This is a genomic window from Vibrio sp. 10N.261.54.A5 (assembly GCF_041471145.1).
Lineage (GTDB): Bacteria > Pseudomonadota > Gammaproteobacteria > Enterobacterales > Vibrionaceae > Vibrio > Vibrio crassostreae_C.
Map to the genome: position 1 here is coordinate 115343 of NZ_JBFRNU010000008.1, position 46957 is coordinate 162299.

At 44.3% G+C, this 46957-nt stretch carries 49 protein-coding genes, 1 tRNA gene, 1 other RNA gene and 1 pseudogene (1 of these 52 only partly in view); 22 read left to right on the forward strand and 30 right to left on the reverse strand.

Features of this window, described 5'->3' with window-relative positions; translation table 11 throughout:
• The 3 genes from AB4329_RS02535 to AB4329_RS02545 form a co-directional block, all read left to right on the forward strand.
• On the forward strand, positions 1-1290 hold the 3' portion of the coding sequence (locus AB4329_RS02535; RefSeq protein WP_372137626.1) for an ABC1 kinase family protein. 54 nt of this gene lie to the left of the window's left edge; only the last 1290 of its 1344 coding nucleotides appear in the window; its start codon lies off the left edge, out of view; its stop codon occupies positions 1288-1290.
• An 84-nt stretch (positions 1291-1374) separates the two neighbouring features.
• The gene (locus tag AB4329_RS02540; protein ID WP_102393681.1) at positions 1375-1920 is read left to right on the forward strand and encodes a glutathione peroxidase; all 546 of its coding nucleotides are present in this window, start codon (positions 1375-1377) and stop codon (positions 1918-1920) included.
• A complete protein-coding gene (locus AB4329_RS02545) occupies positions 1917-2384 on the forward strand; it encodes a DUF3429 domain-containing protein (RefSeq protein WP_017062213.1) in 468 nt (155 codons plus the stop codon). The genes AB4329_RS02540 and AB4329_RS02545 overlap by 4 nt, the downstream gene beginning before the upstream one ends.
• Positions 2385-2458: 74 nt before the next feature.
• On the opposite strand, the gene AB4329_RS02550 is transcribed toward AB4329_RS02545, so the two are convergent.
• The 5 genes from AB4329_RS02550 to AB4329_RS02570 all read right to left on the reverse strand — a co-directional run bounded on the left by AB4329_RS02550 (position 2459) and on the right by AB4329_RS02570 (position 6562).
• Positions 2459-2893 (reverse strand): N-acetyltransferase, encoded by a 435-nt coding sequence (locus tag AB4329_RS02550; RefSeq protein WP_017062214.1) that lies wholly within the window; start codon positions 2891-2893, stop codon positions 2459-2461.
• A gap of 151 nt (positions 2894-3044) precedes the next feature.
• Positions 3045-3659: a LysE family translocator gene (locus AB4329_RS02555; RefSeq protein WP_102320553.1), complete on the reverse strand. Its 615-nt coding sequence runs from the start codon at positions 3657-3659 to the stop codon at positions 3045-3047.
• A 130-nt stretch (positions 3660-3789) separates the two neighbouring features.
• Positions 3790-4107 carry a hypothetical protein gene (locus AB4329_RS02560; RefSeq protein WP_372137627.1) on the reverse strand — a complete coding sequence of 106 codons (318 nt, stop codon included), beginning with the start codon at positions 4105-4107 and terminating at the stop codon, positions 3790-3792.
• 75 nt (positions 4108-4182) lie between these two features.
• Positions 4183-5619 (reverse strand): lipopolysaccharide biosynthesis protein, encoded by a 1437-nt coding sequence (locus tag AB4329_RS02565; protein ID WP_017067059.1) that lies wholly within the window; start codon positions 5617-5619, stop codon positions 4183-4185.
• Positions 5620-5635: 16 nt separating this feature from the next.
• Positions 5636-6562 (reverse strand): glycosyltransferase, encoded by a 927-nt coding sequence (locus AB4329_RS02570; RefSeq protein WP_017062218.1) that lies wholly within the window; start codon positions 6560-6562, stop codon positions 5636-5638.
• Positions 6563-6878: 316 nt separating this feature from the next.
• On the opposite strand from AB4329_RS02570, the gene AB4329_RS02575 reads away from it, so the two are divergent.
• Positions 6879-8027, forward strand: a complete 1149-nt coding sequence (locus tag AB4329_RS02575) for a glycosyltransferase family 4 protein (RefSeq protein WP_372137628.1) — start codon at positions 6879-6881, stop codon at positions 8025-8027.
• 184 nt (positions 8028-8211) lie between these two features.
• Here AB4329_RS02575 and AB4329_RS02580 read toward each other — a convergent pair whose 3' ends face one another.
• From AB4329_RS02580 to AB4329_RS02600, 5 genes are all read right to left on the reverse strand, one after another.
• On the reverse strand, positions 8212-8985 hold the full coding sequence (locus AB4329_RS02580; protein ID WP_372115107.1) for a viroplasmin family protein: 774 nt from the start codon (positions 8983-8985) through the stop codon (positions 8212-8214).
• An 81-nt stretch (positions 8986-9066) separates the two neighbouring features.
• Positions 9067-9372 (reverse strand): NIPSNAP family protein, encoded by a 306-nt coding sequence (locus tag AB4329_RS02585; RefSeq protein WP_017070270.1) that lies wholly within the window; start codon positions 9370-9372, stop codon positions 9067-9069.
• A gap of 62 nt (positions 9373-9434) precedes the next feature.
• The gene (locus AB4329_RS02590; protein WP_029235401.1) at positions 9435-9764 is read right to left on the reverse strand and encodes an AzlD domain-containing protein; all 330 of its coding nucleotides are present in this window, start codon (positions 9762-9764) and stop codon (positions 9435-9437) included.
• A 2-nt stretch (positions 9765-9766) separates the two neighbouring features.
• Positions 9767-10495, reverse strand: a complete 729-nt coding sequence (locus AB4329_RS02595) for an AzlC family ABC transporter permease (protein ID WP_372137629.1) — start codon at positions 10493-10495, stop codon at positions 9767-9769.
• A 104-nt stretch (positions 10496-10599) separates the two neighbouring features.
• Positions 10600-11433: an AraC family transcriptional regulator gene (locus AB4329_RS02600; RefSeq protein WP_017070269.1), complete on the reverse strand. Its 834-nt coding sequence runs from the start codon at positions 11431-11433 to the stop codon at positions 10600-10602.
• Between the two features lie 236 nt (positions 11434-11669).
• Between AB4329_RS02600 and AB4329_RS02605 the strand changes: the two genes are divergently transcribed.
• Positions 11670-12008: a hypothetical protein gene (locus AB4329_RS02605; RefSeq protein WP_017084570.1), complete on the forward strand. Its 339-nt coding sequence runs from the start codon at positions 11670-11672 to the stop codon at positions 12006-12008.
• Between the two features lie 64 nt (positions 12009-12072).
• On the opposite strand, the gene AB4329_RS02610 is transcribed toward AB4329_RS02605, so the two are convergent.
• The 4 genes from AB4329_RS02610 to AB4329_RS02625 form a co-directional block, all read right to left on the reverse strand.
• Positions 12073-12612 carry a lipocalin family protein gene (locus AB4329_RS02610; protein ID WP_372133964.1) on the reverse strand — a complete coding sequence of 180 codons (540 nt, stop codon included), beginning with the start codon at positions 12610-12612 and terminating at the stop codon, positions 12073-12075.
• A 52-nt stretch (positions 12613-12664) separates the two neighbouring features.
• The gene (locus AB4329_RS02615; RefSeq protein WP_017062227.1) at positions 12665-13132 is read right to left on the reverse strand and encodes a MarR family winged helix-turn-helix transcriptional regulator; all 468 of its coding nucleotides are present in this window, start codon (positions 13130-13132) and stop codon (positions 12665-12667) included.
• Positions 13095-14108 carry a DUF2955 domain-containing protein gene (locus AB4329_RS02620; protein ID WP_017070267.1) on the reverse strand — a complete coding sequence of 338 codons (1014 nt, stop codon included), beginning with the start codon at positions 14106-14108 and terminating at the stop codon, positions 13095-13097. Before AB4329_RS02620 ends, AB4329_RS02615 begins: the two co-directional genes overlap by 38 nt.
• A gap of 72 nt (positions 14109-14180) precedes the next feature.
• Positions 14181-15230, reverse strand: a complete 1050-nt coding sequence (locus AB4329_RS02625) for an HlyD family secretion protein (RefSeq protein ID WP_372137630.1) — start codon at positions 15228-15230, stop codon at positions 14181-14183.
• A gap of 286 nt (positions 15231-15516) precedes the next feature.
• On the opposite strand from AB4329_RS02625, the gene AB4329_RS02630 reads away from it, so the two are divergent.
• Complete coding sequence (locus AB4329_RS02630) at positions 15517-16278, forward strand: transporter substrate-binding domain-containing protein (RefSeq protein ID WP_372137631.1); 762 nt, start codon at positions 15517-15519, stop codon at positions 16276-16278.
• 462 nt (positions 16279-16740) lie between these two features.
• Here AB4329_RS02630 and AB4329_RS02635 read toward each other — a convergent pair whose 3' ends face one another.
• Together AB4329_RS02635 and AB4329_RS02640 are read right to left on the reverse strand one after the other, a co-directional pair.
• Positions 16741-17298 carry a DUF1349 domain-containing protein gene (locus tag AB4329_RS02635; RefSeq protein WP_198589518.1) on the reverse strand — a complete coding sequence of 186 codons (558 nt, stop codon included), beginning with the start codon at positions 17296-17298 and terminating at the stop codon, positions 16741-16743.
• A 17-nt stretch (positions 17299-17315) separates the two neighbouring features.
• Complete coding sequence (locus AB4329_RS02640; RefSeq protein WP_055023927.1) at positions 17316-18344, reverse strand: radical SAM protein; 1029 nt, start codon at positions 18342-18344, stop codon at positions 17316-17318.
• 299 nt (positions 18345-18643) lie between these two features.
• Between AB4329_RS02640 and AB4329_RS02645 the strand changes: the two genes are divergently transcribed.
• The 3 genes from AB4329_RS02645 to AB4329_RS02655 all read left to right on the forward strand — a co-directional run bounded on the left by AB4329_RS02645 (position 18644) and on the right by AB4329_RS02655 (position 20597).
• Positions 18644-18934: a putative quinol monooxygenase gene (locus AB4329_RS02645; RefSeq protein WP_102322251.1), complete on the forward strand. Its 291-nt coding sequence runs from the start codon at positions 18644-18646 to the stop codon at positions 18932-18934.
• A gap of 98 nt (positions 18935-19032) precedes the next feature.
• Positions 19033-19773 carry a sulfite exporter TauE/SafE family protein gene (locus AB4329_RS02650; protein ID WP_136978158.1) on the forward strand — a complete coding sequence of 247 codons (741 nt, stop codon included), beginning with the start codon at positions 19033-19035 and terminating at the stop codon, positions 19771-19773.
• A gap of 44 nt (positions 19774-19817) precedes the next feature.
• Positions 19818-20597 carry a glycine betaine ABC transporter substrate-binding protein gene (locus tag AB4329_RS02655; protein ID WP_102322250.1) on the forward strand — a complete coding sequence of 260 codons (780 nt, stop codon included), beginning with the start codon at positions 19818-19820 and terminating at the stop codon, positions 20595-20597.
• 60 nt (positions 20598-20657) lie between these two features.
• On the opposite strand, the gene AB4329_RS02660 is transcribed toward AB4329_RS02655, so the two are convergent.
• Positions 20658-21581, reverse strand: coding sequence for a LysR family transcriptional regulator (locus AB4329_RS02660; protein WP_102380584.1), 924 nt, complete (start codon positions 21579-21581; stop codon positions 20658-20660).
• A 216-nt stretch (positions 21582-21797) separates the two neighbouring features.
• Between AB4329_RS02660 and AB4329_RS02665 the strand changes: the two genes are divergently transcribed.
• From AB4329_RS02665 to istB, 8 genes and pseudogenes are all read left to right on the forward strand, one after another.
• Positions 21798-22088 (forward strand): putative quinol monooxygenase, encoded by a 291-nt coding sequence (locus AB4329_RS02665; protein ID WP_102322248.1) that lies wholly within the window; start codon positions 21798-21800, stop codon positions 22086-22088.
• A 199-nt stretch (positions 22089-22287) separates the two neighbouring features.
• On the forward strand, positions 22288-22578 hold the full coding sequence (locus AB4329_RS02670) for a putative quinol monooxygenase (protein ID WP_055026561.1): 291 nt from the start codon (positions 22288-22290) through the stop codon (positions 22576-22578).
• An 82-nt stretch (positions 22579-22660) separates the two neighbouring features.
• Positions 22661-23743, forward strand: coding sequence for an L-dopachrome tautomerase-related protein (locus AB4329_RS02675; RefSeq protein ID WP_102322247.1), 1083 nt, complete (start codon positions 22661-22663; stop codon positions 23741-23743).
• A gap of 202 nt (positions 23744-23945) precedes the next feature.
• Positions 23946-24713 (forward strand): glycine betaine ABC transporter substrate-binding protein, encoded by a 768-nt coding sequence (locus tag AB4329_RS02680; protein WP_102281786.1) that lies wholly within the window; start codon positions 23946-23948, stop codon positions 24711-24713.
• A gap of 144 nt (positions 24714-24857) precedes the next feature.
• Positions 24858-25883 carry a zinc-binding alcohol dehydrogenase family protein gene (locus AB4329_RS02685; RefSeq protein WP_136978157.1) on the forward strand — a complete coding sequence of 342 codons (1026 nt, stop codon included), beginning with the start codon at positions 24858-24860 and terminating at the stop codon, positions 25881-25883.
• Positions 25884-25910: 27 nt separating this feature from the next.
• Positions 25911-26520, forward strand: a pseudogene (grxB, locus tag AB4329_RS02690) (glutaredoxin 2).
• A gap of 580 nt (positions 26521-27100) precedes the next feature.
• Complete coding sequence (istA, locus tag AB4329_RS02695) at positions 27101-28633, forward strand: IS21 family transposase (RefSeq protein ID WP_136978154.1); 1533 nt, start codon at positions 27101-27103, stop codon at positions 28631-28633.
• Between the two features lie 11 nt (positions 28634-28644).
• On the forward strand, positions 28645-29385 hold the full coding sequence (gene istB / locus AB4329_RS02700; RefSeq protein WP_136975822.1) for an IS21-like element ISVch3 family helper ATPase IstB: 741 nt from the start codon (positions 28645-28647) through the stop codon (positions 29383-29385).
• 163 nt (positions 29386-29548) lie between these two features.
• Here the strand turns inward: istB and AB4329_RS02705 are convergent, their stop codons facing one another.
• Positions 29549-30931, reverse strand: a complete 1383-nt coding sequence (locus AB4329_RS02705; RefSeq protein WP_136975983.1) for a DEAD/DEAH box helicase — start codon at positions 30929-30931, stop codon at positions 29549-29551.
• On the reverse strand, positions 30925-31470 hold the full coding sequence (locus tag AB4329_RS02710; protein WP_136975985.1) for a hypothetical protein: 546 nt from the start codon (positions 31468-31470) through the stop codon (positions 30925-30927). Before AB4329_RS02710 ends, AB4329_RS02705 begins: the two co-directional genes overlap by 7 nt.
• A 101-nt stretch (positions 31471-31571) precedes the next feature.
• On the opposite strand from AB4329_RS02710, the gene AB4329_RS02715 reads away from it, so the two are divergent.
• Positions 31572-31871 (forward strand): helix-turn-helix domain-containing protein, encoded by a 300-nt coding sequence (locus AB4329_RS02715; RefSeq protein ID WP_136975987.1) that lies wholly within the window; start codon positions 31572-31574, stop codon positions 31869-31871.
• Between the two features lie 239 nt (positions 31872-32110).
• Here the strand turns inward: AB4329_RS02715 and AB4329_RS02720 are convergent, their stop codons facing one another.
• The 5 genes from AB4329_RS02720 to AB4329_RS02740 all read right to left on the reverse strand — a co-directional run bounded on the left by AB4329_RS02720 (position 32111) and on the right by AB4329_RS02740 (position 36773).
• Positions 32111-33097: a TniB family NTP-binding protein gene (locus AB4329_RS02720; protein ID WP_136975989.1), complete on the reverse strand. Its 987-nt coding sequence runs from the start codon at positions 33095-33097 to the stop codon at positions 32111-32113.
• A complete protein-coding gene (locus AB4329_RS02725; protein ID WP_136975991.1) occupies positions 33097-34986 on the reverse strand; it encodes a Mu transposase C-terminal domain-containing protein in 1890 nt (629 codons plus the stop codon). Before AB4329_RS02725 ends, AB4329_RS02720 begins: the two co-directional genes overlap by 1 nt.
• Positions 34987-34992: 6 nt before the next feature.
• Positions 34993-35619 carry a TnsA endonuclease N-terminal domain-containing protein gene (locus AB4329_RS02730; RefSeq protein ID WP_372137632.1) on the reverse strand — a complete coding sequence of 209 codons (627 nt, stop codon included), beginning with the start codon at positions 35617-35619 and terminating at the stop codon, positions 34993-34995.
• Between the two features lie 117 nt (positions 35620-35736).
• Positions 35737-35833: signal recognition particle sRNA small type (gene ffs / locus AB4329_RS02735), an RNA gene on the reverse strand.
• 196 nt (positions 35834-36029) lie between these two features.
• Positions 36030-36773 carry a hypothetical protein gene (locus AB4329_RS02740; RefSeq protein ID WP_017064066.1) on the reverse strand — a complete coding sequence of 248 codons (744 nt, stop codon included), beginning with the start codon at positions 36771-36773 and terminating at the stop codon, positions 36030-36032.
• Positions 36774-36987: 214 nt separating this feature from the next.
• On the opposite strand from AB4329_RS02740, the gene AB4329_RS02745 reads away from it, so the two are divergent.
• On the forward strand, positions 36988-37290 hold the full coding sequence (locus tag AB4329_RS02745) for an MGMT family protein (protein ID WP_048609271.1): 303 nt from the start codon (positions 36988-36990) through the stop codon (positions 37288-37290).
• Between the two features lie 75 nt (positions 37291-37365).
• On the opposite strand, the gene AB4329_RS02750 is transcribed toward AB4329_RS02745, so the two are convergent.
• The gene (locus tag AB4329_RS02750; RefSeq protein ID WP_102319976.1) at positions 37366-37806 is read right to left on the reverse strand and encodes a YbaY family lipoprotein; all 441 of its coding nucleotides are present in this window, start codon (positions 37804-37806) and stop codon (positions 37366-37368) included.
• Between the two features lie 168 nt (positions 37807-37974).
• Here AB4329_RS02750 and tesB point away from each other — a divergent pair, with 168 nt between their 5' ends.
• Complete coding sequence (tesB, locus tag AB4329_RS02755; RefSeq protein ID WP_029235187.1) at positions 37975-38835, forward strand: acyl-CoA thioesterase II; 861 nt, start codon at positions 37975-37977, stop codon at positions 38833-38835.
• A gap of 133 nt (positions 38836-38968) precedes the next feature.
• On the opposite strand, the gene AB4329_RS02760 is transcribed toward tesB, so the two are convergent.
• Both AB4329_RS02760 and AB4329_RS02765 read right to left on the reverse strand, forming a co-directional pair.
• A complete protein-coding gene (locus tag AB4329_RS02760; protein ID WP_017070264.1) occupies positions 38969-39634 on the reverse strand; it encodes a hypothetical protein in 666 nt (221 codons plus the stop codon).
• An 89-nt stretch (positions 39635-39723) separates the two neighbouring features.
• The gene (locus AB4329_RS02765; protein ID WP_017062025.1) at positions 39724-40197 is read right to left on the reverse strand and encodes an Lrp/AsnC family transcriptional regulator; all 474 of its coding nucleotides are present in this window, start codon (positions 40195-40197) and stop codon (positions 39724-39726) included.
• A gap of 129 nt (positions 40198-40326) precedes the next feature.
• Here AB4329_RS02765 and AB4329_RS02770 point away from each other — a divergent pair, with 129 nt between their 5' ends.
• Complete coding sequence (locus AB4329_RS02770) at positions 40327-41394, forward strand: PLP-dependent cysteine synthase family protein (protein ID WP_017064069.1); 1068 nt, start codon at positions 40327-40329, stop codon at positions 41392-41394.
• Positions 41395-41484: 90 nt separating this feature from the next.
• Here AB4329_RS02770 and AB4329_RS02775 read toward each other — a convergent pair whose 3' ends face one another.
• From AB4329_RS02775 to AB4329_RS02785, 3 genes are all read right to left on the reverse strand, one after another.
• Positions 41485-41805 (reverse strand): DUF1244 domain-containing protein, encoded by a 321-nt coding sequence (locus AB4329_RS02775; protein WP_004736423.1) that lies wholly within the window; start codon positions 41803-41805, stop codon positions 41485-41487.
• A gap of 141 nt (positions 41806-41946) precedes the next feature.
• A complete protein-coding gene (gene vexH, locus AB4329_RS02780; RefSeq protein ID WP_017062023.1) occupies positions 41947-45060 on the reverse strand; it encodes a vibriobactin export RND transporter permease subunit VexH in 3114 nt (1037 codons plus the stop codon).
• Positions 45060-46136, reverse strand: coding sequence for an efflux RND transporter periplasmic adaptor subunit (locus tag AB4329_RS02785; protein WP_372137633.1), 1077 nt, complete (start codon positions 46134-46136; stop codon positions 45060-45062). The genes vexH and AB4329_RS02785 overlap by 1 nt, the downstream gene beginning before the upstream one ends.
• 564 nt (positions 46137-46700) lie before the next feature.
• Between AB4329_RS02785 and AB4329_RS02790 the strand changes: the two genes are divergently transcribed.
• Positions 46701-46785, forward strand: a tRNA-Tyr gene (locus tag AB4329_RS02790).
• The last annotated feature ends 172 nt before the right edge of the window (positions 46786-46957 follow it).

A 46957-nucleotide genomic window follows, 5' to 3' on the forward strand; every position in this document is an offset into this window, starting at 1 on the left:
TTCGCCTCGCTGGCAACAAGGGTCGCGGGTAATGTGCTGACGGAAGGCACCAAGCAAATAGCACAAGGCAACAGGCCCAAAGCAAAAGACTTACTGCTAACGCCACAAAACATTGCTCGGCTCACCGATCAACTCGCACACCTGCGCGGTGCAGCAATGAAACTGGGGCAGATGCTATCAATGGATGCAGGCGATGTCTTAGAACCTGAATTAGCCGATATTCTTTCTCGCCTGCGCTCAGACGCAGATCCTCTGCCAACAAAGCAGCTCAACCAAGTGTTAGAAAGCTCACTCGGCATCAACTGGAAAGCCGAATTCCTTTCCTTCAACTTTAAACCTATTGCCAGCGCATCTATAGGCCAGGTTCACCAAGCCTATAGCGATGCGGGAGACAAACTTGCCATAAAAGTCCAATACCCAGGCATTCGAAAAAGCATCGACAGTGATGTAGACAACGTAGGTACATTGCTGAACATCGTTGGTTTGATTCCCAAGTCTGTCGATTACAAAGGCTTATTAGAAGAGGCAAAAAAACAACTACATGATGAAGCCGACTATGCTCGCGAGGCTGACTATGCGACTCGTTATCAAAATGCATTAAAAGAGCACTCTCACTTCGTCGTGCCTAAGATTCATGCGCAAATCTCATCAGAATCGGTGCTCGCCATGGACTTCATTGAGGGCATCTCGATAGAGCAAATTGAAGGTTATGATCAAAGTACTCGAGATTTTGTGATGCACAGCTTGCTCGAGCTTCTGTTCAGAGAGTTATTCGACTTCAAGATGGTGCAAACCGATCCCAACTTCGCCAACTATCTTTACGTTGAAAACACGCGACAGATTGGGCTTTTAGACTTTGGGGCAACCCGAGAATACAGCGACCGCTTCAGTGATGGCTATCGTTTGGCTTTTACCTCTGTGATTACTCACGATGAACAAGGACTCAACAAGGCGTTAGAGCAGATTGGATTTTTTAGCGAGACCATCCTCCCAGACCAGCGCCAAGCGATTCTCAACTTAGTGAAAATGGCCTGTGAACCCATGCTTGTCGATGAAGATTACGACTTCAAAGCCAGTGGTTTAGCCCAAAGGCTTCGTGAAGCGGGAACCATACTCAGCATGGAGCAAGAGTATTGGCACACACCACCAGCAGACGCTCTATTCCTCCACCGAAAGATTGGAGGCATGTACCTGCTGGCATCTCGCCTTGGAGCCAAGGTGAATATCAGGAGCTTGGTGGCTCCATATCTTATCTCAGAGAGCAAAAGCACAACTAAAAGCGCGAGTTAATGAGACAGTAAATAATACGCAAAGTGATCATTTCATCGTGCTCAAGAGTAATAACCATTACGCCAACTAAAATGAGCCAACCCTATGAAATGTTCACTACTTTGCTCAACCGCACTGATTACAAGCCTCACGAGTTCCATCGCCTTTGCAGCGAGCTGTCCCGAAATACTTAATGGCAAACAGCGCTTGTTAAACTCAACCGAAGAAATCGCCTTGTGCGATGAGTTTCAAGGCAAAACTCTATTGGTGGTAAATACAGCGAGCCAATGTGGCTTCACTCCGCAGTTTGAGCAACTCGAGCAACTTCATCAAACCTACAAAGACCAAGGCTTCACGGTTATCGGTTTCCCAAGTAATGATTTTCGCCAAGACAAGGGAAGCGAAGAGAAGGCGGCAAAGGTTTGTTACCTAGACTATGGCGTGACCTTCCCAATGATGGCGCGAGCTTCACTGTCTGGTAGCAACGCCAACCCCGTGTTTACAGAGATACAACAGCAAGCGGGCGTAACGCCTAAATGGAACTTTTACAAATTCTTGATCAGTAAAGAAGGTAAAGTCGTCGCCACCTTCCCTAGCTCCACATCTCCAGTGAGTGCCACGCTCAAAAACGCGATTGAGCAGCAGTTATGAAGGCGGATTACATGGCAACAACTCAAACCCGTAACACCATGGCCAAACTGGGGTACATGGGGTTAATTCCGTTTTTATTCGGTCTTCTCCTTTCGCTCACCGACAGCCAATTTATGGGGATAAGCGGTGAAACGCTGTTCATCACCTACAGCGTGGCAATTTTGAGTTTTCTTTCAGGGATCTTGTGGGCAAATGGCATCGAAAACTTTGAAAGCCAATCAAGTAACAAAGCACTGCTAATAAGCAACGCGATTGTGCTCATCGCTTGGCTGGCAGTATTGCTTGGCGAACAAAAAGAGCTAGTGACAACTCTGATTCTCATCTTTGGTTATATTGCGGTTTGGCGAGCTGAAAGGACGATGAGAGAAGAGAACCAGAGCCAAGGTCCTGATGGCTACTTTGATATGAGGACTCGGCTGACCTCTAGTGTCGTGTTAATGCACGGTATCGTGATGCTAACCTAGAGCTACGAGATTGTCTTTGAAGTGTGAGCCTTTGATTTAGTTAAGCGCCTTTGTTAAAAACCGTTAGCAACAATCTAGATGATGAGCTTCATCACTAACCTCGGCTCATCATCACCAAAGTAGTTGTCTTCTTGCTTGATGGTAACGAACCCCATCGATGCATAAAGCGCACGAGCCGATGTGTTATTTGGGTCTACAGTGAGCAAAAGCCTAGCATCTCGAGGCAACTGCTCAACCGCCTGTTGCATCAGTTTCCGGCCAACTCCCATGCCACGATAATTCTGGTCTACAGCCAATGATAGGACCCAAAACTCATTCTGCTTGTCTGTGGTTGTCGTTAAGGCATAGCCAGCAATCTTTGAGTCTTGCTTAGCAACCAATAAACCTTTTCCCCAGCAATCAAAGGCCTGACGAAAGAAAAACAGCGGATAGGCGTGAGCGCCAAACAAAGCATGTTCAAGCTGGTAGATATCAGCCAGTTCTTGTTTTTCCGCACAAACAACATTCATAGATAGACCTCATTTAAACCGAACCTCAAGTTTAAGCATGCAAACTCAAAGGTGCTATTAATAATATATCAACAGCCTAAAGGCTTACGAAGTACCTTAACGAAGATGCCACTTAACTAACGCCTGAGGAGTAGATTAGGTTACTTATGTTTTACTGTCGAATAACCAACAAATTTGCGCCAGATAACGCAAGAAAAACCGAGCACGCTTTGTTAAAACGTTTTGCCATTTGTGGCTTAGAGAACCAGTTTCTGAGGTATAAGCCAAATGCCGCGTAGATCGATATCGCGAGCATTTCTAACACTAGAAAGGTGCTACCTAAAACAAAGAATTGAGTATTTACGTTCGCTGAAACATCGACAAATTGAGGAAGGAATGCAGTGAAAATGAGTATCGCTTTTGGATTGCCAGCAGCGAGTGCAAATTCTTGTTTAAACAGACCAAACCAATTCTTATTTCGTTCGATATCCACGACCGGACTGGCGTGTGAGCGCCATAGGTTGAACGCGATCCACAACAGATACATCGCGCCAAATAGTTTGATCAGGAAAAACAGCGTTTCAGAAGTATAAAGCACAACCGCTAAGCCAGATGCAGCCAAAGCAATCATGCCAGAAAAAGCGAGGATTCTTCCTAGGCCTGCGACAAAGGCGGCCTGAAATCCGTAACAACGGGCGTTGTTCATTGATAACAAATTGTTTGGGCCCGGAGTCATGTTGAGCGCAAAACAAGCGGGGATAAACAGCAGTAACTTCCAGATTTCCATTGGTGCTTCCTAATTGCCAAATGCCGTGATTATAAAATCCTTAAACAAGGTCTTATCGTTTATAACAGCATTTCATATCTTTTGTAACTGCATAAAAAATAAGCACCAAATCTATACAGTAAATTTTCAATCAGTTCTCAAAAAACTGTTCGTACTCGGGTGTCGCTAGATTTTCGGCGACACCAATCTCACCGACGAAATAGATAGCGCTCGCAATTGTATCTATCGTTGGGTTTGATTCTCGCTCTGGGAAGTCGCCAACAGCAGGAACAGGTTTTGGCGCAGACACCGAACTACAAACAAGGCTATTACATACCTTGTTTTGATTTTCTAAGGAGATAGCTTCAGGAACGTCAAAGTGCTGAGTGAGTACGTCGTGGTTAGACAATTCAGACGAAGCGTACGATAAGGTTGAGAATAGAGCTGAGAGCACAATCCACTTGTTCATGTATCTTTCCATTGATGGCATTCATTGAATTTATAAATACTATCGAATCTCACACATTATGAACAGTGTTTTATTTTAATTTGCGTGAGACTGCTTACCCAGCATCAACTTGTCGAGCAGAGCTTGCGGGACAACGATCACTGAGTATTTAACAAAGGCCACCAGCGCGATTACACCAACAGCCGATCCAAGAATAAAGTCATGGACATCAACCAACACCAATCCCAGAAGTTGATCACTTGCTATCGCTACTAATGCGATGCTAACTGCGGTTACCCACTTGCTGTGTTCATAAGGTAATTGTTCCATCGCTTGGCTTACAACATACAGAAGCATGAGCCGCACAACATAAGTTGCACAAAGAACCGCGACAACACCCCACACGCCATAAATAGGCGTCACTGTGAAATAACCAATGGCCGCCAAGACCGCACATCCACCTTGAATCCACATTTGAGATTGACTCGAATCGCCACTGAAACAACCAAGGTTAAGATAATCACCTGCATTTTTGATAACGCTAATCGCAAGCAGCGCAACAACAATGGCCCCCGCGTAATGATAACTGCTCGGTAAAATGAGAGAAATAAATCCGGGTACCGTTAGAATCATCAACGAACCTAAAACAATGGCGAGGTTCACTCCGACTAACGCCCTATCGGCACACATCTTACTGCCACCCGGCTGTTGAAGCATCGCCACACGGTTTGGAAACCACCAAAGCGCGTAAGGCTGCAACAACAGACCAAGAATCAACGCGAACTTTCCGCTAACCGCATAAATCGCGAGTTCTTCGACACCGACGAAGCTTGCCATTACCCAGCGGTCGAGCCCCATGATCATATACATTGATGCACCGCCAACCAGAACGGGCAGTCCGAATTTTAAGATCTTCGCCGAGTATTTGAAGCAACCAAAAGATCCCATCTCTTGCCATTGATAACGCACTAAACAAACCATTAGCAACACACTGGATACCGCAGCTGAAATCAACACGCCATCTATACCGTATCCAGCCTCAAGCAAAACAAAAGTCATGATGGCTTGAACACCGGCTTTCAACACATTGAGCATGCAAAAACGTTTCGCCATCGCGTTCATACGCATCAGCGTTAGCGGGATAGAAATCGCCCCATCGAGCATGGTAGGAATAAGCAGAAGCAGTATCTGGTAAGGCTGGAATTCAACTGGCAACATTAAGATTAACAACGGCATACTGAGGGCAATCAAGGCGCCCCCAAGCACGCACACCAGCACGCTCAATGTGAAGCAGTTCGAGACGAGCTTTTGCTTTTCATCACCTTCGGCGACACCCACATAACGATACATGGCATCGACAATACCGAAGCTGAACAATATCGTCCCAATGTCTGCCAGCAAGACAATGGCTTCTAAGGAACCATACTCTGCCAACGTCATATTGTGCGTAATGTACGGGATCATCACCAATGAAATCCCTTTCATCATTAATATACCGATGGCGTAGTAAGCCGACTGCTTTAAAGAACCCATAGTCGTCACCTTTTCCTTACCAAGCTGGCTTTAGGAAACTTTTACAGTCTCCAATTAGGTGTCGCAATGTGCGTTTTTGAGGTGACATGACCAAAGAACGGAAACTGTAGGCAATAGCCTGTCTATTCTGTTGTAAACCTCGATAATAGTCAGCATAACCTTCCAGTATTCTCGCCTTTGCGATTTTGAAGCTAGAAGTGGGTAGATTCCATCGTTGACTGTCATTTTGGTAATGTTGAAGAATAGTCTCTATAGACTGCAAATTTCTCAATTTAAGACTTTCAGTTTGGGTAACAGAGCTCGCTCTCATCAAGTAGCCAACCTGCACCGAGTTCAACACACCGATCTGATGGTTTTCACTCATTCGAAGCCACAGTTCCCAATCTTCCCCATACTTGATGTCAGCATTGAAACTGTCTGTTTGAGAAAACACATCCGCTTTCACCATGACCGTTGATGTTCCAATCACGTTATTTTCTATGATGAACTCCAACGGGTTCTCGATATTGATGAACAGCTCATCTTGATCTTGAAACTGCGACCAGTAACTAAAGCAGTCGACTATTACTTGGTAATCTTCAGTAAGATGCTCGTAGTTAGTAAAGCTCATCGCGAGATCAGGGTAACGTTGATGAAATTCGAGTTGGCGCTCAATTTTTTCAGGAAACCAGAAATCGTCTGCGTCTAAAAAAGCGATGTATTCACCGGTCGCCTTTTCAATCCCTAGGTTTCTCGCTTGAGGCGCACCAACACCCAATGTGGACAACGTAATAATGCGTTCATCGTCTATAGAAGCAAGATACGTCGACGTTCCATCGTTACTGTTATCGTCAATGACAATCAGCTCAACATCTTGATGAGTCTGCTTTAGTACACTACCAATCGCTTTCGGCAGGTAATCCAAACAATTGTAGGTAGGAATAACAACACTTACTTTAGCCATAATGACGCCCTCAGATTTATACGTTATATGGCTGACGTTGCATGTTCTATGCCGAGAGTGTCTTACTACAAAATCACCTCTATATCAGTCACCTACGCGTCCATTCTCAAAATGACGACCAAACACAGATGTTCAAAAAAACTGCAACTCCAATTTGATTATCAATTTGAGAAAACGAGCCACCTCTTAAGGGGTAACCTTCGAAAAGCAATCAGAAAGCCCTCCAAAGCTACGATTCGATCTTGGTTCGTATCTTGCTTTATTGGTTATTACCTTGGCTTGATAGCTTTAGTCATATGGATTTGAGGAGTAAGGAATGAAGAAAGTAGCATTTGTGGCGCCAACCTACCCAGTACTCAGTGAGACCTTCATTCAAACAGAAGTCGAATCTGTGAAAGCGTGTGGGCACGATGTGTGTGTAATGACGTTCAAAATTGAAAACAGTGAAAAACAGTTCGACTACGACATTGTCGAAATAGGTAAAAATGTTCGGAAGGGTAAAGTCGCCAGCATTAACTGGATAGGTTTCATCAAGGCTGTCTCATTTATTTCTAAGCAAACCAGCATGCCCAAAAAGTCACTGTTCGCTTATGGGTTTAAATTAGCGCTGCAACTCGCGGAAAACGACGTCGAACACGTTCACGCGCATTTCTGTCAGCACACCACTGCTCACGCCATCGTCGCGGCAAAGCTGCTGAATATCACCTGTTCGTTCGTTGCTCATGGTCATGATGTTTACGAGTTCGCTTATGACATTGAACATAAAATCTCATCGAGTGATTTTGTGGTTGCAGTGTGTAAAGACATGCTCGCTGACTTCAATACCATGGCGAAAGGAAACATTAAGCTCCTGCACTGCGGAGTGAATACTAAACAATTCCAACTCAACCCAAAAACCGAAACGAAACAACTTCGCTTTGTTTTCCTTGGCCGATTAGTGGAGCAAAAAGGCATCCACCATCTTATTGATGCATTGGCGCCGATTGCCGAACCTCTCGACATTCATCTCGATATCATCGGTACTGGCGATTTAGAGCAACAGTTAAAATTGCAGGTCAAAGAAAAAGGACTTGCTCGAAACGTGACCTTTCTTGGAGCGAAACCTCACGAATGGGTAAAAGAAAAACTATCGAACTATGACAGCCTAATCGCGCCCTTCTGTTTTTCCGAAACCGGATGTGTGGATACAGGGCCTCTGGTTTTAAAAGAAGCGATGGCTGTGGGAACACCAGTCATTACCACCAACATCATGGGATGCAAAGAGATCGTCTCACCAGAGACAGGCTTTGTGGTTAGCGAAAAAAACGTGGAAGAATTAAGAGAAGCGATTGAGCGTTTCGCGCAGCTAAGCAGCAACGATAAAGCATCGATGGGTTTAAAGGCACGTGAGAGAGTGAAAGACAGTTTTAATTCGATCAAACAAGCTCAGCAATTATCTCGTTGGATAGAGAACCCAGCTCAATAAGGATTAACTCAGGCAGTAAGCATCGCAAGGGCTGCTACGTCTCACAAGAACGACTAAGCACCATAAGAAAGCGGAGCACCACAAAACAAAAGAGCGCTACATCAATTTGAAATGTAACGCTCAACTTAGCACTGCCCAATGATCGCGACTTATGCTTTCAGTAGCTTTTCATTAAGAAGCCTAACTAGCCTGCTCGCAGTGCCAAAATAGACTCAATATCTTCGATGTCACGATATTGAGCGAGTTGTTGCTCTTTCGATGAAATAGCCACAATCGACATTCTATCGGCCAGTTCGTTACCTTCAATACCAACGTGACCGTTCACATGGTAGATGGTAATTTTTGAAGCCAGTTCTTGGTAGAGCGCATACGCAGGCTTAATAATATCGAGGTTTTTGATCTCACCGCCAGACTTGGTCCAGCCCTTTTTCTCCCAACCCGTTGCCCACTTAGTAATACAATCAATTGAGTACTTAGAATCACAATAGATCGCAACAGAGAGGCCCGCGTTTAGCTTCTCTTTTGCGAGAATAAACGCTTGCTTAAGCCCATGTAATTCGGCGGTATTGTTGGTACCAACAGGTTGATACAAGCCATACCACAATTCTGTTAATTGGTTGTTTCGGTATACCGCTAAACCCGTCCCCGCTTCACCGGGGTTTGGCTCACAAGCACCGTCAGTAAAGATCTTGATATCAAAAGGCATATCAGTGATTTGCTGCTCCGAAAGAGGCGGCACCTTAGCTTTCGTCGCCTTACCCGCAGAGTTTGGCTTTGTCGCTGTAGAACCTGACGCAGACGACGTTTTACCACCGAAAGCAGACTCAGCCTCGCCTAGTGTTGGGAACGATTTATATCTCGCACCAGCAAAGCCATCGACTTGAGACTTACAGTCATTCCAAGTGGTAAAAATACCCGGTGTACGACCTTTCCAAACCACATAATATTTCTTAGCCAAACTAACTCCTTACCAAAACCTAAACACACAAACAGTGAATCAGTACATTAGATGCCACCACGCTATACGTTGCAAGGTCTATCACTCTAAAACAGGTCTAAAAAAGCTGCGTTCATAACTCACGATGCAATCAACTTCGTCTGCAAATTCAAACGCTTTAATACACTCAGCATCGTTCAACGATTTAATCCGATACTCTTCATAGGCAGCCAAACTTTCAAAGGTAAACAGCGCCAAGGCAATATTGTTCGCCCCTTCCGACGGTAAGAAATAACCATTGTGTTGGCCCCCGAATTTAGCGACCAGTGGAATCCACATTTTTGCGTATGCCTCAAACTCATTTACCTTTTTAGGATCAATCACATATCGAACATAACAAGTAATCATATTTATACAGCCCTTAAATAATAGGAGAAACACAAAGCCTAAGTTGACATTGAAGTTGAAGCTCACGAGAAAAGGTAATCAACCGCGACAAGGTTATAGAACAAAAACACCGCCATGCTAACGCCGATCGTTAGTAGCACATTGCCTGTTTTCCAAATCAATAAGCCAGTCACCACCGCGCCTATCAAGTATGGGTTTTCAAGGCTTGGCCAAAATGTTTGTTCAGGAGCAAATACAATTGGCCCCCAAATCGCAGTCAGCACCGCTGGGCTTGAATAGCGCAATAGGCGCCTTGCGGTTTGATTGAGTCGAAGCGGGATTGCAGGCTCAAGAAACAGATACCGACTAAAGAAAACAATCGCAGTCATGAGGAATATCGTTAACCAAATCATCTCTATTTACCCTCCGCGATTGGCTTATTGCTATTGTTTCGTTCTTGAAATGACTCGCTGAAAAAGCCAGCTAACATGCCAGCAATCGCTGCAATCATCAGCCCGCCTTCAACATTGTTGACCGACATCGCGACCGAGGTGACCAATGAAACAACCACACACACCACGACGGGTAGAGTTCGGATTAATGGAAAAACCAACGCGATAAACGTTGCGGCTACCGCGAAGTCGAGACCGATTTCATTGAGTGACGGGATTTGGCTTCCCGCGACAATGCCAACAAAGCTCGCGATATTCCAAACAAGGTAAAAACCTCCACCTACACCCGCGGCATACCAACGATTAAACTCTTGCTGAGACTGCCCACTACAAATCGCAAACAGCTCGTCGGTGAGCCAAAATCCGAGTAATAGGCGCCAACGCGCAGGAAGATGACTGATTTTGTCACGCATCGATACACTATACAGAAAGTGTCTAGACGTGATGAATAAGGTAGTCAACAACATGGTGCCTAGACCAATACCCGCTTTAAACATACCCGCAGCGACAAGTTGTGCTGAGCCAGCAAATAGAATAGCCGACATCGCTTGCGCTTGAAGCTGATTCAATCCAGCATCTATCGCATATGAGCCCGCAAGAACTCCCCAAGGAATTACCGCAATACTCAAAGGCATTCCCGCTAAAACGCCTTTCCATAACTGTGTTCGTCTATCCATTGTTTCACTGTCCATATCATTCTTTTCTCTCTTCACATTTGCTATTCAATGTAAGAAGAGTGGAGTCGGTTCGATTGTACAAACTTGCTCGATTTCGCGAACGAATTAAGGTGTCCGATTTAGAGCATTTTGATGTATTGCCCCGGCGTGTAGCCATTGGCCTTTTTGAAGTGTCGATGAAAATGGCTTTGGTCGTGAAAGCCACACTCTTGCGCGGTATCTGAAATGGTATGTCCTTGTTTCAATAACTTACGCGAAAGCCTTAACCGTGATTGGATTTGATACGCATGTGGCGGAAGACCAAACTCTTTTTGAAAAGAACGCACTAAGTGAAACGGGCTCAATGCCGCTAACTTAGATAGTTCGTCTAGGGAAACATCGGCTTGTGGAAAATCATCTAAGAACTCTTTAACCAGAACGAGCTGACGCTGAGTTTTGCCATCGAGTTGAGGGTTAAGCGGCGATTTTCCATGTCGGCTAATCAGCTTAACCAACATCCCATACATCAAGGTCTCTCTTAACAGGCGATTGTCGGATTCATCGATCGTGTTAAAGACTAATCTCAATTGATTAGCGAGTTCAGGGTCTTCAACAACCGCTCTTGGGAAATAAGGCGCGCCGTAGTTCGGTAGGTTAAGCTCTTGAGTGATCTTGGCAAGTTGTTCTGGGAGTGGATACATTGCTCGATACGCCCAACCGCCTTCAGTAGCGGAGTGACCGCTATGAACTTCGTCGGCATTGACCAGAATAATCGCATCTTGTGGTGCTATATGATGCCCGCCCGTTCGATAGAAACGCTGAGCGCCCTGCTCGATGACTCCCAGCGTGTAACCTTCGTGGCTGTGGCGCGAGAAGTTCTGCTTTTCGTATTCAGCATTAAGAATTTCAAGGCCACCGAGCTCTTCGGTTATCTTATATTCGGCCTTTTCTTTAGAGCGTTTCTTGTTCTCCATAACAATTCCCAAGCCTGTTGATTATCGAGCGACTTATCAGTCTACTCTATAGTCTCTTTCAGCTTTTGTACAAAATTGCGCTTTTGTTTGTTAATACTGTTTTTGTCGTTGGCTTAATAACGCTCTCTAACTGGGAGGAAAGTCTTGGTCTATAAATAGTTGGCGAATAATTGACAATAATTTAATTATACATGCCAATACTGTCTTCAAATCATCGGCAATAGACCTGATACACCATGAAAAATACGCTAATCCTTTTCTTTTTCCTGAGCCTTACAGGCTGTACGCACAATCAATCCAAAGCACTGAGCATGAACTCCTCGTCGGTTAATACATACCCACAATCGATGTCGAACCTGCAACTGTGCGACACCTTGTATTACGGGCGCTCAAGTAACCAGACACTGGCCGCTATTGGCAGTGAATTCAATCGAAGAGGATTATCCAAGAGTTGGTGTGACACCGAAACCAACAAGCTTTATCTAACAAAGACAATTGATTGGGTTGCTGACCAAGTAGAAGACAAAGAAGATTCAGAGGAAGAAGCGTCGGCAGTGGTGTTGCCAGCGAATTAGAACGGGTTAGCAATGTTGTTTGCTTATTAGCCGAGCTACCTAGTCAGGACTAGCCGAACTTACTTTATTGTTCAGGCACATCATTGATATGTTGTGACACACGAACTAGCTTACTGGTTTTAAAACCCATGCTCTGCGCCCGTTCAATCAGCGAGTCTAAGTCTTTTTTGGTGAACTCTGCAGTGCGATACAAGATCTGTAAGGTATTTTTGGTAGGACCCACCAACAAAGCCTGAGTGTAATCTTCATTCAAGAAAATTACCTTTCTCTGCTTCTCATAAGGGCTATTCGCTTCGACTGAAAACCACGCTTCGGTTTGAGAGCCCTTAAATGTTGCGGCTTGTTCTTTGGTCTTCCACTCATTCTTTTTCGCGTTGTAGCCTCGAGTTGTCAGCTTAAGATTACCGTCAGATTCAAATAAAAAGCTAAACGACAAAGAACCGAGCTTTGATTGCAATGGATGCGGGATAAAACAAGCGGAATACCATGTACCAGCGAAGCGTTCGGCATCAAAGTCAGAGGCGGGGATTTTAGACGTAGGTTTACTGCCACGAAACGTAAACAACAGCTTAATCATTAGCATCGCTAATATTTTGTATGTCATGTCACTTACTCTTTATTCGATTGTTATTAGACCCACACCTTCGATCGCATAATCAGTCGACGAATTGGTCTGTTTTTACAAGCTTAGCCAACAAGGTCTGTAACTGCTTGGATTCGTCTTCACTCAACGCACTCTGAAACTGCTCGCTGATACTATCGACCATAGGCTCACAATATTCGGCAAGCTTCTTGCCCTCTTCCGTTAAAGAAAGAAGTTTTACCTTTTTGTTCGTTTCACTCTTGCTGGCCTCAATAAGGTTCAGCTTAATCGCGTTATCAACCAAACGCTTGGTCACAGAGCGATTTCGAAGCAAGTAATTGGTTAACTCTTGCTGAGTGATTTTGCCATGCTTATCTAACACTCGAAGCGCACCAAACATCTCTAGAGAAATGCCCGAAGTGGTGCCCATCTCAGCGGTGACTTGAGCTCGAAACTGTTTGTAAGCAAAGCCCATTAAGAACATAGGATTGCTGTCGAGTGCATCAATTCCGGTGATGGATAATGCTGGTTGATTTTCCATATATAATTCCTTGGCAGACCACTAATAATACCAACACGATGGACATTAACTCTGCACGAAAGTAGGTATCTTGCAAACCAAGATCGGTTGCTGAAACATAGAGTTGCAATGGTAGCATAGTTCCTAACATCGCTTCAGTATGCATACCTCGCACGCCACCACGACTGCCGCTGATCCAAATTGCTATCATGGTCACCAAGCTTGTTAGTCCAATGATATACACCCAATTATAGGAGTGTTGCCCCGCTAACAAGGTTACGAAGACCAACGCCAATGCACAACCACCAACGTGGGCTTGTAAACAGTTTTTCACCACCATTTGATAGTTCATGCGTTCACTTTGCGCAGCCGCAATAATCACAGGCATCATACAGAACGTCGCGGCAATCAAATCGACCATCATCAAAAATGCTAAACCAACTCCAAGCATGACCACATATATCACTCGCTGCTGGTACGTCACAGGAACACTTTGCATTGGCAGCGGCGACATCGCTTTGGGCGGCTTTAAGAACAGCATCACAAATCTCACCACAACCATGGTCGTCACCATGCTCACTGCTATATCGCGAACCCAGTCCGTCATCGGCATTGGGCCATGTTGTGCAAACACAATCACCAAAAACCAATTGAGCAATGGGATGTAGATTTTCCCAAGTTTGGCAGGCGTGTCGGCCCACCTTCTTGCTAAATCAAATACCCATAAACTGATCCCCCAAACCACTGCCGGGTGTGAGGCAAATAACTGATCGACAAGCAGAGCCACACAAGCGACACCCAAGATAGGGAGAAACGCTTTGAGCATACCTCTCACTGAGTAGTCGTTAATCTTGGTCGCCGCCATTACCGGATAAAGAGCGAGGTACGCCGCAACACCTAGCTGTAGCCAAAGTTGAGCCAACATACCCAAAGACACGATAGCGCTGATCCAAGCTACTTCAGACCAGTTAATCGGGCCTCGAACTTCGTTATTCATAATCTGCCTCTTAGGTCGTAAATCGTTATTTCGTCAGTGGGTAGTCAGTTAGTCGATGATTGAAGAGCACAGTTAAACTAGGTAACGAATGCGAGCTAGCACTTCCATCCATGCACTTCCGATCACATCCCAAAACGTCGCTTCAGGCACCACCATCACGCTCACTTTAGAGCCTGAGAACAATGAGTGATCAAGTGACGGCAACGTTACTTGTGTACGCACTTTTTGTTGGTCTCGAATCCAGCGATCATCATTCACGACTTTCGCGAGGCCGCTGTTGTCGCTGCTCGCATCATAGATAGCCAGTTCACGACCTTGAATATTTCCCTCAAACACCTCACCAGGCATTGCATCAAACACCAAACGAACGGTTGTTCCCGCAGTCAGATTTGCACTGCCCTTTTCGTTGAAGTCTGCGTTAATCCAAGCATGCTGGCGATCAACCAAAAACAAAACGGGGCTGCCAGCGCCAACATAGGTTCCTGAGTTAAGGTTGAGATTGCTGATTACGCCATCAACAGGCGCGACGATTGTCGTTTTGCCCAAATCCAATTGCGCCAGTTCAACGCGAGTTCGAGCAACAGCCAAAGCACCGTTGTCGCTGCTTTTCTCAAGCTCAGCTTTTATCTGCTCAATATCGGCTTGCGCAGCTTCGACGGCTTGCTGTCTTACAATCGTGTCCGATCGGCTATCGTCTAGCGTTTCTTGGCTAACAAGTTTTCTCGAAATCAATTGCTGGTTACGCTTCAATTTTCTCTCGGCATTCAGAGCTTCGTGTTGGCGCTGACGTAACGTCGCTTCCGCGCCATGCAAGTGCTGCTTGTTTGCTTCATAGCTTTGCTCTGCTTCAACCAAAGCCGCTTCAGCCTGAGTTAACGCCAATTCAAAACGAGTTGGATCTAAGCGAACTAGCAGTTCCCCTTTTTTTACATCCTGACCATTCTTAACAGCCAACTCCACCACTGGCGCCGACACTTCTGCAGCAATACGGCTGGTTGGAATGTGCAATTGAGCTTGAGTTGTGAACGGCGCAAGGTTGTCACTTGCCACCAAGAAAAGAGCAAACAAGGCACTGGTGCCAAGTGTTAGATAGAGCATCCATTGATACGCTTTATTAACCATAATGTTTCACCTGCAACAAAATAATGCGCTCATTGTATTGATTTTTGTTTCAGATGCAACATAAATCAAAGGTGAGTATCTTAAAGATCTTGCGAGAAGTACAGCAAGCTACTGTTTATGAAAGATATAAATAGAAATTTAGATAAGAAAAAGTCGTGTAGTTAGTTTGGGAAGCAAGAGTTCCAGAAGTTATCTAATGCCTTTGCTCACAATGATATGCATTAACATTGATGTTCTTTAACATTTGATTAACCAACTTATCCATTAAAACTATAAGGAAATAAAAATGAAGTGGATATTTGTTGTATTCGTCAGTGTTTTCTCAGTATTTACTTACGCAAAAGATTGGAAGCAAATCCGATTTACGGTGGAAGGAGCATACCCACCATTCAGCTGGACAACGCAAGATGGTGAATTAGAGGGGTTTGAAGTCGATTTAGCCAACGCCTTGTGTGTCGAATTAGAAGTAAAATGTATCATCTCAAAAACTGACTGGGACGGGATTATCCCTTCGCTTTTAAGCCGTAAAAACGATGCAATTATAGCGGCTATGACAATTACCGAAGAACGTGAAAAGAAAGTTAACTTCACGATGCCTTACGCTAAAGTTCCCACTCGTTTTGTCATGGAAAAAGGGCGTGAAATCAATATGGATGACGGCAGCTTAAATGAACTAACAATTGGAGTTCAGCGCGCTACCATTGGTGACAAATACCTTTCCGAGATCTACCCAAATGTAGATATCAAGCGTTATGGATCATTCGACGAAGCCTTTACCGATTTACTCAACGGGCGCCTAGATAGCGTGTTTGGTGGTTCTATGGGACTCAATACGGGCTTTCTTGAAACGGAGCAAGGTAAGGACTACCACTTTACGGGTCCTAAATTTACAGAAGAAAAATGGTTCAGGCGTGGTATTGGTGTCGCGGTACGAAAACAAGATAATGAACTCAAAGATCTTATTGATGACGGTATCCAGCGCTTGATCGACAATGGTCAGCATCAAAAAATCGCAAGTAAGTATTTTTCATACAGCATTTACGAATAGTTTGGTATGCAGTGTGGACTAAACTAATTGCGAACTGTGTTCACTTTAGAAAGCATCAGATAGCAAAAAGCCGCTCATAAAGAGCGGCTTTTTTAAGGTCTGGATCAAACAAACACATGTCCAACAGCCCATAAATAAATCAATAACTTATTGTGTAAGAAAACCAGATGATGTCAAATACTAGCACCAAAAGGTGTCACATTTGGGTGAAAGGCAATATTGATCTCTTCAGCATGTAAGAAAGTTACACTACATTCTCGTATTGTTAAAAGGCTAACGACAGAATCGCTTAGTGATCACATAGAGTTTGATCGATCTCTAGCAAGCTTTTGGACAATTCCGTTTTAGCGAAATTGCTAATTCAGCAACACATGGATCATTAAAAGTATGGCAACGTCACTTAACTAACCCACTCAATCTTTATTAATGGAGCAGGCCAGTTCATCTTATGCGGGATGCACATTAGTTCAAATCAGTTAGCTCAAACTCACTAAATTCAGCAAAGTTGGGCACAGTGATTCTGCCGCTAAAGGTGTAAAGCATAACGCCTTGCTCGTGCCCTGATAGTGCGGCAGTGCTTATAATTGACTGCCATGTGTCGTTATCTTGCGTTCGATAATAAGCGCGAACTTTAGTGTCGCTTCTTTCAAGCTTTACCGATACTGTCGACTCACCGAATAATAAGCGATGTTTAATATCAGGCTGACCATTTTGTTCTACAACAAACACCAGCGATCGCGCACCCATAAACATCTCTTTACTGATTTTTATATAGTTATCATTGTCCCAGTAAATCCCTAGTCCAGCCTGCTCGAAACTGAGGTTCGGATCTAGATTAATCGTCACCTCCGCGCTGTATTCTGGCTTGTCTACCGGATAAATAAAGATGTTTTTTACATCATTAGCGCCAGCACCAAAGATATTGCCCTCTTGAACTTGCATTGTAAGCACTTCATTTTTAAACGACCAGTGCTCTGGGTTTTCATTTTGAATCGTCCAATTATCTAGATTGTTTATCATTGCGCTGTTCCTTACTATTAGATCATACGTTGGCGGAGTTGATAGAAAATATCGTCAAGATTGCCAAGATTTTGCAGCTTAATTCGGTCTAGTTCTTTTTGTACGCTGTCATACATAAGCTGATTTCGCATATCACTCAGTGTGGCGTAATAGTGCATGCGGCGACCTAAAACAAAGTTATTCTGGTCGTTTTCACTCATCATCATAAAGTGCTCAATGGTGCGCAAAAATGTCTCTTTATCTTGTGGTAATTGTCCATTAAGTTCCGTCAATACATTGATGCCATGGAAGTTGCCATAATTACCCGTTATGCCGTCTAGCTTGCTGATAAGCTGATATTGTTCTTCAAGCATCTCTCGCTCTGTTAGTGGTGTAAATTGGCCGTTTTGTACTAACTCATCCAATTCAGTTCCCGATTTAACCGCCAGCGAGAGTATGCGAATTTCGTCTGGGTTGATTTGATTCAGTAGCTCGGCCGTTGCTGCGATATGTTGCTCTGACAGTTCTTTTCCACCTAAGCCAAGGATAATGAAGGTCATCATTTTCATACCCGCTTGCTTGGCATATTCGGCTGACTTCAAGATTGATTTCGGGGTGATCCCCTTTTTCATCAGTTTTAGAACCTCGATAGATCCCGACTCCATACCGCAGTAAAGCATGTTTAGCCCAGCATCGCAGATTGCTTTCATCTCCGCTGGCGATTTTTTAGTCATGGTCTGCGCCCGGCCATACGAGCTGATCTGTTTAAGCTCCGGAAAAGCCTCTTTCAGTGTATTGAGCACGTCAAGTAAGTCTTGGGTTTCCATGGCGAATGAGTCGCCATCTTGCAAAAAACAGCTATCAAAGGTTCTGTTTTTATAAAACGCCCTCGCCGCCCAGATATCACGCTTAATATCTTCAACCGGACGAATAGAGAACTCCATGCCTTCAAAAAGGGTGCAGAACTTACATTTATTCCACGGGCACCCTTGTGTGGTTCTGATAAGCAAACTGTCTGCTTCTGATGGTGGGCGTATTGGGCCCTGTTGAAAATGTATCTGTGACATGGCTATTTATCCAATGAATTGAAATTGATTTGGCCATCCTACGGCAAATTTTACACGGTAAAAACGCGGTATTATTTGAATTATTATCAAAAACAAATAGATAAACACCGTGCACATCACCACACAACGCGATCTAATTCCCTCATTATGGTCAGACTTAAAAATCAATTCTCAAACTAAATTTGATAATAAATCAATTTCTAGACTGTTTTTACTTTGCAATAATCACCGTAATATACACCCAAACCAACAGCGCAGCACACCATCAGCTGCTTCAACTCCATACAAAGGAACACACTATGACTAAGCTAACTATCGTTGCAAACATCGTGGCCAATGAAGACAAAATCGAACTGGTAAAAGCAGAGCTGTTGAAATTAATCGACGTCACTCGTGCCGAAGACGGTTGCATCAACTATGACCTCCACCAAGACAACGAAAAACCAGCACACTTCACTTTCTACGAAAACTGGGTATCACGTGAACTTTGGCAAGCACATATGGGTAATCAACACCTTGCCGATTATATGGCAGCAGCTGAAGGCTGTGTGGCTAGCTTCGTTGTAAACGAAATGACCCAAATCGCTTAAGCCAACTTTGTATACCCCCTTATTTGAGTCAATGGCTTTAAAAGTTTTTTGCTCAAATACACTTGTTTTCATCTACGTATTTTCTTGGTTTACATATCATGATCACAGACCTTTGGTTTTATGTTGCAGCGATACCTGCCGTTTTTTTCTATGGCATGGGCAAGGGAGGGGTCGGCGGTATTTTGGGGATGCTATCGGTACCTTTGATGGCGATGAGCGTGTCGCCAGTTCAAGCCGCTGCGATTTTATTACCATTATTGTTTGGTATGGATTTAATGGCGCTGTTTTACCACCGCAAGAACTGCAATTACGTCGAGCTAAAAAGTATGATGCCCTTCGCTATTTTGGGGGTGATGAGTGCTGCTTATTTTATGGGTAGTCTGTCAACATCTGTAGTTGAACTTATCATTGGGGGGCTGGCTTTGGTCTTTTTAACACAAAAGTTTCTGCTAAAGCAGGTTCAATTTAGCCACCCGATAAAGGGCTATGCCTTAAGTATGTTGTCTGGGTTTTCCAGTACAATTGCCCATGCCGGTGGTCCGCCTGCAAGCATGCATCTACTGCCAAAAAATCTGCCGAAAGAACAATTAATCGGCACCAGCGTAGTATTTTTCACGGTGCTTAATTTTATTAAGTTGATCCCATACAGCTATATGGGGCTGCTCGATATGCAAAACTTGATGACCTCGTTAGTTTTGGTGCCGATTGCGTTTTTAGGGGTTAGAGCCGGTGTGTGGATGGTGAATATCATCTCTCAAGAGTTGATTTACAAGATAAGTTATAGCGTTCTGTTTCTTACGGGAACAAAGATGCTCTATTCCGGCCTCACGGCACTTTAAATGCGATTTTAAAACCTCTTTTTCTTTTATCATAAGGTCACGTTATGTCTAACATTATCAATCTCGGGATTACCGATTTATCTTTTCATCGCGTTACTGCATCGATAGTTAGCCATGTCTTAACTGATATGGGTTTTCAGGTGGAACGTGTCTACGCACCACATCAAGAAAATTTCCAAAATCTAAAAGTGGGCCGTATCGACATGCTCTCTTCTGCCTGGTTACCTTCAAGCCACGGTATCTATAAATCCGATGTTGAAACGGTAGAGCCTTTGTTAGAGTTAGGTTTGCACTATAAACCGTACGCTCTATGGGGGGTGCCCGATTATGTACCTGAGGAGGTTGTTTCACAAATCAGTGACCTATTAAAACCAGAAGTCGTTAAGCGCACCAACAAACACATTCAAGGTATTAACCCAGGTGCTGGCATTACCCGATTCTCTATTGAAATGATGGACCAATATGGATTAAGCGATGTGGGTTATCATTTTCACTCTGGTTCAGAAGAGGATTGCTTTGGTGCCTACGAGCGTGCGGTTGAAAATAATGAGTGGGTTATTGTGCCATTGTGGAAACCACAGTTCTTGCACCACCTATTTACTATCCGTGAATTAAAAGAGCCCAAAGGATTATTGGGTAGCGTTGATCGCGCCATATTATTACTTCGACAAGAAAGATCAATCGTATTTACCCCAGCACAGTTGGCACAGCTAGATCAATTGCGCTTTTCAAATGAAATCATCGCAGAATTGGATTACAAGGTTTGCCGTGCGGGATTAGCGGTTGATGATGTGACTCGTGAGTGGTTGGACAACCATCAGTAGTTAAGACCATCACCGCTTTACTGAGGGCTGGCAATTTCCACGCCCTCACAACCTCAACAGTTAACCCAATAGAATCCCTTTGTCCTTCATTTGGATTAGAATCTGTTCGGTCTTTTCTCTAAGCATATCCCTTAATAGGCGGACGGTTGGGGTAATAGATTGTCGGCTTGGGCATATTAACCAAAGCTCAGTGGAAGTCGGTTTATAGTCTGCCATTACATTGACCACTTTCCCTGTTAGCAAGTCATCGGCCATATCGAGGCAAGACTTGATTGCTACCCCTTTCCCCGCCACACACCAGCGCCGAACAAGATCGCCATCATTAGATGCTCTGTTACCTTTCAGTTTTACCTTAATGTCCTCTTTTCCATCATTAAACAACCACTCATTTTGCAAAATATCATGTAACTGGTAAAACAGGGCATTATGTTCAAGCAGATCATCTGGCTCGGATGGAGTACCGTATTTTGCTAAATACTCCGGGCTGGCGCACAACAGCCTTGGCACATCACAAATTTTAAAACCGTACATACTCGCATCGGTTGGTGAGCCATAGCGCAGCGCCATATCAACAGAATCTCGATAAAAATCGATGTTGCTGTCACTGATACCGGAGCGAAGTGAAACGTCTGGGTAGTCCAACAAAAATTCATCAAGCCAAGGTGTGACCACATTTCGGCCCAAATCAGACGAAAGGGCGATGCGGATCTCTCCATCAATAATCCCTAGCTCTTCACGCATGTTCATTTTGGCTTTTTCAAGCATCTTCAACGCCTCTTCACACTGAGGCAAATAACGCTCGCCGGCAGAAGATAAGCGTAAATGACGAGTCGTTCGTACAAATAATTCAACCCCTAATGATGCCTCAACACGTTTCACCGCCGCACTTGCCGTTGCCGTGCGCATATCCAGATTTGTCGCAGCAGCAGTGATGCTGCGAAACTCTGCGACTTTTAAAATGACCTGAAAATCCTCTAAGAGCATAACCGTTACCTTTTAATCAGTGTGTTAACAAAATCTGAAAATGACTATCCCTTTATATCGCACCACATGAAATATTAAAAGATTATTATCAAATTTTAATTGGTAATTATTCAATTGACGGGCTGTTTTTCATTGGTAATGTTCGCACTATTATACCTCCATACCAACAACGCAGTGCGCTAAGCACGGCACTAACTCAGAACGAAGGAAACTCCTATGACTACATTAACGATTGTTGCAAACATCAAAGCCAATGACGACAAAATTGAACTTGTGAAAGCTGAGCTACTAAAACTTATCGAGATAACTCGTGCTGAAGAAGGTTGCATCAACTATGACCTTCATCAAGACAACGACAACCCAGCGCATTTTACTTTTTATGAAAACTGGGTATCACGTGAACTTTGGCAAGCTCATATGGGCAACCAGCACCTTGCTGACTACATGACAGCAACCGAAGGCTCTGTCGCAAGTTTCACTGTCAACGAAATGACCAAGATCGCTTAGTTAAAAATTAACGTATTTAAACATTCAATTATCAAAATAGATTTGAAAGTATTTACAATATAAGTCAGTAATTGAGTGTAGTACCTGTACTACATTTAGTGAGTAACTCAATATGACATGACGAGTTGCCCTATCACTAAAACATTAAAGACATCAAAATTACCGACGATTTCGGTATCAAATTTAAAAGGAACATCCCATGACTACATTAACGATTGTTGCAAACATCAAAGCTAATGACGACAAAATTGAACTGGTGAAAGCCGAGCTACTAAAGCTTATCGACATTACTCGCGCTGAAGAAGGTTGCATCAACTATGACCTTCATCAAGACAACGAAAACCCAGCGCATTTTACTTTTTATGAAAACTGGGTATCACGTGAACTTTGGCAGGCTCATATGGGCAACCAGCACCTTGCGGACTACATGACAGCAACGGAAGGCTCTGTCGCAAGCTTCACAGTCAACGAAATGACTAAGATCGCGTAACGACAACATAAAACAAGCTTGTTATAGCACTATGCCCTGACTAAAACGGTTAGGGCATCAAAGAACACCAATGAGGCTCGACATGAAAAATATCAAAATCTTACTAACACTTGCGACTGCGATGATAGTTAACACAGCGCAAGCGGCTGATATCGAAGTGGTTGCCAAGCTTGATGGCACACGACCAGGGAACATTACAGTAACGAAGCAGGGGCGTACTTTCCTTTCTATGCAACCCCTTGATGCACCTGAACTTCGTGTTGTTGAATTGATGAAGGATGGCTCAACCAAAGCATTTCCAACCCAAGACTGGGCAGATGGTCCAGATAAAGGTGAGGTTGGTTTGGCTTCAGTAATCGGTATTGATAGTACCGATGATGGTGTTGTGTGGGTGTTAGATATGGGCAGTGAAACTTCGCCTTCGCAAATTGTTGCATGGGATACCGTCAACGATAAGCTATTTAAACGCATTGAAATTGGAAAAGACGTACAGGTCGGTAACTCTTTTTTACAGGATTTTGCATTAGATACACTGCGTAACCAGATGTACATTGCCGATACGAGTTTAGGTAATCTGTATGGCGAAGCTGCGCCTGCCTTTGTTGTTGTAGATTTAAATACAGGTAAATCTCGCCGCGTTTTGCAATCAAATAAAGCACTGCTTTCACCTGAGCATGAGGTTGTGATTGATAGTTCTCGTATGGCGACAAAGCGTGAAGATGGTAGCGTTGATGCGCTTTATCTTGGTGTGAATCCAATCACTATTGATGCAAATAATGAATGGCTATATTTTGGTACAGTCAATGGTAGTGCTATCTACCGTATTCCTGCCGCTGCTCTTGCTAACACAGCGCTTAGTGAAGATGCATTGGCCGAGCAGATTGAATTTTTCAGTGAAAAACGTCCAAGTGATGGCATGATTATCGCAGATAACGGTGATATCTATGTCGGTGATATTGAGAAAAATGCTGTTGGTGTGGTGAATAAAGACGGCTACAAAATCTTTGCACAAGATGACAAGTTATTGTCATGGGCAGATGGTTTCTCTATCCAGGGTGATTACTTGTACGTCACTCAAAACTCTCTTCACTTCCACCCTGCTTTTAACGAAGGTGAAGAAGGTTCTAGAAAGCCATATCATGTCTTGCGAATCAAATTAGATTAAGGCGACAGTAGATAGATACGTAAATATCAAGCGTATGTATTTCATCAATGCATACGCTTTTTTATTAAGTGTAAATCGGCATCTATCAATTTATTTTTGATAATTATTCAAAAATTAGGCTGTTTTTGATTACTCTAGAGCCTTGTATTATCAATCTATCAGCAACGATAAGAGCGAAAGAACAATGAATAAAAAAATCACAATGGGTGTAACAGATTTATCATTCCATCGCACGACAGCTTCATTGGTTAGCAATGTATTGAAGACCATGGGCTTCGAAGTTGAGCGAATCTTTTCCCCTCATCAGGAAAATTTTGAAAAACTGAAAGCTGGTGAAATCGATATGCTCTCTTCTGCTTGGTTACCATCGAGCCATGGTATCTATAAGTCGGACGTTGAAAAAGTTGAGCCATTAATCGAGCTTGGACTTCATTACGAACCTTACGCACTGTGGGGTGTGCCGGATTACGTACCTGAAGAGATGGTCGCTGAAGTGGCGGATTTATTGAAGCCTGAAGTCGTCGAGCAAATGAGACCTAAAATTCAAGGTATTAATCCAGGAGCTGGAATCACTCGCTTCTCTATCCAGATGATGGAAGAGTACGGTTTAAGTAAAGCAGGCTATGAGTTTTTTACAGGCAGTGAAGACGACTGTTTTAGTGCTTTTGAAGATGCCGTCGCAAATAAAGAGTGGGTCATTGTGCCGCTATGGAAACCGCAATTTCTTCACTATCGTTATGATATTCGCGAGCTTATAGAGCCGAAAGGGCTGCTTGGAATTGTAGACCGAGCTGTACTGTTACTGAGAGATGATAAGAAAAATCTATTTACTGATGAACAGCTTAAAACCTTAGATTCATTACGTTTCTCCAACGATATTATTGCCGAGCTTGATTATAAAGTGTGCCGAGAGGGTAAACCGCAAGATGAAGTGACGTATGAATGGTTAGCTGCACAAGGTGTTATCTAACTAGGTTAACAGGTAAGTATCTCAACACTACCCGGTCGAGCAGTGTGATTATCAAAAATATATTGAATGTAATTAAAAGATTAGGCGGTTTATCTAGGGTAAAAAATCTCTATGATGAAGGTGTCCAATCAAAGGAGAAACAACATGCCAGCACCAACAACAATGAAAGCAATTGGTTTTACTCAATCACTAGCAATTACAGAGCAAGACAGCTTATTCGAGTTTGAAACAAGCCTGCCAGAGCTAAAAGACAATGACCTGCTGGTAAAAGTGAGTGCGACCTCGATTAACCCAGCAGATGCAAGAATACGTATCCGCAACGCACAAGATAAAACCCTAGAGCAGCCAAAAGTATTGGGCTATGACGCGGTGGGTGAAGTGGTTGCTAAAGGTGGCAATGTTTCAGGCTTCGAAATTGGTGACCGTGTTTATTACGCAGGTGATGTGACACGTATGGGTGCGAATGCTGAGTACCAAGCGGTCGATTACCGAATTACAGCTCACGCCCCAAAAAGCCTTTCTGACGAATCAGCAGCCGTTATGCCTCTCGCTACATTGACAGGTTGGGAAGCCTTGTTTGATCGCCTACGCGTTCGTCCAGAAGAGAAGAAATCTATTCTGATCATTGGTGGCGCAGGTGGTGTTGGTTCGATTACGGTTCAACTGGCGAAACAGCTTACTAACCTAACAGTGATTGCGACTGCTTCAAGACCAGAGACCGAGCAGTGGGTAAGAGATATGGGCGCTGACCATGTTGTGAATCACCGCAATCTGGTGGAGTCGGTACGTGAGCAAGGCATTCAGCATGTGGACTACATCTTCAACGTTGCAGATACCAAAGGCCATTGGGATGCAATGGTCGAGTTGATTGCTCCGCAAGGCATGATCAGTTCAATTGTAGAATTTGATGGTGGTGTTGATCTATCAAAACTACAAGGCAAATCAGCTGGATTCATCTGGGAACTGATGTTCACTCGCTCACTGTTTAACACTGACGATCTTCAGAAGCAGCAAGATATCCTATTCCAAGCTGCGAACTTGATTGATGCTGGCCGCATTAAGTCTACACTCACCACCACATTGAATGGTTTTAGTGTTGAGACGTTAAAAGACGCACACCAACGCATTGAAAGCAGCGCATCAATTGGCAAAACTGCGATTAAATACTAATTCAGACTTATAAAAACGGGATTTTTGATGAAACTGTATATCTACGAGCATTGTCCATTTTGTGCCCGTGTTGCTTATGTTGCTAATGCACTGAAGCTTAACGTTGAATACCAAGTTGTAGATTATGCTGATGCGCAAACTCTGATTGATTTAATCGGTCAAAAAATGGTGCCAGTTTTGGAGAAAGCGGATGGCAGAAAGCATGGATATCATTACTTACTTCATCGATCAAGCTGGTATTGATGCGGTAGCCGCACCATCAGAAGAGACGTTGGTATTTCAGCGTGAGGCATTCCCTTTGATTCAAAGAATTGGCTACCCTCGCTGGACGAAACTGAATCTAAAAGAGTTCGCGACTGAAGCAAGTGTTACTGCATGGCAAGCGAAGAAAGAGACAGAAGAGCTGAACTTTGTTCGCCTGTTAGAAAGCACAGAGCAGATTGTTGCAGATGTAAACGCACAGTTGCTTAACGCTGAAGCGTTGATCCAACCGAATGCGGGTAAATCACCACTGCCTCTGGTTGATCAGGCTATCTACTTCTCGCTACTGCGCGGCTTCTTTGTTGAGCCCACCGTTACTTGGCCGCAAGAGCTCAAGTTATGGCTGGAAACAAACAGTAATGAGCTAAGGTGCTAGTATACTAACTTTCTAGACTGGTTGGACGAAAGCGTATTAATTAGGCCCGAGTTATCAAGATGGTAGCTCGTTTTTTTTATTAATATAACCAGTCAAACTTAAAAATAGTAAAACCTGTGATTCCTTTTTACTCATTACTATTCCTCTTCCCCTAGAAGTAACCTCAAGGCAGGTTGGAAATCTTTACGACGTGATTTTCCATACCTGTAGTTATTCATTTATTTCTAATTTAGCAAAATCGCTGACTCATTTATGTCCAAAAGTTTGTTGCAAACGTGTCTACTATGTCTGTGATCACCGAGCGGTAATGTTATTGATTATCTAGGGCAAAAATTATTGGAGCCGAGAGCATCTCAAGCCGCCGCAGTACTACTGCATATTTCGGAGCATTCCGATCAGTCATTTCGGGATTATCCGATCACCCATTTCGGTTTAAACCGATCACTTTTAGCCTAACTCCGAAATCGGTGATCGGAATAGCGAAAACCGCGATCGGAATGCCCGAAATCCTTCCTTTTTCTCTTTTAAATCAATAGCTCGCTATTCTTTACTTCTTAAACAAGAACGTAAGGAAGCGACAATGGCCAAAAAGAGAACTCCAATGAACAAAATCAAAGAGGTATTACGCCTTAAGTACGACTGCGGTCTCTCCAATCGTGGTATCGCTTCTTGCCTGAAACTCGGCCCGTCCACCATATCGGAACTCCTTACTCGCTTTAAACAAAGCCAACTTGGCTGGCCTCTACCCGAAAGTTGCAGCGATGCTGATCTCACGCAAGCGCTGTATCACGGCAAGAAAGCCAGTCGCGATAAAGTCATGCCAGACTTCACTCAATACGCAGTCGAACTCAGACGTAAAGGCATGACAAAGATGTTGTTGTGGCAGGAATACCATGAGCAATATCAAGAACAAGCTTACGCTTACACTCAGTTCTGCGAGCACTTCACTCGTTGGTTCAAAACTCAAAAGCGCAGCATGCGCCAGCTCCATGTGGCAGGTGACAAGCTGTTTATCGATTACTGTGGGCCTCGGCTTCAAGTGGTCAACCCTGATACAGGTGAAGTGCGCGAAGCAGAAGTGTTCGTGGCGACCTTAGGTGCGTCCAATTACACCTATGTTGAAGCCTTCCCGGGTCAAGGTAAGTCTTACTGGTTAGAGGCGCATGCCAATGCGTTCGAGCACTTCGGTGGTGTACCACAGCTCTTGGTTCCCGATAATCTACGTAGCGCGGTCACCAAAGCCAATCGTTATGAGCCGAGACTTAACGACAGTTATCAAAAACTGGCGAATCACTATCAAACCGCAGTGATGCCAGCTCGCCCTTACAAACCGAAAGACAAAGCCAAGGCAGAGAATGCCGTGCTCCTAGTGGAACGCTGGATCATGATGCGACTACGACATCAAACCTTCCATACCTTCAAAGAGCTGAACCTTGCCATCCGTGAGCTTATGAATGACTTAAACGAACGTGAGATGAAACAGTATGGTGCGAGCCGCAAAGCGCTGTTCGACAAACTCGATAAGCCAGCGTTAAAGCCGCTACCTAAGCAGCGATACCTCTATACCGAAACCAAGCGAGCCAAGGTTGGGCCTGATTATCACATAGAATATCGCCGCCACTACTACTCGGTGCCACATCAACTTGTTGGTCACCATGTCGAACTGGAAGCCTCCAACCGTCTGGTGCAGATCTACCATCAAGGTAACTTGGTAGCCCAGCATCCACGCAGCCAAAGAGAGCGCGGAAACAGCACCCAACCAGAGCACATGCCGAGTAATCATCAACATCAGAAGTGGTCGCCTGGACGCCTGCTCAACTGGGGAGCCAATATCGGCCCAGCCACACGAGAAGTCATCAATAAGATGCTCTACTCCAAGCCTCATCCAGAGCAGTCGTATCGCTCCTGCCTTGGGCTGCTCAATCTGAGTAAAGCGCATGGCGAGTCGCGCTTAGAGCAAGCCTGTAAAGATGCGCTGATGCTGACAAAACCGAACTACACCTTCATCAACAATCTGCTGAAGAACAATCGTGAAGGACAACTGAGCAAAGACAACACGAGCACGCCGAACCTTGTTCATAGCAATGTCCGTGGCCCGAACTGTTATCACTAGGAGAAATACAAATGAACGCACTGAACAACCAACTCAAAACCCTCCGCTTGAGCCATGCAGTGAAAGCGTTAGAGCAGCAACAAGAACAACTGAGCACCTACGCAGAGCTGGACTTCGAGGAAAGGCTAAGCCTACTTCTGGAAAGTGAAATCTTGAATCGCAATCAGACAAAAATCCAACGCTTAAAACGGCAAGCCAAACTGAGAGTGGATGCTCAGCCGAGCCAACTCATCTACAAGGAGGGACGAAATCTCAATCGTAAACAGATGAGCGAACTTCTAACGGGCAGTTATCTACATAAGCACCAGAATATCTTGATCACAGGCCCAACAGGTGCTGGCAAAACGTATCTTGGCTGCGCACTGGCAACCAGTGCCTGCGACCAACAACACACGGTCAGATACTACCGATTAACTCGCCTGCTTGATGACCTGACCGCAGGTCGTCTGGACGGTAGCTATCAAAAGCAACTTCAATCGTTGGCTAAGAAAGCTCTACTAATCCTCGACGACTGGGGGATGGAAAAGCTAACCCAAGAGCATGCAGGTCACTTATTAGAAGTGCTTGAAGATCGTTACCAAAACAGCAGCACGATCGTCATCAGTCAGTTACCTGTAAAGGAGTGGTACAACATGATCGGTAACGCCACTGTCGCAGACGCTCTAATGGATCGGCTGGTACACAATAGTCATCGAATAGAACTAGGAGGTGAGTCGATGAGAAAACTGGCGCAATCCGATCACTTAGAGTAAAAATAGGAAGAGAGAAAAACGGCAGGATCAAGTGATCGGAATAAACCGAAACGAGCGATCGCAATCACCGAAATACGCAACTACTTGGTTACCCTTACAGCGGACCCGATTACTGGAGAAGTGCTACAGGCAAAACACTGAAAGAGATTGAAGCGGAATCTATTTAGATAAATGCAGCGATCACTCGCTGTTTAAATTGGCCTAACCTCAGTTCATCAAATGCTAAAGTGAACCCTGCATTATTTGAATTCATCATATCTGAAGTTTCTCCCCAACTAAGTAAGCTTGGTTGGGGTCGATTAGATTGAACGCTTTCCGATACAGTGCTTGACTGCAGGCGTATTTCATCAACACCACTCGGTACGTTGTTATCTTGTTTAATGTACATGCAGCTATCAGGAATATCCTGCTCAATTCTTTCAGCAAACCCAATCAAACTTTCTTCGGCAAAGGTATACAACCACGCTTCTTGGTTGGGGGAATCATTGATTCTTAAAATTCGCCCAAGGACTTGTCTAAAATAGAGTTCCGTTTTTACCGAACTCATGTGGCAGCATACTTGAAGCCTAGGAATATCCGTTCCTTCACTTATCATCCCGACACTGACTATCCACTGAACTGTTGAGTGACGAAACGACTCTATTTCGTGTAACGGATTGTCATGGTGATAAGTCACGATGCACGCTGATTGATTAAAGTGCTCAACAAGTCGCTTTTGAATGTCTTTAGCGTGCTTAATAGAAGATGCAACCACTAAGCCTCCAGCATTTGGGGACTCTTGCCTTATCTGCGCTAGCTTTTGGCAACCACTATTTAATATGTAATTCATAGCGTCTTCATTGTGAATGACGCTTTGGTAAGACACATCAGATTGTTTAAGACAGTCAAGAATAGAGGCGAAGTGTTGATTGTCACTGCCAGCCTTAACACTCAGGTGTTCATTATCGATTAAAACGATTTTAGGGCGGCGGCATACTTCGTCTTCAACAGCCTGTTGCAAGCCGTATTGGTAATCGCAAACAACCTTGCCATCAGGATCAGAATACTCGGCCATGACAATCGGTAGCCGATCAGAACGCCAAGGAGTGCCCGACAGCGCCAAAGTATAATGAGCAAAGCCTTGGATCTTCGAGACAATTTCTAGCCCCCATGAGTTTGACCGCCCCTCGTCATCAAACGAACAATGGTGGATCTCATCAAATACCACTAGTACTCGATACTTACTGACGGTGCTCCAAAAGTTTTCATCCAAAAAACGGATGGATTGGTAGGTGTAAGAGCCCCCAAGGGAACCCAAACCTCCATTAAAGGAACATTCGAGCTTCCATGAAAAGGTCTTTTGCATCCCTTCTGCAACAGTCAGAGAGGGAGAGAAACACAGCACTAGGTCAATCATGCCTTGTTCAAATAACCGACTCGCGACCTCGGCGGCCATAACGGTTTTACCAGCACCTGGGGTCGCTTGGCAGAAGAAGTGTGAATGCTTGTTTGAAGTGAATTTCTCGATAGCTTGAGCTGCACACTCGGCTTGCCATGCTCTTAACATTGAGGAACCTTACTTTGGGCGACTTGCATCCAGTTGGTTAGTGCATTAATTCTGCCTAATAGCTTGGCTGAGCGTTCTCTTGCTGCATTAAATAGCGGCTGCATATCTTGCTTGTTGTTTGGGAAACGCGTTAACAACGATTGGTATTCCTCAATCTCGCCTAGAGTAATCGCCAGTTCGCCTTCATGCTGTTTCTTCTCTTGCTCTAATGCATTTAGAGAGTACTCCGAAGTTTGAACAGCTATTGAATCGACTTTAGTTTTCCTATTTCTAGCCACTCTAGGCTCAATTGTGAGCGCTTTGAATTCGTTAGTTTGATGGTAACGTTTGTCTCTACGAGCCCCAATAACAGAAAGCCAGCCTTTCTCCTCAAATGATAAAAGTTGCTTATAAACATACTTCCGCGCATCGTCCTTGCTCGAGAAGGCTGAAGCACTGTTTAGCAAAGCATCTCTAGCTTCTGTGACGGAGAAATTATCCATCCCTTTTTCAATCAATAGGTTAAACATGTGAGGGTTAATTCTGGTTACTTTCTTCATGTGACTCTTACAGGTAATAAAAACTTAGGATTGCTAAGTATACAAAAATCAGTAAAACTTAGACAATCTAAGTTATCTAAAGGTTGAAAAGAAATGTGTAAGTGCAAAAAGACAACCCAATCCCAGCGAGGCTCAAAGCTGCGCGTAAAAAAGCCAAGATCACCCAAAAAGATTTAGGGGTGAAAATTGGTATGGAGCAGAGTTCTGCTAGCGGTCGTATGAATCATTACGAGAAAGGCAGGCATGTACCCGATATTGGTACGCTTGAACGTATGGCTGAAGAATTAGATGTGCCGCTAAACTACTTTTTCTGTAGGAGCGAATTGAGTGCGGAATTGGCTTGTATCATAGACAAGCTAAGTGATGAAGACAAAGCTGCTTTGATAGACAAGATAAAGTAACAACGACTAGAGCAATCTCAACGTTTTTTTACTTAAAAGAAGCTCAATAGGTAAAATGCCTGTGAATGATTGATTTATCAGCCACCTTCTTTGGACTTGGCTAGATAGTTGTAGTCTGTCTCTATCGCTAACTCAACAATCTCTATCTCCTCAAGAGGACAACTGAAGGGGTTGCTTGTTACATCTGGGTACTTAAAATCAAAAGTTCGATATAACAGACATTTGTCTATTAAATTGCATCAGCTCTTGGTAAGAAGTTTTGCCAGCGATGTAGCATCAGAAAAAATACGCTCAGTTTGTACCAATGTATCCGTTTCACTATCTAACTCGAAATCAGTATGAGCCTCAATCTCACTAACTTTAAGATCATCAACCATATCAACCTCAAAAGGGTTCTCATCGCTGACGCTACGTTGCCTATTAAATCTCTCCCACGCAACGGCAAAATGTTCCAACCTCAATGAACTGCTCCCCTCAGAAAGTGCCTCCGAAAGCGCTGCGCCAATTAGCTCTTTAAGAGCTCGCATCTCGCCTCGTGAGGCTGCAAACAGTGGAAAGCCGACTTGAGGGGAGCTTAGAGTTTCAAAAGACGGTATTGGTAGAATTTTGTCAAAAAGATCCAATAACTTAACGAAACTATCTCTACTCGCTTCATGACTCAATTTAAAATAAGGCAGTTGATACACAACCTTAGCTCGAGATTCCCACTGCCCGTCGGAAAGTAGGTGCTTGGAGCAAGGTAACCCCACCCACACTATCGGTTTTTTTGTACTTTCACTGATAAACTTAAGTCTATCGTTAACATCCTGGCGCTCTTTCTGACGTCGGCTTTGAATTAGCTCCTGACACTCATCAATGATGATTAACTCAACATCAGACTGCTTTAACAATCTTATCACTGAGTCAGTTAACCCATAGTCACAAGGTTTTGCACGCGAGTTCTTACGTCCAAGTTCATAATTCATCCATTTTAATGTTTCTAGCAGTGTAGGCCTAACCCGCGTCAATAATACCTGCCGAGAGCCGTTCCTAAGATGAGTATTGATATAATAATCCAGCAAGGCAGACTTACCAGAGCCAGAATCACCCATTATTATCATTGAAGGTACCGAGCCACCAGATCGGCCCCGTAATCTGAGCCAATCGAGATCACTAATGACCGTATTTAAATGGGGAAGCACTATGTAAGAGTCATAGAACGCTCTTAACTCACCGTTTTCGGTCATTACTCCCCTCGCTTATGTAGTTTGTCTCTCGATTGATTCCATAATGAGATCGCAGAGACCTTCCCTGGCTGTGAGGCATTAGTTTCTGGGATTTTATTTTCTTCAATCGTGCCAGGTTTATCGCTAGATATACCCTTATGAGCAGCCAATTTTTTGGCGTGTTTCTGATTAACACTGACGAGACCTCGCTGCTTACCATTCTCTTGTTCTGCAAGAATTCGCTTATGCAATGCCATACGAGCCTTGGCTAAACCAACGATATCAATTTGAGTATCTATGTACTTCCGATGAGCAGCAACCAATGTTCGGTGTACTTCTAGACTAAGCTTTTTCGTGTAACCAACTGGATCTTTTGCCGGCACCTCAAGGTAACCACCAAGCTCATCAAGAAAAATATAGATGCTCGATAAATCGTCCGGGTCTATTTTGATATGCTTCTTAGAGGCTTTCTTCTGTGGGTATTGCTTTCGATAGTCAGATAACGCTCGGCAGTCGTATTGCAAATGCTCGTAGGTTATCCCCAGAGAAGTAAGCTTTCTTTCATCCGCTATTCCCATCACTACTGTGAAATGCTGTTCGTCTTCAATCGCGAGTTCTAGTGGTTTTATAGAATCGACACTTTGTTGCCAATAGAGTGATGGTATGCGAGACATTCGCTGATCAGGCTTAACATTATGAACATCAACGACCCACCTCAAGAACTCTTCGCAAAACACAGAAAACCTAACAACAGCGTCTTTTGTAGGGTTGTAATCAGCTTTTTCAATAGTATTTGAGAATGTTTTACCGGGTATAGTCATCAGAAACATCTCATTGATCTTGCCAAAAGCTCTTTCAACAAATGGCTTCAACCAGGGGCGACGCACTTTATTGTAATCAATGTGTATACCTGACTCTAAACACGCTTTCTCTAAACTCTTTGACCAAAACTCCGCCCCATTATCGACGACTAAAGTCTCAATTTTGCCATGACAATCCCAACGATTATTTAACTCGAAACCCTTAGTAACTAGGTCATTTTTGGGCTTAACACTGTTGATAATAGCTTTTGACACAGACACATAACTTGGGGCTTTAAAGCCAATGTGGTAACCAATAATACAACCACTGAAGACATCAACCAGCAAAGTTAAGTAAGGGCGGCCCAAAGGAACAAGTAACTCGTCATCTATTAAAATAACATCTAGGGGGGTGTGATCGATTTCAACACGTTGCAAAACTCTTGTTGGGGGCTCGTGAGCATCAAAATACCTGAACCAAAGGTCGGCAAAATATTGCCCATAACGACCCACCGCCACCATGTATGGAGGTAAAGACTTTAGTCGTTTTTTAAACCCTTCGTACGTCAGCTTAGAGATCTTACCCTCAACAATTGTCTCATTTGCGAGGATGATACTATCTGAATAGAACTCATATGCTTTGGCATAGGATGGGCGTGTTGACGTTAAAAAACGCTCCAGTGCCTCTTCAAAGTACTTCTCATCACCAACAACCTTTTTCTCTTTGCTACCTTTATCGTGATGACGGTTGACCAAGGACTTTATATCACCACCGCTTTCATTAAACGCTGCACGCCACCGGCAAACAGTCCTAGAGCTAGGCTTTTTCGACAAACCACATGCTTCGAAATGTTTGCTTATAAGTGGATTGAGCGTAGTGGGCGACCACCCATGGTTGTTATCTTTCGCTATTAGGGAGATGAGCTTGTATCGCTGCAAAGCAATGTTTTGCTGCTCTTCAGGGTAAGAGCTTAAATCCCGCTCTATTAGTTTTGAATCAGAAAGGCTCCGATATTTCAGAGTATTATGTTCATCTTCTCGTTGTTCTTCCAAGCTAACTTGTACATTACGAATTGATTCAGATTCATCATCAAAAGGGCCAATAGACATTGTTTTTTACCCCACTGTTAGCACCGTCTCCGTACCAAACACTGCACTTTTTAAGTCTGCGACTAGTTCTCCTTTCGCCAGTAATGGCAATACCGAAGATTTTGCCTCAGCTAGCGGAAGATCGAGTTCCAACGCTACACCTTGGAGGGGTACTGCTCCTAAACGCCAGACAAGTGCGATGATATCAGTTTGAAGCTTGGTTATTTGATAAAAGCCATGATAGGCATGCATGAGTTTTAGGTTATTCAGGATAGGATTCAAACGTATCTGACGACTAGTAACTAAGTTCAAGGTTTCTCCAAGTGCTATCGCCGCACTTTGCTGGACCATGAATTTCAATTGAAATTCTGGCTTCTGCGCTACATGTCGTGGCTTAACTTCCCAATACTGACGGCTTCCATCACGAAGATGAACCAAAAAATCAGGTGTATAAGGATTGTTTTTACCGTCAAGCTCATAGTAAAAACCGGTTGGTTGACTACTGAACGAAATGACGTCTTTGGAGTACTCGAGGTGAAAGCAGGCATCAAACTCCAAACGACTTTCACACAGAATCATGTCGTTATTTTTAGGACTAGAGAACTTGATGACGTTTTTGGTAGGACTTGGCTTTCTTAGATTACGTACATACATAACGTCCCTCAACGATGTAAAATTACAACCGTTTTGAGTATAGGACACTTTTTTGTACTAGATTGCCATTTTCTGGTACTGATATGACATTTTCTGGTTTTATCCAGATAAGGGGTGGGAACCCAGCCACATCCCGGCACACAAGTCACTCGCTGCGGCTGCTCCCTTCCAGGCCTGACCGAGTTCACGAGCTATTGTTGCGGGAGGACCAGGCCCCCATAGATTCGTTTTCTAAGAGGCTTGCCTCAAAGAGTGATTGGATTATTAAGCATCACAGCAACCATTGCAAGCCCTTCCACCCTATTTTTGAACAATTGCGGTCTAAGTGCTTATCCTTTATTCAAACCATTAGAAAATCGCAGGTAAATTCACCATTTACCTGCATTTGGAAGGTTTGGATTGCTGGAGTACTAGATATCGATGTCTTCGTTATCTTCTGTGCGAATGATGTAGTCTGTCATCCACGCGGTACCTAATAGACACAACCACACCACAAAGACTGGGCTCGGTACTTCGATGCTTGGAGTAATCACCAGAGCCGCAAAACCGACCGTTGGCAGTGTCCAACACAGTAGTTTATTCCAGCGGAAGGTTTTCAAGCGCGTCAGCGTTTCCATCGATGCCATGATGCCCGTTACACACAAGGCAACCAAAGCGGCATAAGGTAAATCGGCTATCCATAATGGAAGTATTAAGCCTAATGACCACCAGCTGTGTCGGCTGGCAGGCTTAAGATGATTTGCCGCCCACCAAATCACGATGATTGATAAGGTTTGAAGTGTGGTAACCCACGGGACACCTTCAAGCTTGCCTGCTGATTGTGTCACCATGATCCCGACCTGCAAAGTAGTCACAATCAAGCCGGAAATAATCACGACCGACAAACTACTGCGTCTTGAGAAGACCACCATCAATAACGGGAATAGTACCCACGCACTGACAGACAGCGTGATAGGCTGCAAAGGAAGGGTTAGACCATAAGTGGTCATGGAAACAAGCAAAGCTAATCCTGCTATGCCCCCCTGCGGTAAAATCCATAAAGCAGGAATTACCATTGCAAGCACCGGGATATCTCCCTCACTTAAACTGATTGCTCTCGCGCAAACAACCGCTAATAATGTGGTGATCAAGAACTGAAACGTTGTAAATACCATAGCCCTCTCCTTCTACCGATCCGTGGTACCATACCAATCGTAGTAATTAACTGGTCACCCTAGCTTGTTAAAAAACTCGATAACCTCGTTAGATTTTTTGATTGGAGAATGACTACTTATCAACAAAATCTGCCTTGCTCTCAAGCTTTTTCCCTGCGCTATTTTTGAACACTTACTTACTGTGATTGGTATTTATGAACTAGGAACATTTAGTATGGACCAATTTTTGAGCCAAATCTTTGCTGTGATTCACCAAATTCCATATGGAAAAGTAACAACTTATGGAGACATAGCACGTTTTTCAGGATTTCCGGGCTATGCGCGCCATGTTGGTAAAGCGCTGGGTAACCTGCCAGAAGGTAGCAAACTGCCTTGGTATCGAGTGATAAACAGCAAGGGTGAAATCTCTTTAAAGGGTGATTCGTTCGACCGACAAAAGCAGCATTTGGTTAAAGAAGGGATTGAGGTGAGTGATGCAGGAAAGATCAAACTCAGAATATACAAATGGCAGCCCTAGAGCTGCCACTAATCGCTGATTCAACTGGCTAAGTTAAGCCAATCAAGATGCCTTAACAGTGGCATCGACTTCTGATTAACGAACACCAACCAAACGTAGGTCTGCTTGCTGTGTATTTTCTACATCAGTAATTACTGACTTAATCGTGTCAGTAGTGAAACGCAGTTTGCCGTCAACATGAATCGATGCGCGCATGTTGTAACGGTGGTTAGCTTTAATTTTGTCGTTGTCGTAGCTCAGCTCGAATGCGAACGGTACTTGCTTACCGTCTGTGGTGAACTCTTGAGTTGCGATAACCGTCGATGGTGCATCAGCCAGTGAGATATCTTCTAGCGTAACGGTAACCACTGCATTCTCTGGCAATGCAATTCTTTCACGGTAGCTTACTGTTCCTGAAATCACTTGAGTGTTCTCTGCAACCACTTCCTGAGAAGCGCTCGTTTCTGATGTTGCTTGGCAACCAACAAGTAGGCCAAACGATACTAAAGACGTAATAAGAATTAGAGCCTTTTTCATATTCAATTTCTCTCAACATGTTTGCCGGACTCGGCAAATCTACTCACCAATTATAAGAGAGCTTTCATATTCTGTCTTGAAACCCTATGATTTATTGACAGATATCTGACTAAGCTAAATGATTAGCACCATAATCTGACACCCATTTTACGAAGAGGAATGCTGGCGATGAGTCAACCTTTACAAGAATTACTAAGTTTACTTCAGCTAGAAAAACTGGAAGAAGGTTTATTCCGTGGGCAAAGTGAGAACCTAGGCCTACCACAGGTATACGGCGGTCAGGTATTGGGACAAGCGCTTTCTGCTGCTCGTTATACCGTTCAAGACGACCGTAGTGTTCACTCGTTCCACAGTTATTTTCTGTTTCCCGGCGATCCTGAAAAGCCAATCATTTACGATGTTGAGAACCTACGAGATGGACGCAGCTTTAGCACACGCCGTGTAAAAGCGATTCAAAATGGCCGCCCTATTTTCTATCTCACTGCTTCTTATCATGGCGATGCGCCAGGGTTTGAGCACCAGATTTCAATGCCTGATATTCCGGGACCAGAGAACTTTGCCTCAGAAACTGAATTAGCGAGCCACATTGCGGAATTCTTACCAGAGAAACTGCGCAAAACCTTCTGTGGCGAAAAGCCGATTGAGATGCGTCCGGTGACGGTGGTAAACCCACTGAAACCTAAGAAGACGGAAGCGAAACAATACCTTTGGGTAAGAGCGAATGGCGCGATGCCAGACAACCACTTGATCCACCAATACCTGCTTGCCTACGCATCGGATTGGGGATTCTTAGTGACGGCGCTTCACCCACATGAAGTCTCTATCATGACGCCAAATTTTCAAGTGGCGACGATTGACCACTCAATCTGGTTCCACCGCCCATTCAAAATGGACGAATGGCTGCTTTATGCGATTGAAAGCCCAACGGCAGCGAACACTCGCGGCCTAGTGCGCGGCGAGATCTTCAACCAGAAAGGTGAGCTGGTAGCGACAGCAGTACAAGAAGGTGTGATGCGTTTTACTAAATAGCACTCAAATAAATAGCGGATAAACGCTTCTTACAAGCCCCAAATACGCACAAACAAAAAGAGGCTAGGTTTAATACCTAGCCTCTTTCTTTAATGACGCTTAAGAAAACTCGTCACGCAAAAATCAATAAAACCTACTCAACTTCTAACGTTGGCTCAAACTCGCCTTGAACTCGCGTTTTAATGCCATCACCTGCGTCTCGTAGAAGGTTAAATGGCGATAACACTACGCCTTTCACCGCGCCCTCAGCGGCTCCCTGAGCGAGTTCCTTACTCTTATCAGCTAACAAATTAGCTTGTGCCAAAATACCTGGGACTTCCGCTCGTAGCATTTCAGATTCCGTGACGATGACAGGAATAGTCTGTTCGCGGTAAGACTTACTTTCAGCGAGCATTGGTGGCATTACGTCTACGCGGTATCTCTTTAATTCAGTTAATGTTGGTGGAATAACATCGGTTCTTACCTGCTCGACTTCCGTTCGAACATTTTTCACTTCATCTAATATCGCAGGGATTTTGTTGTCGACCGAGGCTACGGTTTGATTCACATCATCGATCGTCTTTCTAACTTCTTCGACAGTGTTTAACACCTGAGGAGCAAGATCGCTGACATGTTCTGCAAGCGCTAATAGCTCTTCTACTTTGAGCCCTTTGGTGAGGCCCGATATGTCTTCGATAACTTGCGGGTAAGTATCAACGATTTCACCGACTTTATTAGTCAATGAGTAGATGGTGTAACCCAAGTAAAAAATGGCGACCGCCAGTACCAGCTGGATAGCGGTAGATACTTTTGCAAACATGAATAATCCTTTTCTTTATCGCAGAGACGAGATCTAAACTGAGAAGATAGTTAAACTAAAGCGATAGTTAATCTATTACTAGGCGCAGCTTAAAGCGGCAATGCTGTCGTGTACTTCAATGGTTCCATCGCAAACGTCGAGGTCACATTAGAGATACCATCAATGCTATTCACCAAGCGCTTATAGAAATCATCAAAGCACTTCATGTCTTTAACCTGAACCTTCATCATATAATCATATTCGCCAGCCATGCGATAGAACTCCATCACTTCTGGAAATTCCGACACAGTATTCACAAAACGACCATACCACTCATGAGAATGATCACTGGTTTTCACCAATACGAACGCAGTAAAGGAAAGATCCAATTTTTCCGGGTTCAATAACGCGACCCTTTTCTCAATAATACCGTTCTCTTCGAGGCGCTTAAGCCTTTTCCAACAAGGCGTTGTAGTGAGATTGACCGCTTCAGAAATATCGTTCAATGACAGGGTGCTGTCTTCTTGCAGTAACCCTAATATTTTTTTATCTACGGCATCTATCACACTTTCACCAAATCGCATTTAAAGAGAATAATTTTCTGCAATTTAAGCAAAACAAAGCAAATATGGCAAAGTTTTTCTCTCCGATTATAGATAAATTAGAACCATACCAATTACAAAGAATTCCTACACTCGATCAGGAGAACGTTTATGTGCACTGACCATCAATGGATTAACAACGCGATTCGTAAAATTGAAGCGGACTACCAACGCTCAGCGGATACGCACCTTATCAAGCTCGATCTACCAAGTATCGAAGGCATTGATGTTTACCTTAAAGATGAAAGCACACACCCTACAGGCTCTTTAAAGCACCGTTTAGCGCGTTCTCTCTTCTTATACGCTATCTGTAACGGTTGGGTTGGCCCAGAAACCACGATCATTGAATCTTCATCGGGCAGTACTGCGGTGTCTGAAGCTTACTTCGCTCGCCTACTTGGCCTTCCATTTATCGCGGTAATGCCAAAATGCACAGCGAAGAAGAAGATCGAGCAAATTGAATTCTACGGCGGCCAAGCGCATCTTGTGGACCGCTCAGATGAAATTTACGATGAGTCTCGCCGTTTAGCAGAAGAATTGAATGGTCACTACATGGATCAATTTACTTACGCTGAGCGCGCAACCGACTGGCGTGGTAACAACAACATCGCGAACTCGATTTTCAATCAAATGCAGATGGAAGATCACCCAGTTCCAGCTTGGGTAGTAATGAGCCCAGGTACTGGCGGTACTTCAGCGACGATTGGCCGTTTCATTCGCTACCAACAACATGAAACTAAGCTTTGTGTTGTCGACCCAGAGAACTCTGTATTCCACGAATACTTCCAAACAGGCAATGCGAACGTGAAAGGTAGTACATTCAGCAAGATTGAAGGCATTGGTCGCCCACGAGCAGAACCAAGCTTCATTCCTGGTGTGGTTGACGAAATGCGTAAAATCCCAGACGCAGCAAGTATCGCAACGACACATTGGTTATCTGACATTCTTGGTCGCAAGGTCGGCGCATCAACCGGGACTAACATGTACGGTGTGCTTCAATTAGCCAGTGAAATGAAAGCACGTGGAGAAAAAGGTTCTATCGTGACTTTACTGTGTGACAGTGGTGAGCGTTACCTAGACACTTACTTCAATGACGAGTGGGTAAATCTGAATATCGGTGACCTACAACCTTATGCAGCGAAGTTAGAAGCTTTCTCGCAAACGGGTGAGTTGGCTTAAGTTCAAAACCGATAGTTCGAAATAGAAAAGAGCCCTTGATGGGCTCTTTTTGTTTATTCATTCTATTAGTCAGCCACTAACGAGAACAAATTACTCTGGCTTCTGCTTCGCTTCAAATGCCGCGAGTTGTTCAGGCGTCGCTTTTGGTTGATGGTTTTGTTTCCACTCATCGTAAGTCATGCCGTATACACGCTCACGAGCGTCATCGATATCCAAGTCTAAGCCTTGTTGCTCTGCTTCCGCTTTGTACCATTTACTGAAACAGTTTCGGCAGAAGCCAGCCAAGATCATCAGATCGATGTTCTGCACATCTTTATTGTTATCTAGGTGTGCTAGCAGGCGACGAAAGGTTGCTGCATCCAGCTTATCTTGTTCTTCTTGAGAAAGATCTTTGTATTTAAATTCAGCCACTTTACTTTCCTTTATTCGATCTATTGTATTAATTCGTTGAGCTCTGTTTGTTATACAAAAAAAGCCTGCAATTCGCTAGGAGCAAACGCAGGCTTTTCAATATTGTTACACTATTCCGTGTTCATTAATCGTGCGTGTTCATTAACCGTGAGAGGTTCTTCCCACGTTGTCATGGCTAAGCTCTTTATTAAGTTCCGCTTCCACGTGACCCGGAGAGCGTGTTGATCCTGAAATCAGTCGGTACATCGCAGGGATAACGAACAGAGTTACCAATGTCGCAAAGCCCATACCGAAGAAGATAACCGTACCCACAGCCACTCGGCTTTCATAGCCTGCGCCCGTTGAAGTAATCAATGGAATTGCACCAGCCAGCGTCGTGAATGCCGTCATCATGATTGGACGTAAGCGTCGAGCAGAAGCATCAATGATCGCCTTTTCAAACTCAATACCACGGTCACGAAGTTGGTTAGCAAACTCTACGATCAAGATACCGTTTTTGGTTACCATACCGATCAACATGATCATACCAATCTGGCTGTAGACGTTGAGCCCTTGACTCATCAGCACCAAGCCTAAGAAGCCACCGAAGATACCCATAGGTACGGTGAACATCACCACCAGCGGGTTAATGAAGCTTTCAAACTGCGCGGCCAGTACCAAGTATGCGACCAGCATCGCTAGCGCAAACACCACTAGGATACTTGATTGGTTCTCTTTAAAGTCTTTTGACTCGCCAGAGTAGCTCACTGAAATATCACCCGGTAGCTGTTCAATCGCTTGTTCATCAAGGAAATCGAGCGCGTCACCCAGCGTGTAACCTTCCATTAGGTTCGCTTTAATGGTCACCGATTTCTGCTTGTTGTAGTGCGACAAACGAATCGATGAAGCCACTTCTTCAATGTGCGTCAGCGTATCAAGTGTAACCAGCTCACCAGACTGAGTTCGCATGTAGATTTGGCTTAGATCGTTCGCGTTGTTGAAGCTGTTTTCATCACCACGCAGATACACGTCGTACTCTTCACCACGGTCAACGAAGGTGGTTTCACTGCGGCCGCCAAGCATGATTTCTAACGTATCTGAAATGTCTGAAACGCTAACACCTAGCTCTGCTGCACGCTGCTTATCTACGGTTACCAATAGCTCTGGTGTTTTCTCAGAGTAATCGATGTCCGCGCCTTCCATCATTGGAGAATCTTCAGCCGCTTGCTTTAAGAGCTCTGCCCACTTCTGAAGTTCAGAGTAATCAGAACCGCCAAGTACGAATTGAACAGGCTCACTTGAACCACCTTTGAAGCCCGGCATGAACGGGAATACACGCACATCTGGAATGCCGTTCAACGATTTACGAACTTCGTTCAACGCTTCTTGTGCGGTAACGTCACGCTCATCCCAGTCTTCTAGGATCATGATTACGAAGCCCGTTTGGTCACCCGCATTACCACCAAACGCTGGTGATTGAATACTGAATGACTTCAAGAAGCCCTGACCAAGCAATGGCATTAAGCGTTCTTCAACGATGTCCATGTTGGCAGACATACGGTTGTAACTGGTTGCATCGGCACCACGAACAAACGCAAATATAACACCACGGTCTTCTTGTGGCGTCAGTTGCGACGGCACTTGTTGCATCAAGCCATAACTACCGCCCATACACGCGATAATGATGATTGGAGCGGCCCAACGCCAGTTAAGAGCACGGCGCAATACCGCGCGGTATCCAGACTCAAGCTTGCCAAATACGCGCTCGACAAACAAATTGAAACGGTTTGGTTTAACGTTCGCTTTAAGGATCTTACTGCCTAGCACTGGCGTTAGCGTTAATGCGACTAGCGACGAGAAGATCACCGACATCGCAAGCAATACAGAAAACTCGGTAAACAATAGGCCAACCATGCCGTCCATGAACGAGATTGGTAGGAATACCATTACCAATACAAGCGTTGTTGCGATTACCGCGAAGCCTACTTCACGAGTACCTTTATAGGCCGCAAGCAGCGGTGACTCACCACGTTCAATATGGTGGAAAATGTTCTCAACCACCACGATCGCATCATCTACCACCAAACCAATCGACAGGATAAGTGCCATCAAGGTAATCAGGTTGATAGAGAAACCGAAGTAGTACGCGGCAATAAACGACGAGATCAGAGATACAGGTACGGTTACCGCTGGAATAAGTGTTGCACGTGCTTGACCAATAAAGATATAAAGCACAAGGATAACCAAGCCGCCCGTGATAAAGAGCGTGCTGTAAACCTCAGAGATTGAGCGGTCGATAAAGACAGTTGAGTCATAGTCGACAGCTAAACGAGTACCGTCTGGCAAGAACTTTTGAATTGCTTCGACTTCTTTATGGACTAAGTCAGCCACCTCAAGTGGGTTCGCATCTGACTGAGGCACGATACCCATACTTACGTTAACAACGCCGTCACTCTTAAAGGTCGAGTTCTCGTTTTCTGCGCCAATGTAAACATCCGCTACGTCTTTCAAGTAGATAGGTGTGTTATCAGAGGCACGTTTAACGACTAGATATTCGAAATCTTCCGCTTCAGTGTAAGAACGAGCAGTACGAACCGACATCACAATCGCATCGTTACGTACTTCACCACCTGGGCTTTCAATGTTCTCACTGTTCAGAGCAGAAGTGATGTCCGAGGTAGTAACGCCACGACCCGCCATCTGCGCAGGTTTCAGCTTCACGTACATTACTTTGTACAAGCCACCTGAGATATCCACCGAGCTCACGCCAGAAATCAAACTAAAGCGGTCAATCAACACACGTTCGGTGTAGTCGGTTAACTGCGTTCGGTCCATCTCCGTCGAACTTAAGTTGATGTAGACCGAAGCTTCACCACTACCATTGTTCTTATAAACAATTGGGTCGTCGGCTTCATCTGGCAATGAACGCTGCGCACGAGCTACAGCATCACGAACATCACTCACACCGGTATTGAGGTCGTAACCAAGCTCAAAAGTAATCGTGATACGCGACATACCGTTACGCGTTGTGGATTCGATCTCATCGATACCACTGATGCCGGATAACTGGTCTTCAAGGTTGGAGGTTATTTGGCTTTCAATGATGGTGGCAGACGCACCCTCATAACGAGTACTGATCGATACTACCGGGCTTTCAATATCTGGCATCTCACGAACCGCGAGCTTATTGAAAGAGACAATACCAAACACAACCAATAGTAGGCTCAATACGACGGCCGCTACTGGTCTCTTTACAGAAACATCAGATAACAACATTAGTTAGCGCCTTCTTGTGCTTTTTTATCACTTGCTGCATCAGCTGGGCGATTAACGGCAAGCTCTTGAACCAAGACGCCGTCACGCATGTTCACGATACCTTGCACCACGATCTTCTGGCCAATTTCGATGCCTTTGTCGATCACGACTTCGTTATCGATACGTGCCCCAAGGAAAACTTCTGTACGAGTTGCTTTATTATCTTCGTCGATAACATAAACGAAACGCTTCGTACCTGAATACTCAAGCGCTTGAACTGGGATAATCGGCGCTTCTACAGGAGGGAAATCCATATCAGCTGCCACTAGCATGCCTGGCTTTAGGTAATCATTATTGTTGTCAAAGTGGATTCGAACTCGAAGGTTCAAGGTTTCAGCATTAATACGAGAATCAATGCCTACCACTGTGCCAGTGAACTGAGTCTCGCCCCACGCACTGGTGCGAGCCGTCACTGTCATGCCTTTAGACAGCTTAGAAAGGTAACGCTCAGGAATTTGAAGATCTAACTGCATCACAGACAAATCATCTAAAGTCACAAGCTCAGTACCTGCTGTCACCATTTTTCCGCGACTAAAGTCGATAAAACCGACCGTGCCAGAGAAAGGTGCGCTGATGTGTAAGTCTTTAAGATTGGCATTGGCGGCAGCTAGGCGAGCATTGGCGATCTCTACATTAGTTTTCTGAGCGTCAATTTCAGTTTGCGTGATCGCGTTGCGTTTCACTAGTCGTTGGAATTCCGCTAGCTTACGTTGCTCGTCTTTTAGGTACGCTTGCGCTTCTGCAACCGCCGCTTTCGCTTTGTCGTCATCAAGCTGAACCAACATCTGCCCTTTGGTGACATCTTGATTGGCTTTGATGTTGATAGAGTCAACTCTGCCCGCTACTTCAGAGGTAATGATCACAGATTGTTCTGCTTCTAACTTACCTACCAAAGAAAGAGATTGGCTAACTTGGTGAATATCAACTTGCTCAGTAACAACAGTGACAGTGCTAGGGCCCATGCGTTTAGCTAGTGCGGCTGGAGACGCCATAAGAATAGACAAGCTAAGCAGGGTTAAAACAGATTTATGCTTCATAATAATGGTCTGCAAGTAAGGTTTATACCAATCACAGTGAGTAAGTGGTCAGAAATAGCGTAGGGAAAAGGCTTGAGAACAAGGTAGCTCTTTTCAACAGATAGTTTCGATAAGTAGTTATTCTACAATCAAAATTTCTGACGCTGTTCTCGAGCATTTTAACAGGCTAGGATGACATGTTATTTACTACGATTGGTATTAATATCTATAAATGAAATTAACCGTATTCTATCAACTGATGAATGCTGTAACGTCAAGAAGTGTAAATCTAGATTAAATTCCATTTACGTTTCTTGGCGAATTGCACAAACCAAACACAATGTAGAAAGCGAGTTACCTCAAGGTGTTACCTATCACTACGTAAACCTTAGTATAGATGTTCACTTCCCGAGCAATATGCGTACTTTTCGCCATCTTTGCCCAAAAAGGCAGCATTCAACACAAAACCATAAGAAAAACTCTTTACAGGTTTAACGTGTTTGCTATGATGCGCTCCGCACTTGAGAGATGCGTTGGGAAAAACATCTCTTTAGCCTATCCATTATGAGTTAGGAAAAACACCCTGGAGGGGTTCCCGAGTGGCCAAAGGGAGCAGACTGTAAATCTGCCGGCACTGCCTTCGATGGTTCGAATCCGTCTCCCTCCACCATATTCTTCTTACCTCTTTTGAGAGTTAAGAGAACAACCTAGTTGATGGGCTTATGGGAAAACATCAATTTAGGCTTACTTTGTGAAGAGTAAGACACACCCTGGAGGGGTTCCCGAGTGGCCAAAGGGAGCAGACTGTAAATCTGCCGGCACTGCCTTCGATGGTTCGAATC

Coding starts and splice junctions, on each gene's coding strand:
- AB4329_RS02595 (WP_372137629.1), bottom strand. CDS start 10,495: ATGGACAGTGAAACAATGGATAGACGAACACAGTTATGGAAAGGCGTT.
- AB4329_RS02575 (WP_372137628.1), top strand. CDS start 6,879: ATGAAGAAAGTAGCATTTGTGGCGCCAACCTACCCAGTACTCAGTGAG.
- AB4329_RS02655 (WP_102322250.1), top strand. CDS start 19,818: ATGTCTAACATTATCAATCTCGGGATTACCGATTTATCTTTTCATCGC.
- vexH (WP_017062023.1), bottom strand. CDS start 45,060: ATGTTGTTATCTGATGTTTCTGTAAAGAGACCAGTAGCGGCCGTCGTA.
- AB4329_RS02620 (WP_017070267.1), bottom strand. CDS start 14,108: ATGAATAACGAAGTTCGAGGCCCGATTAACTGGTCTGAAGTAGCTTGG.
- AB4329_RS02710 (WP_136975985.1), bottom strand. CDS start 31,470: ATGAAGAAAGTAACCAGAATTAACCCTCACATGTTTAACCTATTGATT.
- AB4329_RS02685 (WP_136978157.1), top strand. CDS start 24,858: ATGCCAGCACCAACAACAATGAAAGCAATTGGTTTTACTCAATCACTA.
- AB4329_RS02570 (WP_017062218.1), bottom strand. CDS start 6,562: ATGGCTAAAGTAAGTGTTGTTATTCCTACCTACAATTGTTTGGATTAC.
- AB4329_RS02545 (WP_017062213.1), top strand. CDS start 1,917: ATGAAGGCGGATTACATGGCAACAACTCAAACCCGTAACACCATGGCC.
- AB4329_RS02650 (WP_136978158.1), top strand. CDS start 19,033: ATGATCACAGACCTTTGGTTTTATGTTGCAGCGATACCTGCCGTTTTT.
- AB4329_RS02680 (WP_102281786.1), top strand. CDS start 23,946: ATGGGTGTAACAGATTTATCATTCCATCGCACGACAGCTTCATTGGTT.
- AB4329_RS02670 (WP_055026561.1), top strand. CDS start 22,288: ATGACTACATTAACGATTGTTGCAAACATCAAAGCTAATGACGACAAA.
- AB4329_RS02750 (WP_102319976.1), bottom strand. CDS start 37,806: ATGAAAAAGGCTCTAATTCTTATTACGTCTTTAGTATCGTTTGGCCTA.
- AB4329_RS02540 (WP_102393681.1), top strand. CDS start 1,375: ATGAAATGTTCACTACTTTGCTCAACCGCACTGATTACAAGCCTCACG.
- AB4329_RS02560 (WP_372137627.1), bottom strand. CDS start 4,107: ATGAACAAGTGGATTGTGCTCTCAGCTCTATTCTCAACCTTATCGTAC.
- AB4329_RS02555 (WP_102320553.1), bottom strand. CDS start 3,659: ATGGAAATCTGGAAGTTACTGCTGTTTATCCCCGCTTGTTTTGCGCTC.
- AB4329_RS02705 (WP_136975983.1), bottom strand. CDS start 30,931: ATGTTAAGAGCATGGCAAGCCGAGTGTGCAGCTCAAGCTATCGAGAAA.
- AB4329_RS02550 (WP_017062214.1), bottom strand. CDS start 2,893: ATGAATGTTGTTTGTGCGGAAAAACAAGAACTGGCTGATATCTACCAG.
- AB4329_RS02665 (WP_102322248.1), top strand. CDS start 21,798: ATGACTACATTAACGATTGTTGCAAACATCAAAGCCAATGACGACAAA.
- AB4329_RS02605 (WP_017084570.1), top strand. CDS start 11,670: ATGAAAAATACGCTAATCCTTTTCTTTTTCCTGAGCCTTACAGGCTGT.
- AB4329_RS02765 (WP_017062025.1), bottom strand. CDS start 40,197: ATGCGATTTGGTGAAAGTGTGATAGATGCCGTAGATAAAAAAATATTA.
- AB4329_RS02630 (WP_372137631.1), top strand. CDS start 15,517: ATGAAGTGGATATTTGTTGTATTCGTCAGTGTTTTCTCAGTATTTACT.
- AB4329_RS02565 (WP_017067059.1), bottom strand. CDS start 5,619: ATGGGTTCTTTAAAGCAGTCGGCTTACTACGCCATCGGTATATTAATG.
- AB4329_RS02600 (WP_017070269.1), bottom strand. CDS start 11,433: ATGGAGAACAAGAAACGCTCTAAAGAAAAGGCCGAATATAAGATAACC.
- AB4329_RS02640 (WP_055023927.1), bottom strand. CDS start 18,344: ATGTCACAGATACATTTTCAACAGGGCCCAATACGCCCACCATCAGAA.
- istB (WP_136975822.1), top strand. CDS start 28,645: ATGAACGCACTGAACAACCAACTCAAAACCCTCCGCTTGAGCCATGCA.
- AB4329_RS02645 (WP_102322251.1), top strand. CDS start 18,644: ATGACTAAGCTAACTATCGTTGCAAACATCGTGGCCAATGAAGACAAA.
- AB4329_RS02590 (WP_029235401.1), bottom strand. CDS start 9,764: ATGATTTGGTTAACGATATTCCTCATGACTGCGATTGTTTTCTTTAGT.
- AB4329_RS02770 (WP_017064069.1), top strand. CDS start 40,327: ATGTGCACTGACCATCAATGGATTAACAACGCGATTCGTAAAATTGAA.
- AB4329_RS02720 (WP_136975989.1), bottom strand. CDS start 33,097: ATGACCGAAAACGGTGAGTTAAGAGCGTTCTATGACTCTTACATAGTG.
- tesB (WP_029235187.1), top strand. CDS start 37,975: ATGAGTCAACCTTTACAAGAATTACTAAGTTTACTTCAGCTAGAAAAA.
- AB4329_RS02740 (WP_017064066.1), bottom strand. CDS start 36,773: ATGGTATTTACAACGTTTCAGTTCTTGATCACCACATTATTAGCGGTT.
- AB4329_RS02785 (WP_372137633.1), bottom strand. CDS start 46,136: ATGAAGCATAAATCTGTTTTAACCCTGCTTAGCTTGTCTATTCTTATG.
- AB4329_RS02585 (WP_017070270.1), bottom strand. CDS start 9,372: ATGATTACTTGTTATGTTCGATATGTGATTGATCCTAAAAAGGTAAAT.
- AB4329_RS02675 (WP_102322247.1), top strand. CDS start 22,661: ATGAAAAATATCAAAATCTTACTAACACTTGCGACTGCGATGATAGTT.
- AB4329_RS02725 (WP_136975991.1), bottom strand. CDS start 34,986: ATGTCTATTGGCCCTTTTGATGATGAATCTGAATCAATTCGTAATGTA.
- AB4329_RS02745 (WP_048609271.1), top strand. CDS start 36,988: ATGGACCAATTTTTGAGCCAAATCTTTGCTGTGATTCACCAAATTCCA.
- AB4329_RS02660 (WP_102380584.1), bottom strand. CDS start 21,581: ATGCTCTTAGAGGATTTTCAGGTCATTTTAAAAGTCGCAGAGTTTCGC.
- AB4329_RS02625 (WP_372137630.1), bottom strand. CDS start 15,230: ATGGTTAATAAAGCGTATCAATGGATGCTCTATCTAACACTTGGCACC.
- AB4329_RS02610 (WP_372133964.1), bottom strand. CDS start 12,612: ATGACATACAAAATATTAGCGATGCTAATGATTAAGCTGTTGTTTACG.
- AB4329_RS02760 (WP_017070264.1), bottom strand. CDS start 39,634: ATGTTTGCAAAAGTATCTACCGCTATCCAGCTGGTACTGGCGGTCGCC.
- AB4329_RS02635 (WP_198589518.1), bottom strand. CDS start 17,298: ATGATAAACAATCTAGATAATTGGACGATTCAAAATGAAAACCCAGAG.
- AB4329_RS02730 (WP_372137632.1), bottom strand. CDS start 35,619: ATGTATGTACGTAATCTAAGAAAGCCAAGTCCTACCAAAAACGTCATC.
- istA (WP_136978154.1), top strand. CDS start 27,101: ATGGCCAAAAAGAGAACTCCAATGAACAAAATCAAAGAGGTATTACGC.
- AB4329_RS02615 (WP_017062227.1), bottom strand. CDS start 13,132: ATGGAAAATCAACCAGCATTATCCATCACCGGAATTGATGCACTCGAC.